The sequence below is a fragment of the Pseudomonas sp. AIG genome (genome assembly GCF_977020205.1).
Genome location: NZ_CDROCK010000056.1, coordinates 1 through 51,624 on the forward strand (window position 1 = coordinate 1; position 51,624 = coordinate 51,624).

Genomic DNA, 51,624 nt, shown 5'->3' on the forward strand with positions numbered 1-51,624 from the left:
CGTAAGGTCACCAGCACCTGAAGCTGGCGTGTCTACCAATTTCACCATCTGGGCAGTATCGGCAACGCTTGTGCGTCGTCGATGGCGCGCACTATACGGAGCGTCTTTTTAACTGTAAACCCCTCTCAGCAAAAAATATGATTTTTTTTACCAGCGGTATTCAAAACGGCTTTCAAGTGACGCTGCAGCCCTTGATAAGGAGCTTATAGAGTCGGAAATTTCCCGTTTCATGGCGCCTATGCCAAACTAACCCGCATATAGACAAGGTGAAAACTCTCTAATGGCCGATTGGCAGTCCCTCGATCCCGAGGCCGCTCGTGAAGCGGAAAAATATGAAAACCCTATTCCTAGCCGCGAACTGATCCTGGCGCACCTCGCCGATCGGGGTTCGCCGGCTGCCCGCGAGCAACTGGTCGAAGAGTTTGGTCTGACCACAGAAGACCAGGTCGAAGCCCTGCGCCGCCGTCTGCGCGCCATGGAGCGCGACGCTCAACTGATCTACACCCGCCGTGGCACTTACGCGCCGGTCGACAAACTCGACCTGATTCTCGGCCGCATCAGCGGTCACCGTGACGGTTTCGGCTTCCTCGTCCCTGACGATGGCAGCGACGACCTGTTCATGAGCCCCGCGCAAATGCGTCTGGTATTCGACGGTGACCGTGCGTTGGCGCGTGTTTCCGGTCTCGACCGTCGCGGTCGCCGCGAAGGCGTGATCGTCGAAGTGGTCTCCCGGGCTCACGAAACCATCGTCGGCCGCTACTTTGAAGAAGGCGGCATCGGCTTCGTTGTCGCAGACAACCCGAAGATTCAGCAGGAAGTGCTGGTTACGCCGGGCCGCAACGCCAACGCGCAGATCGGTCAGTTCGTAGAGGTGAAAATCACTCACTGGCCGACGCCGCGCTTCCAGCCGCAAGGCGATGTGGTTGAAGTGGTCGGCAACTACATGGCGCCGGGCATGGAAATCGATGTGGCCCTGCGCACTTACGATATTCCGCACGTCTGGCCTGAAGCGGTGCTGAAAGAAGCCGCCAAGCTCAAACCGGAAGTCGAAGAAAAAGACAAAGAGAAGCGCGTCGACCTGCGCCATCTGCCGTTCGTCACCATTGACGGCGAAGATGCCCGTGACTTCGACGATGCGGTTTATTGCGAAGCCAAACCGGGCAAGTTGCGCCTGTTCTCCGGCGGCTGGAAGTTGTACGTGGCGATTGCCGACGTTTCCAGCTACGTGAAGATCGGTTCGGCGCTGGACAACGAAGCGCAAGTGCGCGGCAACTCGGTGTATTTCCCCGAGCGCGTCGTGCCGATGCTGCCTGAGCAGCTATCCAACGGCCTGTGCTCGCTGAACCCGCACGTTGATCGTCTGGCCATGGTTTGCGAGATGACCATCTCCAAGTCCGGCGAAATGACTGACTACTGCTTCTATGAAGCGGTGATCCATTCCCACGCTCGTCTGACTTACAATAAAGTCAGCGCGATGCTGGAAACACCGAAAATCACCGAGGCGCGTCAGCTTCGCGGTGAGTACAACGACGTTCTGCCGCACCTCAAGCAGCTTTATGCGCTGTACAAGGTGCTGCTGGCCGCTCGTCACGTTCGCGGCGCGATCGATTTCGAAACGCAGGAAACCCGGATCATCTTCGGTACCGAGCGCAAGATTGCCGAAATCCGTCCGACCACCCGTAACGATGCGCACAAGCTGATCGAGGAATGCATGCTGGCGGCCAACGTGGCCACCGCCGAATTCCTCAAGAAACACGAAATACCTGCGTTGTACCGCGTCCACGACGGCCCGCCACCGGAGCGTCTGGAAAAACTGCGCGCCTTCCTTGGCGAACTCGGCCTGTCCCTGCACAAAGGCAAGGACGGCCCGTCGCCGAAGGACTACCAGGCACTGCTGGCGAGCATCAAGGACCGTCCGGATTTCCACCTGATCCAGACCGTCATGCTGCGCTCGCTCAGTCAAGCGGTGTACAGCGCTGACAATCAGGGTCACTTCGGCCTGAATTACGAAGCCTATACCCACTTCACTTCGCCGATCCGTCGTTATCCGGACCTGCTGACGCACCGCGCGATCCGCAGCGTGATCCATTCGAAACAGGACACCCCGCACGTTCGTCGTGCCGGGGCGATGACCATTCCGAAGGCGCGTATCTATCCGTACGACGAAGCGGCACTGGAGCAGCTCGGCGAGCAGTGCTCGATGAGCGAACGCCGTGCCGACGAAGCGACCCGCGACGTGGTGAACTGGCTCAAGTGCGAGTTCATGAAGGACCGCGTAGGCGAATCGTTCCCGGGCGTGATCACTGCGGTGACTGGTTTTGGTCTGTTCGTCGAACTGACCGACATCTACGTCGAAGGCCTGGTGCACGTCACCGCGCTGCCGGGCGATTACTACCATTTCGACCCTGTGCATCACCGCCTCGCGGGCGAGCGCACCGGTCGCAGCTTCCGTCTGGGCGATACCGTCGAAGTGCGCGTCATGCGCGTTGACCTCGACGAGCGCAAGATCGACTTCGAGATGGCCGAAAAAACCATCAGCGCGCCGATCGGTCGGAAAAAGCGTGGTGCTGAAACGGCTGCGCCAGCCGCCAAGGAAAAAGCCGAAGCGGCGCCAGCGAAAACCGCTGGTCGCCGTCCGGCCAAGGAAAAGGCTGCCGAAGCCTATCGCCCAAGCGACGCTGTGGCGAAAAACGCCGAGCTGCGCAAAAGCCGTGAAATGAAGAAAGCGCTGCTTTCCGACGCAAAAAACGGTGGTAAAGCGGCGTCCGGGGGAAAGACCGGACGGTCGGCGCCTGAAAAGGCCTCCGGCGGCAAGCCAGCCAAACCGAGCAAACACCGTAAAGGCCCGCCAAAAGCGGGTTCGGCTCCAGCCAAAAGTGGCGGGGCACGTAAACCGAAGGCGAAGTCATGAGTCAGTTGGAAAAAATCTACGGCGTTCACGCGGTAGAAGCGTTGCTGCGTCACCACCCGAAACGCGTCAAGCAGATCTGGCTGGCTGAAAGCCGCAACGATCCGCGCGTGCAGACCCTGGTTGAGCTGGCCAACGAAAATCGTGTCCAGGTCGGTCAGGCCGAACGCCGCGAAATGGACGCCTGGGTTGAAGGTGTGCATCAAGGTGTGGTCGCAGAAGTGAGCCCAAGCCAGGTCTGGGGCGAAGCGATGCTCGACGAGCTGCTCGATCGCACCGAAGGCGCGCCACTGTTGCTGGTGCTCGACGGCGTGACCGATCCGCACAACCTCGGTGCCTGCCTGCGTTCGGCCGATGCGGCTGGTGCGCTGGCGGTGATCGTGCCGAAAGACAAGTCGGCGACCTTGACCCCGGTCGTGCGTAAAGTCGCTTGCGGTGCGGCAGAAGTGATTCCGTTGGTTGCGGTGACTAACCTCGCCCGCACCCTGGAAAAACTTCAGCAGCGCGGTCTGTGGATTGTCGGCACGGCAGGCGAAGCTGAAGTCAGCATCTACGATCAGGATCTGACTGGCCCGACCATTCTGATCATGGGCGCCGAAGGCAAAGGCATGCGTCGCCTGACCCGCGAGCACTGCGACTATCTGGTGAAGCTGCCGATGGCCGGTAGCGTCAGCAGTCTCAACGTCTCGGTAGCGACCGGCGTGTGCCTGTTCGAAGCCCAGCGTCAGCGCGGTGCGAAAGCCAAGGCTGCTGCGAAGAAGTCCTGAGTCGTACACGATTCAAATGTGGGAGCGAGCCTGCTCGCGAAAACGGAGTGTCAGTCGACGTAAATGTTGCCTGACAGACTGCATTCGCGAGCAGGCTCGCTCCCACAGTGTTTTTGGTGTGGCATGAATGGGGGGTTGTTCAAATAATCACCAATTGCCTTGCACCTCTTCTATCCCTTCTCTACAATTGCGCCCCTTGCTGTGACGGCAGGCACGCATGTGCCCCGCGCCAGCAAGTCCATAAGTGTCATTCACTCCTTGTCTGACCGTTTTTGAGCGGCAGGCTACAACCCGTAAGGAGCATTCATGCGTCATTACGAAATCATCTTTTTGGTCCACCCGGATCAAAGCGAGCAAGTCGGCGGCATGGTTGAGCGTTACACCAAGCTGATCGAAGAAGACGGCGGCAAAATCCACCGTCTGGAAGATTGGGGCCGTCGTCAACTGGCCTACGCAATCAACAATGTTCACAAGGCTCACTACGTGATGCTGAACGTTGAGTGCACTGGCAAGGCCCTGGCCGAGCTGGAAGACAACTTCCGCTACAACGATGCAGTGATCCGTAACCTGGTCATCCGTCGCGACGAAGCCGTTACCGGCCAGTCCGAGATGCTCAAGGCTGAAGAAAACCGCAGTGAGCGCCGTGAGCGTCGCGACCGTCCTGAGCACGAAGGCGCCGAAGGCACCGATAGTGATGACAGCGACAACAGCGATAACGCTGACGAGTAATCCACGGACCTTATTAAGGAGCCTATCAAATGGCACGTTTCTTCCGTCGTCGTAAATTCTGCCGCTTCACCGCTGAAGACGTGAAAGAGATCGATTACAAAGATCTCAACACTCTGAAAGCCTACGTATCCGAGACCGGCAAAATCGTTCCAAGCCGCATCACCGGTACCAAAGCTCGTTATCAGCGTCAGCTGGCCACCGCTATCAAGCGCGCCCGCTTCCTGGCCCTGCTGGCCTACACCGACAGCCACGGCCGCTGAGACCGGGCAGTCGACAAGTAGCAAAGGATTGAATGCATGCGTGCCTTAGCTGAGTTCATCATGCGAGGCCGTATGCAGGCCACTCTCGTGGTGGCCGGATGTGCAACATTGCCGTTGTTGTATTGGTTGGGCGCTGCCGCCGGGAGCCTTGTGCTGCTGCGGCGCGGACTGACGGACGCCCTGGGTGTTCTGTCTCTGGGGCTGCTGCCGGCATTGATCTGGTGGCTGTATGCCGATGACCCACGGGCACTTCTGGTGCTGCTGGGGTCTTCGGGACTTGCGTTGGTTTTGCGCGCAAGTGAGTCCTGGGTTCGCACGCTGCTGGTCAGCGTAGTGATTGGAGTGGTGTTTTCAGTGGTGCTCGGGGCTGCGTTTGCGGCCCAGATCGAGATGCTCGCGCAGGCCTTGATAAAGGTCATGCCGGCGCTTCTCGGTGAGACTTACAAGCAATTGTCGGTCGATGAGCAAGCGCGTTTCGCGTCCCTGATCGCACCAGTCCTGACCGGACTGATTGCGGCGTTGTTGCAAATCGTCAGCGTGCTGAGCCTGATTGTCGGGCGGCATTGGCAGGCGTTGTTGTACAACCCGGGTGGTTTTGGTCGCGAGTTTCGCGCCATCCGGATCCCGCTGGGGCCGGCGATGTTACTGCTGGCGTTGATGCTTCTGGGCCCGAATCTCGGTGCACAGATGGCCATGTTGACGCCGTTGTGCAGTGTACCGCTGGTGTTCGCCGGACTTGCCCTGATTCACGGGCTGGTCGGGCAGAAGCGACTGGCCGGTTTCTGGCTGGTGGGGTTGTACGTCACGCTGCTGTTGTTCATGCAGCTGATCTATCCGTTGCTCGTGGTCCTGGCCATTGTCGACAGCCTGATTGATTTTCGCGGTCGTCACGTGTCGAAAGACACCGATAACGCGAACGGTGAAGGTTAAAAGTTAAGAGGATTTCCACATGCAACTGATCCTTCTGGAAAAAATCGCCAACCTGGGCAACCTGGGCGACAAAGTAAACGTTAAGGCCGGTTACGGCCGTAACTACCTGCTGCCTTTCGGCAAAGCTACCGCTGCGACCGCTGCCAACCTGGCTGCGTTCGAAGAGCGTCGTGCTGAGCTGGAAAAAGCTGCCGCAGACCGTAAAGCATCGGCTGAAAGCCGTGCTGCCCAACTGGCCGAGCTGGAAGTGACCATCACTGCCACCGCTGGCGACGAAGGCAAGCTGTTCGGTTCGATCGGTACTCACGACATCGCTGACGCACTGACCGCCTCCGGCGTTGAAGTTGCGAAAAGCGAAGTTCGTCTGCCGAACGGCACCATCCGCAACGTAGGTGAATTCGACGTGGCTGTGCACCTGCACGCCGAAGTTGAAGCCACCGTACGCGTTGTCGTGGTAGCAGCTTAAGTAACACCTGATCGGCTGGCGGCTTGTCCGTCAGACGGTTAACATCGGGCACGATCCTGTTTACAGGTCGTGCCCTTTGTCTTTCTGAACTCCCTGTTTTTCCAAACTACTCAAGTGGCCATGAACGATATCTCCGCTCCCGAGCAATACGATCTGCAAACCGCTGCCCTGAAGGTGCCGCCGCATTCCATCGAGGCCGAACAGGCTGTACTCGGTGGTCTGATGCTGGACAACAACGCCTGGGAACGCGTGCTCGATCAAGTCTCCGACGGCGATTTCTATCGACATGACCACCGTCTGATCTTCCGTGCGATCGCCAAACTGGCCGATCAGAACTCCCCGATCGACGTCGTGACCCTTGCCGAGCAATTGGACAAGGAAGGTCAGACCTCGCAAGTCGGTGGCCTCGGTTACCTCGGCGAGTTGGCGAAAAACACGCCGTCCGTCGCCAACATCAAGGCCTATGCGCAGATCGTCCGCCAGCGTGCGACGTTGCGCCAACTGATCGGCATCAGCACCGAGATTGCCGACAGCGCTTTCAACCCGGAAGGCCGCACCGCCGAGGAAATTCTCGACGAAGCCGAGCGGCAGATCTTCGCGATTGCCGAGGCCCGTCCGAAAACCGGCGGCCCGGTGGGCGTAAATGACTTGCTGACCAAGGCCATCGACCGCATCGACACCTTGTTCAACACCGACAATGCCATCACCGGCCTGTCCACCGGTTACACCGACCTCGACGAAAAAACCAGCGGCCTGCAACCGGCTGACTTGATCATCGTCGCCGGTCGTCCGTCGATGGGTAAAACCACCTTCGCGATGAACCTGGTGGAGAACGCCGTACTGCGCAGCGATAAAGCGGTACTGGTGTATTCCCTCGAAATGCCAGGCGAATCGCTGGTCATGCGTATGCTCTCCTCGCTGGGCCGCATCGACCAGACCAAGGTGCGTTCCGGCCAACTGGAAGACGATGACTGGCCGCGCCTGACCTCGGCGGTCAACCTGCTCAATGACCGCAAGCTGTTCATTGACGATACCGCCGGTATCAGCCCGTCGGAGATGCGTGCGCGTACCCGGCGTCTGGCGCGTGAACACGGTGACATCGGCCTGATCATGATCGACTACCTGCAACTGATGCAGATTCCGGGATCCGGCGGCGACAACCGAACCAACGAGATTTCTGAAATCTCGCGGTCCTTGAAAGCCCTGGCCAAGGAATTCAATTGCCCGGTGGTGGCGCTGTCCCAGCTCAACCGTTCCCTTGAGCAGCGGCCGAACAAACGTCCGATCAACTCCGACTTGCGGGAATCCGGAGCGATCGAGCAGGACGCCGACGTGATCATGTTCGTCTACCGCGACGAGGTGTATCACCCGGAAACCGAGCACAAGGGCATCGCCGAAATCATCATCGGCAAGCAGCGTAACGGCCCGATCGGTTTTATCCGCCTGGCGTTCATCGGCAAATACACCCGCTTCGAAAACCTCGCGCCGGGCAGCTACAACTTCGACGACGACGAGTAACGACTGGCCGAATCCAATCGACCAGTCGCTCTGCGCATTGCCGAAAGGTTTATTGCGCCGGAATCGAAACCTCAGCCGCAGGTGTCTCCCTGGATGCTCGCGGTTGCAGTTCCTGACGTGTCAGCGTCCGAATCAATGCCGCCTCGGCAATCGCCAGTTGTGCGGTCACATCATCAGTTTGAGCCGAGTATTGCGCCGCTGTCAGCAGACGCTGCGCTGACTGGCTGTCCAGCACCGCTTGCTGATCCTGAAACGGTTGGCGAGCGGCATCAAATTGCACCTGATATTTGTGGGTGATGAAGTCTTGCCAGAAATCCATCGACACCAACGCCTGAAACTCTTCGGGTGAACCTTTCAGCGCAATGACTTTTTGGTAGGCCGCATCAAGCATGGCCGGTGTCACCCCGGCCATGCCGATAAAGGTCAGTGACTCAGGCTGAAATGGTAATTGCAGCCGATCCCTGAGACCAAAGCGGTAAGCCATCGTCATTTCATGGGGATCGCGTATTCGCAGGCGATGGATATTCTGTTGCTCTACGGAGGTTGCCGGATCGTTGATGATCGTCCTGCTGGAAGCGATTTCTGCGGCCGCGATGTCGTCGACGTGCCGGAGTCGAAACAGGCCTTTGGATAAGTCCACCAATTGCGTGCCGTCCAGATCCTGCCGGGCCTGCACTCGGGCCTTGTGGGTCAAGACCAGAATTTGCAGGTCGGTAAAAGTGGCTGCCGCAAGGTCGGTACAGCCAGCTTCGCATGCGCGATCAAACAGCTCTCGGCGCAGGGCTCTGGATTGCGGATTGTTTTCGCTGATGACCTCGATCACTTCCCAGGCCTGACGGCGAAAGTCAGAGTGGCCAGCGCGGCTGGCGAGGATGCTGAAGAAGCCGTCCGAACCTTCCTGCTCGCGCAGCGTACGCCATAAAGCTGTTCTGACAGTGGCCTGATCTGCGGACGACTCAACGGTCCAGATGGGGGCTGGCTCGGCGTCCGTCGTCGCCATGGGCTGACGCGCTACGGCGACTGATGTAGTAATCAGATTGTGTCTTCGATTGAGCGCTGTCCCAGCTGATCTCAGTCGTTCGTGATAAGCGAATAACTGCAGGGGGGTGGCGTTGGACAATGGATTGTTGGTCACCAGGGTGCCGCTGTTTACTTGTACGGAGTGCGCAAGACGATCTGGCGCAGGTGCAGCGACAAAGTCAGGAATCGTGGTTATCCGATTGTTGCTCAAGTCGATATCACTGAGCATCGGTTGATCAAACAGGCCGGTTGGCCATTGGCTGAGGCCCGTGCCCGCCAGACTGACGGTACGCATATCGGTAATCTGGCTGAAGTCCGGTATCACGCCGAGTTGGGGGTTGTTGTTTAAATACAGGGCTCTCAGCGTCGTGCGTCCTGCCAGGATCGGGGCGGTTTCGGCGGTCAGTTCGAGTTGGTTGCGCTGTAGAAACAGGCGTGTCATGCCATGCATTTCGCCCACGGCCGGGGGCAAATCGCGGAGCCGGTTGTTCGACATGTCCAGCCAGCGTAAATGGCGAAACCGGGTCAGGAAACCCTCCGGCGAAGTCGTCAGGTTCATGTTTTTCAGTACCAGCGAACCGACATGACTGAAGTCCATGCTCAGATCCGGCAAGGTCGGCAGTGTCAGTCCGCTGAGGTCAAGCTCCAGGCCGATCGGCGTGCCGTCGACGGCATGCTTCTGCTCCGTTTCGCGGCGCCAGCAACTGATGATTCGATTGCGTGCCTCAATCCGGTCATTTCGCGCCTGCGCATTGATTTGTAGTTGGTTGACTCGAATGTAGCCTTGTCGAGTACCTGCCCCGGAATATACCCAGGCGTCGAGCTGACCTTTCAGCACGTCGAACTCTTGCTCCAGAGCGAGAAGCCGGGCTGCAACCGTCGCCTTGTCATGGTTCCAGATAAATTCCCTGCACTCTTTTATGCGCTTGGTCGGGTACAGACGTCGATAACGCTGCGCTCTGGAATTTTCGCTATCAAATGCAGCGGGATCGGCAGGCTCCATCAGCTCGGGGTGAGTTTCTTTCAGACGCTGCCAGTAGCTGTCGAATGTTCTCCAGTAGGCGGGAGGGAACGCGTTGTTCTCGAGGCGCGTAACGTTGTTGATTCGGGCAACGACCGAGAGCGTTTCCGGTTCCGGGTTGAGGTTTTTATGGGGGACCTCGCTCAAACGATTGTCGCTCAGGTCCAGGCTGGTCAGACCGGCTTTGTCCAGCAACCCGGCGGGCCACTGACTGATGCCGGTGTTTTTCAGGTTCAATACCTGCAACCCGGACATGCCACTGAAATCGGGCACTGTGCGGAGCTGGTTGTTGGACAGATTGATCTGTTTCAACTGGTGCAACCCGCCCAGTGCCAAAGCGCTTTGCTCATCCAGTTTGATCAGGTTTGAACTCAGGTCCAGATGACTGAGTTTGTCCATCTCGGCGATTCCCCGGGGCAATTTATCAATGCCGGATTGGACGATGGACAGGCTTTCAAGGTTGGGGCATCTGGACAGAAACGTGTCGGCCGTGTCTGACCAGACAATCGAGTCGAGCGTCAGTGATTTCAGGTGACTGAACTCCACGGTCAGAACCGGAAGGGGGCCATACAACGGAGGCAGTTTCAACACATCATCCGAATCCCGAAGCCAGCAGCCCCTGATGATTCTGGCAACGCGCTCGGCCTCCATTCTTTGCGGCCCGACGACACTGGAGGAGCCCGGTTGGCTATCGGCTATGTAGGTGGCCAGTTGCGTTTCGAGCAAATCGAAATCCGCTATGCGCCGGGCTATTTCGGCTTCTGCGCCGTCGCCCAGCCCAATCAGATACTCCCGGGCGCCCCGTGGGTCCATGTGAGGGTACATGCGCCGCACCATCGCAACTTCGGCAATGTCGCCATCGACCCGGAAGGCGCCGGTTCTTGAATCGGCGTGCAGCGCCGGATATTCGGCCACCACGCGCCGCCAATACACCTCAAGCGTGCGCCAATAACCGGCAGGAAACGGGTTGCCTTCAATCAATGTGGCGGCGTTGATGCGAGCGACAGCCAGCAACTCAGTGCTTTGCGGGTTGAGACAGGCCTGCGGAATCTCGCGCAGTTGATTGTTGCGCAGATCGACGATTTCCAGCGCCGTTTGATCGTGTAAGCCGACAGGCCAATGATCCAGTTGTGTATCGCGCAGATTCAGTCTCTTGAGTTCGCTCATGCCGCTGAAGTCCGGCGTTTTGCCGAGCGGGTTGCCCGACAGGTCAATGCTTTGCAGTTGCGTGAGGGCGCTCAGATGGGCAGCGGTCTGCTCGTTGAGTCGAATGCGGTTCGAGTTCAGGTCCAGCGTATGCAGGCCGGGCATCTGAGCAACGCTTGTCGGCAGCTTCTCCAGGGTTGAGCGGGTCACCGTCAGACGTTCAATGGCGGCGAAGTTACCGAGGAATGTGTCGGCGGTGTCGGTCCAGTTGACGGCACTCAGTTCCAGTGTGCGCACATGGCTGAAGTCGGTCGTCAACGGTGCAATGAGGGCGTCACCGAGTTCAAGCTTCAGCGTCGTGCCGGTCTGGCGTTTCCAGCAGCGTTTGATCTCTTCGACGGCGCGTTCCACTGCCGGATTTGCGCTTTCAGTCGGCGTATCGGAGGAGGTCTTTTTGACCCACGAAGCGAGATCGGCCTTGAGCGTTTTGTACTCGTTTTCGCGGCGGGTCAAATAGGCTCTGACGTCATTGCCCTGAGCGCGCAGAAGTGTCGAGATTTCCTCGTTGTTGTAGGAGGGAAACAGTTTTCGCGCACGAGACTCCGGAGTGCGCAGCTGATTGAACGCCGCGAGCAATCGCTCCAGCAGACCTGTCTGGGCAGGCACACCGGAATCACTGCGTAACATTCCGCCCACACCGCCCGTCGTGGTGCCCCTCCAGCCTTGCTGAGCATCGAAGACGATCGGTTCGGAGCGGCCCGGGCGTGTTGCGACATAAATATTGTCGCTATCGTGAGCTACCGGATCCTCTGGACAAACGATGCGCATGATCTCCGCCAGCGGAGTGGACGCCTCGATATCGTGCAGTACCTGAAAGCTGTGGTTGTCGATTATCGCGTACAGTTTGCCGTCGAAGCGCTTAAGGCCGTCGCTGTCGCGTGCAAGGGTGCCGAGATCCAGCCCGGTTCGAAAAGCCTCCAGGCGGGTGGTCGACAGTTCGAAAGTGACGGGCTCAACGTATTCCAATGCATGCCACCGGCCGCTTTCGGGGTCGCGCAGCATCAGCGGTCCGGACGGTTTCGATTCATTCGCGAGTCTGGCGCGCAACAGACCGGTGTCTGGATCCTTGCCGACCTGAACGATACCGCCGTCGGCCATTTCGGCGTATAGGCGCCCCTTGTGTACGCGCAAACCCGCCGCGTCGGCGTCTTGCAAACCAGGCGCCGCGGCGAGTCGGTAATGCTCCAGTGGCTGAGGGCGCGCAGGTGCGATGGCCGGCGCTGGCGTGGTCGGGTGAACCGTGACGATAGGGGCCGGCTCGATCACATCCAGCTCGGCCGTGTTCGTTGTCCTGCCCGGCCGCAGCGGATTGCCGAGCGAGGGCGCAGGCCCTGTGCCTGCATGCAATGGCGTGTCAGGTCGTGGGCTGTGCAGCTCTGGCGAGGTGTCGGAGCGAACAGGGGTGTGACCGGTTGTGGTGCCTTTGGAAGGCGGTTTTACGGGCATGTTTTTCTATCCTTGAAAAATCTGTCCGTCAATTTCCGCAAGCAGAAACTGAAGGCGTGTTCGGCGTCATTGCCTGATTGAGTGTGTAACCAACACGCCCGCTAACCGGGCGTGGAATTCATTGCAGCTATGCGGCAGCGTTGCCGGCCAACGTGAAGATCTTGCTCGCGGTCCGGCCATCGAACGTCTGGCGCCAGATGCGCACGTGCGGCAACCCGGCCTGTTCATCGCGTCGCTGGGCTTCAAGGCCGCGCCGGCTCTGCTCAAGGGTCTTGAGGTGGCTGCCGTCGATCGTGAAGTTCAGCGGCTGATGGTCTGCCTTGTCGTAGTGAAAGTGGGCCTCCCACAACGGCGTGTCATCGCGGCGATCGATGATCGAGTAAACGTCGAGAAAGGATTTGCTGTCACCTTTGCCCAACGGTTTGCGATCAACCGTTTTGAGCGCATTGAGTTCGCCGTGATCGATCAGATAGTTGAGCCGCAAAATGTCCAGAACGTCTTTGTTCTTGTACATCCGCACGAGGACTTCCTGTCCTTGCGCGGTCAGCGACTCGGCCGCCGTGCGCAGGCGCGTGGCCAGCGTGCTGATCTCGGAACCCCCGGTGGTCGATTCGTGGTGCTCCAGGCGCCTGGCCTGTTCGTTGAGCTGTTCGGTGGCCTTGCCCAGATCCTCGATGATGTCAGTCGGGTTGTGTCGCCTGGCTTCGCGGGCCTTGGCCTGGGCCACGTGCTCATCGATGCCAGAGAGCAAGCGGCTCGCCTCGTCGACGAGTTGCGGTCTGGATGCGCGAGCGATCGGTTGCCGTACCGGCAGCCATTCACCCTGTCTTTTTTCATAGCGCAGGGGCTGTCTGCCTGAACCCAGCGGATCGGCAACATTGATAGTGACGCTGCCGTCCCGAGCGGTTTCGGTGTCGCCCACCAGCAGTCGGTAAGTACCGTGCTGGCGCGTGCGGAATACTTTTCTGACTGGAGCGGCGCGGGCCTGCCCGCTGTCGACGGGTTGCGGGGGGATGAAGTCGAAGTCGATGTCCTGATCAAGCCTCGGCAGGACGGTGTCGGGATCGTACGAGTCGAAGATCTCCGTCAGCCGTTTTTCAATGCGGGTTTCGAAGGGACCAATCAGCGCGAGGATTTCCCGGATGTGCTCGGGGTTGGGGCTATTGGCGGCCAGCAGTCTTTCAAATCGGTGTTTGTCGTTTTTCAACTGTTCGAGGGTCAACACCAGCGCCATGGGGTGTTCGCGTTCGGGAACATTGGCCAGGTCCCCGGTGAGCAGATCGATGGACGAAAGCGAAGGCATGGTCGTGTGTGGCGAATGGTCAGGTGTGCCAGCAAACAGGTGGACGTACAGGGTCAGCTTATTGAACTTGATACGCTCGGCATTGGGCACCTGCGCGCTGAGCTCGGCGAGCTTGGGCGCCGTCCCGGGATTGGCCCTTCTGATTTGATCGATCACGACCTGACGCTCGTCGAGGAACTTGAGTTTTTTGTGCAGGTTGGCGATGCATCGTCTGCAGGTTTCGGCGCTCAGATTCAGTTCCGCCGGCCGGGTCCGCAGGTCCATGACCGCCATGAGCCTGTTCAGGTATTCCACTCTTTCGATACGGAAGGTTTGCAGTTCTTCTTTGAATCGTGCGCTGGTTTTCAGGCGCACCAGCCAGGTTCTGTTGTCGACCAGCGATTGCACAAACTCCGTTTGTTTTCTGATGTGCCTGAGCATGTGCACCTCTAGAGCTATGAGTTTTTCGGCTTGTGCCGGGCTGCCCGCTGGCTGTGCTCTGGCTTCACTCCACAGGACGTCATAGCGCTCCACGGATTCGGTCAGTGCAGCGTGAGCATTCTGAATAGGCACGTATTGCTGCAACAGCACGGGCAATTCAGCCGCCGCATTTGCTTGCCCACGACGCATGCCGCCCGGCAGCCCCGGTGACGCCGCCACCCATTCATTATTCTCGTTACGCGTGATGGCTCGGGTCAGGCCGCTGCGGCTGGCGCGATAGATATTTGCGCTGTCGGCAGCCACCGAATCCTGCGGATTGACGACGCGCCATACAGGTTGCCTGGGGCTCGAGGCATCGACATCGAGCATGACCTGATACGCGTGGTGGTGGATCAACGCATAACGTCTGCCGCCATGCCGGAACAACCCATCGCCGTCGGGTTGCACAGTGCTGAAGTCCAGGCCCGTGCGAAAAGCTTGCAGGCTGGTTTCGCTCAATGCTGCGCTGGCGGAACCACCGGCACGCGACGAGCGCCACAAGCCGCTATCCGCCTCGCGCTGCAACAGCGGCCCGGAAGGCGTTCGCTCACTGGGGAGTCTGGCGCGGTACTGACCGGTGTCCGCGTCCAGGCCGATCAGTACGGTGCCGCCATCGACCATGTCGACGTAGCGGCGGCCCTTGTGTGCCCTGAACCCTTGGGCATCCGCCGCCGGCAACAGCGCCGCAACGGCGATGCGGTAATGCTCGATCGACTGCTGAGCAGGTCGCACACTTTCCGTGTGGATCAATACCGTTTCGATTCTGATGGTTGGCGCCGGCCGGATTGCATCCAGATCGCTATCACCGTCAAGTTTTGCTGACGGCCCATGGCGGCTCGAGCCGGGAATGCCTGAGTCGAATCGAGGCCCGGTCTCAACGCGCGCAACGCTTACCTCTTGCGTTTGATGCGGGCGCGTATGCACCTGAACTGAAGTACTGCCCCTGATGGGCATTCTTGGAGCCATGTTTTTCATCCTTGAAAAGTGGTCCCGAGCCCTGGCTCGGGGACAGGCTGTTTTATGAGGCCAGCTGGAAAATTTTCTGCGCCGTGGACAGGTCGATGTCTTCCCGCCAGATGCGCACATGCGCGCGCCCGGCCTGTTCATCCCGGCGTTGCGATGAGGTTCCCAGACGATTTTGCTCACGGGTTTTCAAGTGCCCGCGACGCTGCATGAACGCCAGCGCCGGGGTGTCTTTTTCGCCGTAGTGAAAGTGCGCGTACCACAGGGTTTTGCCGGTCTGTGTGTCGTTCAGCGAGAAGACGTCGAGAAAGTCCTTTTTATTGCCCTTGCCCAATGGCACCCGGGATTGAGTCTGGCTGACGCTGAGATGGCCATGGCTGATCAGAAACGCGACGCGATCGACGCTCAGGTAGGCAGGGTCTTTGTACAGGCGAACACGGATGTCTTCGCCTTCATCGAGCAGACGGCGGCTGTCGTCATTCAGCCGTTGCAGCAAAGGCGCAATATCGCGGTGACCCGGATTCGGCGCGCGTTCGAGTTGTCGTGCCAGATCGGCGAGATGGTCGGCGCGTTCCGTGAGGAACTCGACAATGCTGTTGGCGTTGCCTTTGGCCCGTTCATCGCGCCGGGCGGTGTTGAGATGCAACGCCGATTGATCCAGCAATGTGCTCGCCTGGTCAGTCAGGGTGGCCAGGTTTTTCTCGTGTCTGGCCACTTGTCGACGCCACTCGCCCTCCCGATGTTCATAGGTATGCAGGACATCTGTCGGGTCATGCGGGTTGATCACATCGATCAGCTCTTCGCCCGCGTCAGTGCGACGTGGCCGGCCGACGCGGATCTTGTAGACGCCGTGCTGTTTGCTGCGGAACATTTTCCTCGGCGTCGCTGACGGCTGATGTTGCTGTTGTGCAGGAATGAAGTCGAAATCGATGGGCTGTTCGTGAGGGGGCAGCGCCGAGGTTTTTTCCTGCTCATGGTGATAACGCTGCAGGTGTTGCTCCAGTGTTATTTCGAAAGCCTGAATGGCCTCGATGATTTCGCCCCGCGCGCTGACATGCTCGGCGCCGGGCGGCAGGGGGAGATGCTGGTAGGACACGTTGATGGCCGCGGTCTGATCCAGCAGGTCACTGAGCACGGAAATGCGCGCCTGGGCAGGAATGCTGTCGAGTGCGCGAAACGCAAACGTGACTTGCCCGAATGAATACGCGAGGTATCTGGCGTTGGCATTATTGATATCGACTGTTGCCTGTTCGTCGATCAGCAGACGGCTTTTGGCGTAGACCCAAAAGGCCACGTGGTCATGCAGTTCGATCGGATCGAAAGCGGTGTCGTGCAACGCCTCTGGCGACACGTGCCACCGGGTCGTCAGCTCGTCGGCGATTGCCTGGCGTTTTCTCAGGATCGCCAGTTTGCTCGACAGGTGAGCGGCGACGGCAGGATGTTCCGACGGGGGGCCGCCAAAGATCGGGCCGTCGAGTAGTTTCAGCGAATCACTGGCGATCATGAGCTGGTTGTACGTCAGCATTTGTCCTTTTTTCAGCATGATCATTTTGTCGCGATAGTCGCTGCGACCCTTGGCCGCGACGACTTGCTCCTTGTGCTCGATATGCAGTTGGAGAGCGTTATCCAGAAGGGCCAGTTCCTGCTGATGGTGCTCTTCGAGGCGCGCCAGTAATGTGCGCTCGTGCTCCGTCCCCTTCATCCCCTGCCACAGGCCGTGCATTCGCTCGCCGGTGGCCATAGCCTGATCAAATTGCAGATCCAGCGTTTGCAGTTCGAACATCACGTCGGCGGCCTCAACGGCATCCGTTCGTCGGGGTTTTCGGCGTATGCCGGCCACGCCGCCGACCAGCGTGCCCATCCAGCCGTCGAGCAGATCAAAGACAATCGGTTCCGATCTGCCCGGGCGGGACGCGACATACACATTGCCGGCGTCGGCGGCTACGGGATCTTCAGGACGGACGATGCGCATTACGGTCATGGCCGGCGAAGACGCATCGAGATCGTGCAAGACCTGATAGCTCAGGTCGCCTATGACCACATACAGTTTGTTGTCGTAGCGATGCAGGTGATCCTGTGTGGGCCGCGCCGCGCGCAAATCCAGTTCGGTGGCAAACGCTTGCAGACGGGTCGCGGACAAGGCAAAGGTGACCGGTTCGAATTCCTCGAGGGGGTGCCAGAGCTTGCCCACGGGATCACGCACCAGCGTCGGTCCGGAAGGGCTTCGTTCGCTCGGTAACCGTGCGCGGTACAGACCGCTCTGAGGGTCCCGCGCGACGTGCACGACACCGTCCGAGACGTCGACGTAGCGACGGCCCTTGAATGTCCTGAATCCTTCGGCGTCGGGCGCCGGCAGGGGGATTGCTTCGATGATCCGGTAGTGCTCAAGCGGCAGCTTCACGGCCGGCGCGGGGGCCGCCATCGAAGGGATCTGGCTGATCATGACCGATGGCACTGCGGTGATTGCATCCAGATCGAGTGGCGCCGGGGTTCTGTCCGGCGTGCGATCGATGCGTGCGGGCGAGGCGCCGTTTCGCATGTCCGGGCGCGGTGTGGGCACGGCCGGCGGATCGCCGGGCCGTGGATGGACATCGACAGTGACGATGCGTCTGACAGGTAACTTTGGCGACATTTCTTCATCCTTGAAGGGTTGTCATATCAGTCGTGCAAGCTCTGGACTGATGATTAGCGGGTTTGACGAAATGATTTTTGGCCTCTGTCGGTGTTGTCAGGCATGCCTGGCGCAGGCTGTCGGAGAAACCGACCATTACCGTCGGAATTGGTCAAAATTTGTGCTATATTCCGCGCCCGCGATTTTTCACTTCAACACCGGTCGTCGACATGCAAGCAGCCAAGCCGTTATTTGACTATCCAAAATATTGGGCCGAATGTTTCGGGCCAGCGCCATTCCTGCCGATGAGCAGGGAGGAGATGGATCAGCTTGGCTGGGATTCCTGTGACATCATCATTGTTACCGGAGATGCCTACGTCGATCACCCGTCGTTCGGCATGGCGATCATTGGCCGGCTGCTGGAGTCTCAGGGCTTTCGCGTCGGGATCATTGCGCAGCCGAACTGGCAGTCCAAAGACGACTTCATGAAGCTCGGCGAGCCGAACCTGTTCTTCGGGGTTGCGGCGGGCAACATGGACTCGATGATCAACCGCTACACCGCGGACAAGAAAATCCGTTCCGATGACGCTTACACGCCAGGCGGTATGGCCGGCAAGCGTCCGGACCGCGCAAGCCTGGTTTACAGCCAGCGCTGCAAGGAAGCCTACAAGCACGTGCCGATCGTCCTTGGCGGCATCGAAGCTTCCCTGCGCCGCATCGCCCACTACGACTATTGGCAGGATCGCGTGCGTAACTCGATCCTGATCGACGCCAGCGCTGACATTTTGCTGTACGGCAACGCCGAGCGCGCGATTGTCGAAGTCGCTCAGCGTCTGTCCTACGGGCACAAGATCGAAGACATCACCGACGTGCGCGGCACCGCGTTCATCCGTCGCGATACGCCGAAAGACTGGTACGAAGTCGATTCGACGCGCATCGATCGTCCGGGCAAGGTCGACAAGATCATCAACCCGTACGTGAACACCCAGGACACCCAGGCCTGCGCCATCGAGCAGGAAAAAGGCCCGGTCGACGATCCGCAGGAAGCCAAGGTCGTACAGATCCTGGCCAGCCCGCGCATGACCCGCGACAAGACCGTGATTCGTTTGCCGTCGGTTGAAAAGGTGCGTGGCGACGCCGTTCTGTATGCCCACGCCAACCGCGTGCTGCACTTGGAAACCAACCCGGGCAACGCCCGTGCGCTGGTGCAGAAGCATGGCGAAGTCGACGTCTGGTTCAACCCGCCGCCGATTCCGATGACCACCGAAGAAATGGACTACGTGTTCGGCATGCCGTACGCGCGTGTTCCGCACCCGGCGTACGGCAAGGAGAAGATCCCGGCCTACGACATGATCCGTTTTTCGGTGAACATCATGCGTGGCTGCTTCGGCGGCTGCACCTTCTGCTCGATCACCGAGCACGAAGGCCGGATCATCCAGAACCGTTCCGAAGAGTCGATCATTCGCGAAATCGAAGAGATCCGCGACAAGGTGCCAGGCTTCACCGGCGTCATTTCCGACCTCGGCGGCCCGACCGCGAACATGTACCGCATCGCCTGCAAAACGCCGGAAATCGAATCCGCGTGCCGCAAGCCATCCTGCGTGTTCCCGGGCATCTGCCCGAACCTGAACACCGACCACTCGTCGCTGATTCAGCTGTACCGTAGCGCCCGTGCGTTGCCGGGTGTGAAGAAGATTCTGATTGCTTCCGGTCTGCGTTACGACCTCGCGGTCGAGTCGCCGGAGTACGTCAAAGAGCTGGTGACCCACCACGTCGGTGGTTACCTGAAGATCGCCCCGGAACACACCGAGGAAGGTCCGCTCAACCAGATGATGAAACCGGGCATCGGCAGCTATGACAAGTTCAAGCGCATGTTCGAGAAGTACACCAAGGAAGCGGGCAAAGAGCAGTACCTGATTCCGTACTTCATCGCCGCCCACCCGGGCACCACCGACGAAGACATGATGAACCTCGCGCTGTGGCTCAAGGGCAATGGCTTCCGCGCCGACCAGGTGCAAGCGTTCTACCCGTCGCCGATGGCCACCGCCACCGCGATGTACCACTCGGGCAAGAACCCGCTGCGCAAGGTTACCTACAAGAGCGACGGCGTGACCATCGTCAAGAGCGAGGAGCAGCGTCGTCTGCACAAGGCGTTCTTGCGTTATCACGACCCGAAAGGCTGGCCGATGCTGCGTGAAGCGCTGATTCGCATGGGACGCGCTGATTTGATCGGTTCGGGCAAGGATCAGTTGATCCCGACGCATCAGCCGGCCACCGACAGCTACCAGAGCGCCCGTCGCAAGAACTCGACGCCAGCCGGCAGCCATAAAGTGGCGAAGGAAGGCAAAGAGAAGACCACCAAGATTCTCACTCAGCACACCGGTTTGCCCCCGCGTGCCAGTGATGGCGGTAATCCTTGGGACAAGCGTGAGCAGGCCAAGGCCGCGGCGTTTGCCCGTAACCAGCAGGCGGCGAAAGAGCGTAAAGACGCCGCGAAAGGCAAAGGGCCGAAACCGACCCGCAAGCCGGTCGTACCGCGCTAAAGAAAAACGCCAACCTTCGGGTTGGCGTTTTGCATTTTCGGGGGATGGATTTTTGTCGTCTGCAAGATCCATCCCCCTCACCCCAGCCCTCTCCCCCAATGGGGGCGAGGGGGAAGGGAGCAGATCTCCATGCTTTTCAAACCTGAGTTCGACTCAAGACTTTCAAGTCGGCGTATCTTGAACATCCACCTCGATCAGTCCCCTCTCCCTCCGGGAGAGGGCTAGGGTGAGGGAGGCTCTTCGCAACATTTACGTGCAATCAGCCCAAACCATTTCCCCGCATCGCCCGATTTTGGTGCTGTACTGCCCTAAGCATTCCGGGAAAGCGCCCAAGCCTCTGCATGGCATAAGTCTTGCGCGCTTTCGAATACGCTTAGGCTCGCAGGAGGCACGCCGTGTCGATTCATGTCGCATTGCATCACGTCACGCATTACCGCTACGACCGCGCTGTCGAACTCGGCCCGCAGATCGTTCGCCTGCGCCCGGCCGCCCACAGCCGCACGCGGATTCTGTCGTATGCGCTGAAAGTCTCGCCCGAGCAGCATTTCATCAACTGGCAGCAGGATCCGCAGGGCAACTACCTTGCCAGATTGGTGTTCCCCGAGAAAACCAATGAGCTGCGCATCGAAGTCGATCTGCTCGCCGAGATGGCGGTGTTCAATCCGTTCGACTTCTTCCTCGAACCCTACGCCGAGAAAATCCCTTTCGCCTACGCCGCCGATGAGCGCAAGGAACTGGCGCCGTACCTCGAAACCCTGCCGCTGACGCCGACATTCAAAGCCTATCTGGACGCCATTGATCGCACGCCGTTGCCGGCGGTGGACTTCCTGGTCGCGCTCAACCAGCGCTTGAGCGAAGACATCGGTTACCTGATCCGCATGGAGCCGGGCGTGCAGACCCCGGAGCACACCCTCGAACACGCCTCTGGTTCCTGCCGGGATTCGGCGTGGCTGCTGGTGCAATTGCTGCGCAACCTCGGCTTGGCGGCGCGGTTTGTTTCCGGCTATCTGATTCAACTGACCGCCGACGTGAAAAGTCTCGACGGCCCGTCCGGCACCGAAGTGGATTTCACCGATCTGCACGCCTGGTGCGAGGTGTATCTGCCGGGCGCCGGCTGGATCGGTCTGGATGCGACGTCCGGGCTGTTCGCCGGTGAGGGGCATATCCCGTTGGCCTGCAGTCCCGATCCGTCCTCGGCGGCGCCGATCAGCGGCTTGGTCGAACCCTGCGAATGTGAGTTCAGCCACGAAATGTCGGTCGAACGGATCTGGGAGGCGCCGCGCGTCACCAAGCCCTACACCGATGACCAGTGGCTGGCGATTCAGGCGCTGGGGCGGCAGATCGATGCCGACCTGCTGGCGGACGACGTGCGCCTGACCATGGGTGGCGAGCCGACCTTTGTATCGATTGACGACCCGGATGGCGCCGAGTGGAATACTGCCGCACTGGGGGAGGCCAAGCGCCAACTCTCCGCCGAACTGTTCCAAAGAATGCGCAAACATTACGCCCCGCAGGGCCTGGTGCATTTTGGTCAGGGCAAATGGTATCCCGGCGAGCAATTGCCGCGCTGGTCGCTCAATTGCTACTGGCGCCGCGACGGCGTGCCGATCTGGCACAACAACGCGCTGATCGCTGACGAGCAGCAGGACTATGGCGCCAATGGCGAACTCGCCGGACGCTTTCTGGCCAGTGTTGCCGAACGCCTGAAGTTGCCCACACGTTTTGTCTTCCCGGCCTACGAGGACCATTTCTATTACCTCTGGCGCGAGGGCACATTGCCGAGCAACGTCAGTGCCGAAGATTCGCGTCTGGAGGAGCCGCTGGAGCGCGCCCGGCTGCGCAAAGTCTTCAGTCAGGGCCTGAACAAGGTGATCGGTCAGGTGCTGCCGCTGGCGCGTACCGCCAAGGGCGATCAATGGCAGAGCGGGCGCTGGTATCTGCGTGATGAGCATTGCCGCTTGGTCCCGGGGGATTCACCGCTGGGCTATCGTCTGCCACTGGGGTCGCAACCCTGGGTGAAGGCCGCCGAGTATCCGTTTATTCATCCACAGGATCCGAATCAGGATTTCCCCGAGCTGCCGCAAGCAGCGCAGCTCAATAGTCCGGGCGAGGCGGCGACGCCCGACGAGCGCGTGCCGAAGATCGATGAGTCTGCTGATTGGCTGACCCGCACCGCATTTTGCGCCGAGGCGCGCGAGGGGCGTTTGTACCTGTTCATGCCGCCGCTGGAGCGGGTCGAGGATTATCTGGAACTGGTGGCGGCCATCGAAGCCACCGCCGAAGAGTTGCGTTGCCCGGTGCTGCTGGAAGGCTACGAGCCGCCCAGTGATCAGCGCTTGAACAATTTCCGCATCACTCCCGATCCGGGTGTGATCGAGGTCAACGTGCAACCCTCGGCGACATGGGACGAACTGGTCGAGCGCACCGAGTTTCTGTATGAAGAGGCGCGCCAGACGCGTCTGACCACCGAGAAATTCATGATCGATGGTCGCCACACGGGTACCGGCGGCGGTAATCATTTCGTCCTCGGTGGCGCGACGCCGGCGGATTCACCGTTTCTGCGTCGCCCGGATCTGTTGCGCAGCCTGATCAGTTACTGGCACAACCATCCGTCACTGTCGTATCTGTTCTCCGGGTTGTTCATTGGCCCGACGTCCCAGGCGCCACGTGTCGACGAGGCGCGCAATGACGCGCTGTACGAACTGGAAATCGCTTTCGCGCAGATGCCGGAGCCGGGCGAGGAGTGCGCGCCATGGCTGGTCGATCGACTGCTGCGTAACTTGCTGATTGACGTCACCGGCAACACGCACCGTGCCGAATTCTGCATCGACAAACTCTACTCACCGGACGGCGCCACCGGACGTCTTGGTTTGCTGGAGTTGCGCGCCTTTGAAATGCCGCCCCATGCGCGCATGAGTCTGGCCCAGCAGTTGCTGTTGCGAGCACTGGTTGCGCGGTTTTGGCGGGAACCTTATGCGCCGCCGAAACTGGCGCGCTGGGGCACTGAGCTGCACGACCGTTTCCTGCTGCCGCACTTTATCGAACAGGACTTCGCCGACGTCATCGTCGAACTCAACAGCGCCGGTTATCCGCTGCGCGCGGAATGGTTCGCCGCGCATCTGGAATTTCGTTTTCCCAAGGTCGGCGATTATGCGGTCAACGGCATCGAACTGGAGCTGCGGCAGGCGCTGGAGCCTTGGCATGTGTTGGGCGAGGAGGGCACGGCGGGCGGCACGGTGCGTTACGTTGATTCATCGCTGGAGCGCCTGCAGGTCAAGCTCAAAGGCTTGCCGCCGCAGCGTTATCTGCTGACCTGTAATGGCATCGCCGTGCCGTTGCATCCGACCGGGCGGGTAGGCGAGTTCGTTGCCGGTGTGCGTTATCGCGCGTGGCAACCCGCCAACTGTCTGCAACCGACAATACCCGTGCACGCGCCGTTGGTGTTTGACTTGCTCGATACCTGGATGGGCCGGTCGCTGGGCGGTTGTCAGTACCACGTCGCCCATCCGGGGGGACGCAATTACGAGACATTGCCGGTCAATGCCAACGAAGCCGAGAGCCGGCGGATGGCGCGGTTTTTCCGCGTCGGACACACGCCGGGAAAACTTCCTGTACCGAATGTGGAAATCAGTGACGAGCTACCGATGACAATCGATTTGCGACGTTTCTAAGGCCTACGCGACACGCGGATTTTTCGTATATCCGCGCGTCATCTGCCTGCGTTAGTCTGACCGTTCCCTGCTGTCTGCCGAGCTTTCCATGCCTGACCTGCTAGACCGCTACCCGCTCACGGCGGGCACTTATCACGAACTGCTCGACGGCAGTGGCGCGGTGCGCCCGCACTGGCGACGGCTGTTCGATCAGTTGCAGCGCAGCACGCCGGCACAACTGGTGCAGCGTCAGGCCTTGCTGGCGCGGCAGATTCAGGAAAACGGCGTTACCTATAACGTCTATGCCGACCCGAAAGGCGCGGACCGGCCGTGGGAACTGGATCTGCTGCCCCATGTGATTGCCGCAGATGAATGGCAGCAGTTGTCGGCCGGGATCGCTCAGCGTGCGCGACTGCTCAATGCGGTGTTGGCTGATTTGTACGGGCCGCAGCGGCTGATCCGCGAAGGCTTGCTGCCGGCAGAACTGGTCTTTGGTCACAACAATTTTCTTTGGCCGTGTCAGCACATCGCACCGCCGGAGGACGCATTTCTGCATCTTTACGCTGTGGATCTGGCGCGCACCCCGGACGGGCGCTGGTGGGTTACGGCGGATCGCACACAAGCACCCTCGGGCGCCGGTTATGCCCTGGAAAACCGCACCATTGTGTCTCGTGCCTTTCCCGAGTTGTATCGCGATCTGAAGGTGCAACATCTGGCCGGGTTCTTCCGCACATTGCAGGAAACCCTTACGCGACAGGCGCCGTGTGACGATGGCGCACCGCTGGTGGTGCTGCTCACGCCGGGGCGTTTCAACGAAAGCTATTTTGAACATTTGTATCTGGCGCGCCAGCTCGGTTACCCGCTGGTCGAAGGCGGTGACCTGACGGTGCGCGACGCCACGGTCTATCTGAAAACTCTCAGTGGCCTGCGTCGGGTACACGCGATCATGCGCCGCCTCGACGATGATTTTTGTGATCCGCTGGAACTGCGCACGGACTCGGCACTTGGCGTGCCCGGGCTGCTCGAAGCGGTGCGTCAGGGCCGCGTACTGGTCGCTAACGCACTGGGCAGCGGTGTGCTGGAATCGCCGGGATTGCTCGGGTTTCTGCCGAAGATCAATCAATACCTGTTCGGCGAAGAATTGATACTGCCGTCCATCGCAACGTGGTGGTGCGGCGAGGCACCGGTTTTGGCGCAGGCGCTGGAAAAACTGCCGGAATTGTTGATCAAACCGGCGTTTCCTTCACAAACGTTCGCGCCCGTGTTCGGCCGTGATCTGGGTGAAAAGCAGCGTCAGGAGCTTGCCGAGCGCATGCAGGCACGGCCTTATGCCTATGTGGCGCAAGAATTGGCTCAGCTGTCCCAGGCGCCGATCTGGCAGGCAGAAAACGGCCAACTGCAACCCCGCGCAATCGGCATGCGCATGTACGCGGTAGCCAGTGGTGAGGGTTATCGCGTGCTTCCCGGTGGCCTGACCCGGGTGGCGGCCGATGCCGATGCCGAAGTGGTGTCGATGCAGCGCGGTGGCGCCAGCAAGGACACTTGGGTGCTCGGTGATCGCCCGCCCAGTGGCGAACAGTGGAAGACTCAACGCAACGTCGGTGTGCATGATCTCGTCCGGCGCGATCCGTATCTGCCCTCACGGGTGGTGGAAAACCTGTTCTGGTTCGGCCGTTACTGCGAGCGCTGTGATGACAGCGCGCGGCTGCTGCGGATCATGCTCGCGCGGTATGTCGATGGTGATGACCCGCAAGCGTTGCAGGCGGCGGTCGACCTCGGTGAGCGGCTGACGCTGCTGCCGGACGAAGGTGAACTGCCGGAGCGACTGTTGGCGGCACTGCTCGGTGAGGACTGGTCATTCAGTCTGCGCTCCAACCTGCAACGCTTGCAGTGGGCGGCTTCACAGGTGCGCGGCAAGCTCTCGCGGGAGAACTGGCAGGCGTTGGTCGAGTTGCAACGCGAAGCGATGGAGCTGGACACCGACGAACCTGACTTCGGCGAACTGCTGGATTTTCTCAACCGGCTGGTGATGTCGCTGGCGGCGCTGTCTGGATTTGCCCTCGACGACATGACCCGCGACGAAGGCTGGCGCTTTCTGATGATTGGCCGGCGTATCGAACGTCTGCAATTTCTCAGCAGCAGCCTCGCGGCTTTTCTGCGTGGTGCCGGGGCGTTCGATCAAGCGGGACTGGAATGGTTGCTGGAACTGGGCAACAGCAGCATCACCTATCGCTCACGTTATCTGGCCGTGGCGCAATTGATTCCAGTGCTCGACCTGTTGCTGCTCGACGAGCAGAACCCGCACGCGGTGTTGTTCCAGTTGAAACTGGTGACCCGCACGTTAAAGCGCTTGAATGACGATTTCGGTGTCCCACGGGAAGCGGGGTTGCCGCAGTTGGTCGAGCGTCTTGCACGTTTTGATCTGGGTTGCCTGGAGAATCCATTGTTCGGGGAGTCCAGCGTCCGCGCCGCGCTCACTGGCCTTGCCGATCTTCTGCAGGACATTGCCGACGCCAGTGGCCAGGTCTCGGATCGTCTGGCCCTGCGCCATTTCGCCCATGTCGATGACGTTAGCCAACGCACGGTGTCCGTCTGATGAGTGCTCGATACCAGATCTTCCACGACACCTGTTACCACTACGACAGCCCGGTGTCCCTGGCGCAGCAACTGGCCCACTTGTGGCCGCGTGAATGTGCCTGGCAGCGCTGTACCGAACAGCAATTGCTCATCAGTCCGGACCCGACAGCGCGGCGCGATGAACTGGATGTGTTCGGCAATCCGTTGACCCGACTGGCCTTTGAGCGGCCGCATGACGAATTGCAGGTCAATGCACAACTCACCGTTGAAGTGCTGGCGCGGCCGACGCTGGATTTCAATCAGTCGCCCGCCTGGGAGCAGACCCGCGATGCGCTGACCTACAGCAGTCAGCCAGTGTCCGCCGAGTTGCTCGAAGCCTGCCGTTACCGGTTCCAGTCACCCTACGTGCATTTGAAACGCAGCTTTGTCGAGTTCTCGCAGAGCTGTTTCCCGGCGGGTCGCCCGTTGCTGTTGGGCGTGCAGGACTTGGTGCAGAAGATCTTCAGCGAATTCACCTTCGACGCCGAGGCGACCCAAGTGGCGACGCCCTTGGTGGAAGTGCTGGAGCGGCGACGCGGGGTTTGTCAGGACTTCGCGCACTTGCTGTTGGCCTGCGTGCGTTCGCGAGGGCTGGCGGCGCGATATATCAGTGGTTACCTACTGACGCAGCCGCCACCGGGACAACCACGCTTGATCGGTGCTGATGCTTCGCATGCCTGGGTGTCGGTGTTTTGCCCGGTGCTGGGCTGGGTGGATTTTGATCCGACCAACAATGTGCGGCCGGCGCTGGAACACATCACGCTGGCGTGGGGGCGGGACTTCTCAGATGTTTCGCCGTTGCGCGGGGTGATCCTTGGCGGCGGCAATCACGACCCGGAAGTGCGCGTCACCGTGATGCCGCTGGATTAACGCAGATCAAACTGTAGGAGTGAGCCTGCTCGCGAAGGCGTCAGGTCAGTCAACTTATATGTGATTGATACACCGCTTTCGCGAGCGGGCTCGCTCCCACATGGGAATTGGGTGCACTTGGGAGGGGAAGGGCTGTGAGGGCCGGCGGTGAAACCGCCAGCCCCGTCACAAATCCGCAGGGTCTGATTCGATCATCAAACCCGGTGGGGCTCAGGCGTCGGGCGCCTGATCTTTCGGTGTTTCAGTTGCATCAACATCATCTTCCGTTGCCACTTCACCCTCAGGGTTCAGTGCTGCTTCTTCAGCGGTTTGTTTCTTGCGCTGAAGCTTTTCCTCTTTCTTCTGTTCCTTTGCCAGGTCTCGTTGACGTTTGGCGAAGGAGTAATTGGGTTTGGCCATGGGCGTTCCTCTTGGTCGAAGGTGAGGTTGAGCGGCGCGTATTCTGCCCTGTATCGGTGCCTTGCGGTTAGCCGGGTTTTTGCTCGACCCATTTGGGCGTGACGGTCGGCTTCCAGTTATCCAGAGCATCGAGCAGTGTTTGCGGCGATTCGCTCACTTGCAGCATGTCACGGTGTGGCGCGCGAACGAAGCCTTCGCCGACGATATGGTCAAGAAAAGCGGTAAGTTTGCTGTAGAAACCGTTCACTTCGAGCAGGCCCAACGGTTTGCCGTGGTAGCCGAGCTGGCCCCAGGTCCAGACTTCGAACAGCTCTTCCAGCGTGCCGAGACCGCCGGGCAGGGCGATGAACGCATCGCTCAGCTCAGCCATGCGCGCCTTGCGCGCGTGCATACCGTCGACCACTTCCAGGCGCGTCAGGCTCTTGTGGCCGATTTCCTTGTCCATCAGGCTTTGCGGGATGATGCCGATCACTTCGCCGCCAGCGGCCAGCGCAGCGTCGGCAACGATGCCCATCAAGCCCACAGCACCACCGCCGTAGACCAGGGTCAACTTGCGTTCAGCCAAGGCCCGGCCAAGGGCAATGGCGGCTTCGGTGTAAGCCGGATCAGTGCCAGCATTGGCACCGCAAAATACACATACAGATTTCAGAGACATGCCTTCCTCCTGGGTCAATCCGTCACAGGGTAATGGCTGGCACGCCGTGATCCAAGGCCTAAACTTCGCGTTCCGGCGATTCAAAGGTACCGCTGGCGCCACAGGCGTAAGCGGCGAGCAAACTGCACAACAGACCGTTAAAGAACATGACAGGCACTCCGTCTCAGTAGATGCGCCGATCATAGGGCCGGCCGGGAATTCTGGCCGTTAGATTGTGTCGATGAGTGTCATAGCCTGAAAGTTGTATACAATTTTTGACTCAAGTCATAGGAACTTGCGAAGATTTCAGGCAGTCTTTCCACCATTCGTGTCTTTGTTAACCCTGCCTTGGAGATTCACCATGTTTTCCAAAGTTGTTGCGGTATCCCTGCTGGCGCTGGCCAGCAGCCAATTGATGGCTGCCGAGTGCAAAACCACCGTTGACTCCACCGATCAGATGTCCTTCAACACCAAGGAAATCGTGATCGACAAGAGCTGCAAGACCTTCACCGTCGAACTGACCCACTCCGGCAGCCTGCCGAAGAACGTGATGGGCCATAACCTGGTGATCAGCAAAGAAGCTGACATGCAGCCAATCGCTACCGCAGGCCTGGCCGCCGGTATCGACAAGAACTACCTGCCAGAAGGTGACGCGCGCATCATCGCCCACACCAAAATCATCGGCGCCAAGGAGACTGATTCGCTGACCTTTGACGTGGCCAAGATTGCTGATGGTGGCTACGGCTTCTTCTGCTCGTTCCCTGGCCACATCTCGATGATGAAAGGCACGATTACTGTTAAGTAAGCCGTTCAACCGCGTCATCGTTCTTCGCGAGCAAGCTCGCTCCCACAGGTTTCAGTTGTTCACAAATGCTGTGTCCGACAGCGAACCATGTGGGAGCGAGCTTGCTCGCGAAGGGGCCATCAGCATCAACTGATGTCTGGGCCAAAGAAAAGCCCGCTGAGGATCACTCCTCAGCGGGCTTTTTCATGCCATCAGCACTTACGGCGCAAACGGCATCACGCGTTTGTGATGGGTCTTGTTGTAGGTCGCGACGATGATGTCGAACGCTTCCTGGCGCACTGGCTCACCGTGCAGGAACGCGTCGATCTCGGCATACGTCACACCATGGGACGCTTCGTCCGGTTTGCCCGGCGACAGGTCTTCCAGATCCGCCGTCGGGACTTTCTCGACCAGCGACTCCGGCGCACCAAAGCTGCGCGCAATCGCCCGCACCTGATTCTTCACCAGACCGCTGAGCGGGGCCAGATCGCAGGCGCCGTCACCGAACTTGGTGAAGAAACCCATCACCGCTTCCGCCGCATGATCGGTGCCGATCACCAGACCGTGCGCCGCGCCGGCGATGGTGTACTGAGCAACCATGCGCATCCGCGCTTTGGTGTTGCCGAGCACGAAATCCACCGACACCGCGTGCTTGCCTTCAAACGCCGCCACTTCACTGGCCAGCGACTTTACCGCCGGGCCGATATTGACGGTGTGGCGCTCGTCCGGGGCGATGAAGTCCACCGAGGCCTGGGCGTCGTGTTCATCGAACTGGGTTTCGTACGGCAGACGCACGGCGATGAATTTGTAGCTGTTGTCGCCGGTCTGGTCGCGCAGCTCACGCATCGCGCGTTGGGCCAGCAGGCCTGCGGTCAGCGAGTCGACGCCACCGCTGATGCCGAGCACCAGCGTCTTGAGCCCGGAATTGACCAGACAATCCTGAATAAAGGTAATGCGCCGGGCGACTTCGGCCTGCAGGGCCTTGTAGTCGGCGAACGGCGGTTGCACCTTGAGCTGTTCAGCAATCTCACGCTGTACGGCTTGCATGAATTCACTCCTTGCTAGATAGAGGATCGGCAGGAACCTGGAACACGTGTCGCAAATAGGCGACGAAATTCGGGTCTTTGCAGTGGGACTTGCCTGGCTCGTCGGAGATCTTCGCCACCGGTTGGCCGTTGCAGGCAGTCATTTTAAGCACGATGCTCATCGGTTCGACACCCGGAATGTCACAGGTGAGGTTGGTGCCGATGCCGAAGCTGACGTTGATCCGACCGTGCAGCGCGCGGAAGATCTCCAGCGACTTGGGCAGGGTCAGGCTGTCGGAAAACACCAACGTCTTGCTCATCGGGTCGATGCCAAGCCTGTGATAGTGCGCGATGCATTTTTCGCCCCACACCACAGGATCGCCGGAGTCATGGCGCAGGCCGTCGAACAGCTTGGCGAAGAACAGATCGAAATCGCCGAGGAAGGCATCGGTGGTAATGCAGTCGGTGAGGGCGATCCCTAGCAGGCCACGATATTCGCGAACCCAGCAATCGAGTGCGGCGATCTGGCTGTCGATCAGCCGTGGACCAAGTTGTTGATGGGCCATGATCCATTCGTGAGCCATGGTGCCCAGCGGTTTCATGTCCAGTTCACGGGACAGGTGCACGTTGCTGGTGCCGACGAAGCGCCCGGGGAAGTCGTGTTTGAGTACATTCACCACTTCAGCCTGCACGCCATACGAAAAGCGTCGACGGGTGCCGAAATCGGCGACTTGCAGTTGCGACAACTCATCGGCTGAGGCATTGGCGGTCAGCCAGTCGAACTTGCGATAGAGCTGTTCGCGCGCCTGTTCGAGCACGGTTTCGCGGTAGCGATAGCGGTTGCGCACTTCGCTGACGATGGCCAGCAATGGCACTTCGTAGAGGATTACATGCAGCCACGGCCCGCGCAGACGGATGAACAGCTCGCCGTTTTCGATGCCGGTGTGCACGTAGCGCAAGTTGAAGCGGAACAACCCGAGAAAGCGCAGAAAGTCCGGTTTGAGGAAGCTGATCCGCTCAAGGAAACTCAGCTGATCGGCGCTCAGGCTTAGCTCGGCCAGCCGCTCGATCTGAAAACGGATCTCGGCCAGATACGGGCGCAGATCCTCGCTGTTACGGCAACGGAACTCCCATTCGACTTCGACGTTGGGGTAGTTGTGCAGCACCGCCTGCATCATCGTCAGTTTGTAGAAGTCGGTGTCGAGCAGGTTCTGCACGATGCGATCGGCAAACACACTCTCGCTCATAACGGGGTCTCCAGGTGCGCCGCGCCTGTGCGCGGTCTCAAACAATGGCGCTAGTGGCGCATATCAGCGGTGGGGATTGCCAGCATTTTTTGACAACGCATCAGATCCAATGTGGGAGCGAGCTTGCTCGCGAAGGCGTCATTTCAGCCGACATTGATATTGAATGTGTCGGCCTCTTCGCGAGCAAGCTCGCTCCCACAGGGAGTGAAGGCAGCTTCACGCTGGGCTATCGATCTGCTCGAGCATCCATTTCACAAAATCCCGCACCTTCGGTACTTCCGCCGCATGCTCCGGATACGCCAGGTAATAGGCGTCGGTGCTGGGCATCGCATGCTGCCAGGGAATGACCAGTTTGCCGTCGGCCAATTCCTCTTCCACCAGAAACCGTGGCAATAACGCCACACCGCAGCCGACCTGCGCGGCACGAATGCACATATAAAAGGTTTCGAAACGTGGCCCGTGGTAGCTGTGTTCGGTCTGGTAACCCTGACTGTCGAACCAGTCGTGCCACGCTTGCGGGCGCGAGGCATTTTGCAGCAGGACCAGATCGGTGAGTTGCGTCGGATCAGTGAACGGCGTGTCCGGCAGGCTGCCCGGCGCGCAGACCGGTACCAGCTCTTCGCCGAACAACTTCAGGCATTCAGTGCCGGGCCGCGAACCCTGACCGAAATAGAACGCCAGGTCGCTGCGTCCTTGCAGCAGGTCATCGGCTTCCTGTTCGTTGCACAAGTCCAGATGGATTGACGGATGGCGCAATCGCCAGCCTTTCAAACGCGGCACCAGCCAGCGCGCGCCGAAGGTCGACGGCGTCGATACTCGCAGGACTTCGGTTTCGCCGCCGTAGGAACGCAGGTAATGGGTCGACATCTCAACCTGCGTGAGGATTTTTCGTACTTCAACCAGGTACAGATCCCCGGCCGGAGTCATCTGCAAACGCCGACGCACGCGGAGGAACAACAAGTGCTGTAACAATTCTTCCAACTGCGCGACCTGCTTGCTGACCGCGCTCTGGGTCAGGTTCAGCTCCTCGGCGGCGCGGGTAAAACTCAGGTGCCGGGTCACGGCCTCGAAACACTGCAGGGCGGTGATCGACGGCAAGTGGCGTTTGTTGAGCATGGCTGATCCTTTTCTTGTCTTTCTATGCCCAGCATGAATAAACGGAATGATATCTCGCGTAAAGGTCGTTTGTTGACTCGCCATTGTGACGCTACAACTAAAGGCCTGCCCGGTCGCGAAAAAGCGTCCGCACACATTCAGTTTTTTGCTTGAGGAGTGACCCATGGTTGCCGCATTGCTTGATCGTCTTGGTGTGAACCCGGCCCTTTTTCAGAACGGCAAAGTGCCGGTGCATTCACCGATCGACGGCAGCCGCATTGCTGCCGTGAACTGGGAAGGTCCGGCCGAAGTCGAGCAGCACATCAGTCGCGCAGATCATGCGTTCGAGCAATGGCGCAAGGTGCCAGCTCCGCGTCGCGGCGAACTGGTGCGTCAGTTCGGTGAAGTGTTGCGCGAATACAAGGCTGATCTCGGCGAGCTGGTTTCCTGGGAGGCCGGCAAGATCACTCAGGAAGGCTTGGGTGAAGTGCAAGAGATGATCGACATCTGCGATTTCGCCGTCGGCCTGTCCCGCCAATTGTACGGTTTGACCATCGCCTCGGAGCGTCCGGGCCACCACATGCGCGAAACCTGGCATCCGCTGGGCGTGGTCGGCGTGATCAGTGCGTTCAACTTCCCGGTGGCGGTGTGGGCGTGGAACACCACGCTGGCGCTGGTCTGCGGCAACCCGGTGGTGTGGAAACCGTCGGAGAAAACCCCGCTGACTGCGTTGGCCTGCCAGGCGCTGTTTGATCGTGTGGTGAAGAATTTTACCGATGCGCCGGCGAATCTTTGCCAAGTGATCATCGGTGGCCGCGACGCGGGCGAAGCGCTGGTCGATGACCCGCGTGTCGCCCTGATCAGCGCTACCGGCAGCACGCGCATGGGGCGCGAAGTGGCGCCGAAAGTCGCCGCGCGTTTCGCTCGCAGCATTCTGGAACTGGGCGGTAACAACGCGATGATCCTCGGCCCGAGCGCCGATCTCGACATGGCGGTGCGCGCGATTCTGTTCAGCGCCGTCGGCACGGCTGGTCAGCGCTGCACCACTCTGCGTCGTCTGATTGCCCATGAGTCAGTGAAGGAAGAAATCGTCACTCGCCTCAAGGCTGCCTACTCGAAAGTGCGCATCGGCAACCCGCTGGAAGGCAATCTTGTTGGTCCACTGATCGACAAGCACAGCTTCGAAAACATGCGGGACGCGCTGGAGCAGGCGTTGAGCGAGGGCGGTCGGGTGTTTGGCGGCAAGCGTCAGCTCGAAGATCAGTTTCCTAACGCCTATTACGTTTCGCCGGCCATCGTTGAAATGCCGGAGCAGAGCGATGTGGTCTGCAGCGAAACCTTCGCGCCGATTCTCTACGTGGTCGGTTACAGCGATTTCCAGGAAGCGCTGCGCCTGAACAACGCTGTACCTCAAGGCCTGTCGTCGTGCATTTTCACCACGGATGTGCGTGAAGCCGAGCAGTTCATGTCGGCGGTTGGCAGCGACTGCGGCATCGCCAACGTCAACATCGGCCCGAGCGGTGCCGAAATTGGCGGCGCGTTTGGTGGCGAGAAAGAAACCGGTGGCGGTCGTGAATCGGGCTCCGACGCATGGCGCGCCTATATGCGCCGCCAGACCAACACCGTGAACTACTCGCTGGAGTTGCCGCTGGCGCAGGGCATCACTTTCGACTGACAGGTGGAGATCGATCGTTCCCACGCTCTGCGTGGGAATGCTTCACCGGACGCTCCGCGTTCGCTTCTGGGACGCAGAGCGTCCCTGGCTGCATTCCCACGCAGAGCGTGGGAACGATCATTTTGCAGTGTTTGTTAGGTTTCTGTTGGAGTCTGGCAATGCCGTTACGCGAAGAATGTCTGTGGGAAACACTCACGCCGCACAGGCCGGATAACACCGCGCTCCGGGGCGAAGTCAAAGTTGATGTCTGCGTGATCGGCGCCGGGTTCACCGGTTTGTCGGCGGCGCTGCATCTGTTGGAAAAAGGCAAAAGCGTCTGTGTGCTGGAGGCTCATCGCGCCGGTCACGGCGGTTCGGGGCGCAACGTCGGGCTGGTCAATGCCGGCATGTGGATCCCGCCGGACGAGATCGAGACCGGTTTCGGCGAGGCGGTTGGCAGCCAGCTCAACCGCATGCTCGGGGCCGCACCGGCGCTGGTCTTCAGCCTTGTGGGTAAATACAACATCGATTGCCAGCTACGCCGCGAAGGCACCCTGCACATGGCGCACAACGCCAAGGGCGAGGCGGACCTGCGCAGTCGCGAACAGCAATGGAAACGCCGTGGCGCGCCGGTCGAACTGCTGACCGGCAAGGCCTGCGAGCAAGCCACCGGCACGCAAAAGATCGCTGCGGCTTTGCTCGATCGCCGCGCCGGTACGCTCAATCCGATGGCGTATGTCACCGGGCTGGCCAATGCGGTAAGCGGTCTCGGCGGGCAACTGTTCGATCATTCTCCGGTCACTCGGCTTGAGCGTCAGGGCTCAAACTGGTCAGTGCAGACTGAGCACGGTTCAGTATTGGCCGAACAAGTGGTCATCGCCTCCAACGCCTACACCGAAGGCGACTGGACCGAACTCAAGCGCAACTTCTTCCCCGGTTATTACTATCAGGTCGCTTCGGTGCCGCTAAGCGAAGACGCCGCCCAGGAAATCCTTCCGGGCGGGCAGGGCTCGTGGGATACGCGGCAGGTGTTGAGCAGCATCCGCCGCGACAAAGAAGGGCGGTTATTGCTCGGCAGCCTGGGCAACGGCAATCAGAAACCGACGTGGTTTCTCAAGGCCTGGGCTGATCGCGTGCAGCAGCATTACTTTCCCAATCTGAAACCCGTCGAGTGGGAATGCACCTGGACCGGGCGCATCGCATTCACGCCCGATCACCTCATGCGCCTGTTCGAACCGGCACCGGGTCTGGTGGCCGTCACCGGTTACAACGGCCGTGGCGTCACTACTGGCACCGTAGTCGGCAAAGCCTTCGCCGACTATTTGTGTCACGGCAATCCGCGAGCCCTGCCAATTCCCTTCGCACCGATGCAGCCCCTGGCTGGCGTGGGCTTGCGCAGTTGCCTGTACGAGGCCGGGTTCTCGCTGTATCACGCGGGCCAGTGCCTGCGCATCGTCATTTGAGTGTTGAAATATGTTGCCGGAAGCGGCGCTTTTCGATGCAGCGACTAGCCTGTAATGGTGCGGGTTGTAGCAGTCCCGCACCAGCAGTGTGCAGTTCGGTGACGCGGGCTGTTACAGGCTGGTTGCACGTCGTTTGGCGCCGCGGTTGCAATGATGGCGCGTGCGGGTTGCGCCTGAAAAAATAAATGGTTTCACCTTCCGCGGTTTAGACGGTTGCACGCCCAATGAAAATGGGAACGAAACAGTCGAAATAACAAGAAAGCAGCGACTTTTTGAAGAATAAAAAACCGATGGCACGGCCCTTGCTCAGAGCATTCAGTGAAGTGAAGTCGCAGTGCCAACTAAAAAAAACCTTGGAGCACCACCTCATGTCCCAGACGTTTTACAAGAAAGGCTTTCTGGCCCTCGCAGTGGCTACTGCGTTGGGTGTTTCTGCGTTTGCTCAAGCTGATGTGAAAATCGGTGTAGCGGGTCCAATGACGGGCGCCAACGCGGCATTTGGCGAGCAGTACATGAAGGGTGCACAGGCAGCGGCTGACGCGGTCAACGCGGCAGGTGGCGTTAACGGGGAGAAAATCGTTCTGGTCAAAGGCGATGACACCTGCGAACCGAAGCAGGCCGTGACGGTCGCCAAGGACCTGGTCAACCAGAAAGTCGCTGGCGTGGTCGGTCACTTCTGCTCTTCTTCCACCATTCCAGCCTCGGAAATCTACGACGAAGCCGGTGTGATCGCGATCACTCCGGGTTCCACCAACCCGCAAGTAACCGAGCGCGGCCTCAGCGCCATGTTCCGTATGTGCGGGCGTGACGACCAGCAAGGCATCGTCGCCGGCGACTACATTGTCGACGTGCTCAAGGGCAAAAAGGTTGCCGTGCTGCACGACAAGGACACCTACGGCCAAGGCCTGGCGGATGCCACCAAGGCTCAGCTTGAGAAGCGCGGCGTGAAGCCAGTGCTGTACGAAGGCCTGACCCGTGGCGAGAAAGACTTCAGCGCCGTGGTCACCAAGATCCGCGCGGCTGGCGCCGATGTCGTCTACTTCGGCGGTCTGCACCCGGAAGCCGGTCCACTGGTCAAACAACTGCGTACCGAAGGCCTGAAAGACGTCAAGTTCATGTCCGACGACGGCATCGTCACCGACGAACTGGTGACCACCGCTGGCGGCCCGCAATACGTTGACGGCGTGCTGATGACCTTCGGCGCCGACCCACGGCTGCTGCCGGAAAGTAAAACCGTCGTGGATGCCTTCCGCAAGGCCGGCACCGAACCAGAAGGCTACACCCTGTACGCCTACGCTTCTGTTCAGACCCTGGCAGCCGCTTTCAACGGCGCCAAGTCCAACAGTGGCGAGAAAGCTGCCGAGTGGCTGAAGGCCAATCCGGTGAAAACCGTCATGGGTGAGAAAGCCTGGGACAAGAAGGGCGACCTGAAAGTCTCCGACTACGTGGTGTACCAGTGGGACGCGACTGGCAAATATCACCAGCTGGAAAAACAGAAGTAAGGGCTGACGCGATCAGTTAACCCCCACCGATCCCCTGTGGGAGCGAGCTTGCTCGCGAATACGGGGTGTCAGTCGCCGTCACTGGTAGCTGATACACCGCTTTCGCGAGCAAGCTCGCTCCCACAAGGGGCCGGGGTGGTCGTTCTGATCGTGGCTGACATTGCTCCGACGTAAATCTGTATTTTTCCTAGAAGAACCGCACATCACCGGTGTGCAGGTTCTCACTGCGTGAGATTGCGTTATGGATGGTATTTTCCTGCAGCAACTGGTCAACGGCCTGACCCTCGGGTCGGTCTATGGCCTGATCGCCATCGGCTACACAATGGTCTACGGCATCATCGGCATGATCAACTTCGCCCACGGCGAGGTTTACATGATTTCCGCTTACCTGGCGGCAATCAGTCTGGCTCTGCTGGCTTACTTCGGTATCGAATCCTTCCCGCTGCTGATGCTCGGCACTCTGATCTTCACCATCGTCGTCACGGCGGTGTATGGCTGGGTCATTGAACGAGTCGCTTACAAACCCCTGCGCAACTCCACCCGACTGGCACCGCTGATCAGCGCCATCGGTATTTCCCTGATCCTGCAAAACTATGCCCAGATCAGCCAGGGTGCCCGCCAACAGGGTGTTCCGACGCTGCTGACCGGCGCCTGGCGCGTCGACATCGGCACTGGCTTCGTTCAGCTCACCTACACCAAGATTTTCATCCTGGTGGCCGCGTTCGTCGGCATGGGGCTGCTCACCTACGTAATCAAGTACACCAAGCTCGGCCGCATGTGCCGCGCCACTCAGCAAGACCGCAAGATGGCCTCGATCCTGGGGATCAACACCGACCGCGTTATCTCCTACGTGTTCATCATCGGTGCAGCCATGGCGGCATTGGCCGGCGTGCTGATCACCATGAACTACGGCACGTTCGACTTCTACGCCGGTTTCGTCATCGGCATCAAAGCCTTCACCGCAGCGGTACTCGGCGGGATTGGTTCGCTGCCGGGCGCGATGCTGGGCGGGATCATCCTCGGCATCTCCGAGTCGCTGTTCTCCGGTCTGGTCAACTCCGACTACAAAGACGTGTTCAGCTTCTCGCTGCTCGTACTTGTTCTGGTCTTCCGGCCGCAGGGCCTGTTGGGCCGTCCTCTTGTGTCGAAGGTGTAAGCGATGTCTTCAACCACCAAAAAAAGCATTGATGTCAAAAAAAGCCTGGTTGAGGCGATTCTGGCCGGCCTGATTGCCCTGATTGTTTTCGGGCCGATTGTCGGCGTCGTGCTCGAGGGTTACAGCTTCAACCTCGAACCGACCCGCGTGGCCTGGATCATCGGCGTTGTCATGATCGGCCGCTTTGCCCTCAGCCTGTTCCTGCAAACGCCCAAGGGTCTGAAAATTCTCGACGGATTCGAGAGCACCGGTTCCGGTGTGCATGTGCTGCCGGCCGATCACAAATCCTCACTGCGCTGGATCATCCCGCTGCTGATTGTGCTGGCCGTGATCGTGCCGTTTGTCTCCAACTCTTACCTGTTGGGCGTGGTCATCCTTGGGTTGATCTACGTGTTGCTGGGGCTCGGGCTGAACATCGTGGTCGGTCTGGCCGGTCTGCTCGACCTCGGTTATGTGGCGTTCTACGCCATCGGCGCCTACGGTCTGGCGCTCGGTTATCAGTACCTCGGCCTGGGCTTCTGGACCGTGCTGCCGTTGGCAGCGATTACGGCGGGCCTTGCCGGGTGCATCCTCGGTTTCCCGGTGCTGCGTCTGCATGGCGACTATCTGGCGATCGTGACCCTGGGCTTCGGTGAAATCATTCGCCTGATCCTCAACAACTGGTTGTCGCTGACGGGCGGCCCGAACGGTATGCCGGCACCGCTGCCGACGTTCTTCGGTCTGGAGTTCGGCAAACGGGCGAAGGATGGCGGGGTGCCGTTTCATGAGTTCTTCGGCATCGCCTATAACCCGGACGTGAAGTACTACTTCATCTACGCGGTGTTGTTCCTCGTGGTGCTGGCCGTGCTGTACATCAAGCATCGTCTGGTGAAGATGCCGGTGGGCCGCGCCTGGGAAGCCCTGCGCGAAGATGAAATCGCCTGCCGTTCGATGGGCCTCAACCACGTGTTGGTCAAGCTCTCGGCATTCACCATCGGTGCATCGACGGCCGGTCTCGCCGGGGTGTTCTTCGCCACCTACCAAGGCTTCGTCAACCCGACCTCGTTCACCTTTTTCGAATCGGCGCTGATCCTCGCCATCGTCGTACTCGGCGGCATGGGCTCGACCATCGGTGTGGTGATTGCAGCCTTCGTGCTGACCGTCGCCCCGGAATTGCTGCGCGGCTTCGCTGAATACCGCGTGCTGCTGTTCGGCATCCTGATGGTGTTGATGATGATCTGGCGACCACGCGGGCTGATCCGCATCAGCCGCACCGGGGTCACTCCACGCAAAGGTGCCATTCACTATGAGAGGACTGCGCCATGAGTGAAGTCGTACTCTCTGTTGAAAAACTGATGATGCATTTCGGTGGCATCAAGGCCTTGAGTGATGTCAGCCTGAAGGTCAAACGCAACTCGATCTTCGCCCTGATCGGCCCCAACGGCGCTGGCAAGACCACGGTGTTCAACTGCCTGACCGGGTTCTACAAGGCCTCGGGCGGCAAGATCGAACTCAATGTGCGCGGCCAGCAGACCAACGTCATCCAGTTGCTGGGCGAGTCGTTCAAGCCGACCGACTTCGTCTCACCGAAATCTTTCCTCAGCCGTCTGTATTACAAGATGTTCGGCGGTACGCATCTGGTGAACCGAGCGGGGCTGGCGCGGACATTCCAGAACATTCGCCTGTTCAAGGAAATGTCGGTGCTGGAAAATCTGCTGGTGGCCCAGCACATGTGGGTCAACCGCAACATGCTCGCCGGCATCCTCAACACCAAGGGCTACCGCAAGGCGGAGAGCGACGCGCTGGATGTCGCGTTCTACTGGCTGGAAGTGGTCGATCTGGTGGACTGCGCCAACCGTCTCGCCGGTGAGCTCTCGTACGGCCAACAGCGCCGTCTGGAGATCGCCCGGGCCATGTGCACGCGGCCGCAGATCATCTGCCTCGACGAACCGGCCGCCGGCCTCAACCCTCAGGAAACCGAAGCGCTGAGCGCGATGATCCGGCTGCTGCGCGACGAGCACGATCTGACCGTGGTGCTGATCGAACACGACATGGGCATGGTTATGAGCATTTCCGACCACATTGTGGTGCTGGACCACGGCATCGTCATCGCTGAGGGCGGGCCTGAAGCCATCCGTAATGACCCGAAAGTGATCGCCGCCTACTTGGGCGCCGATGAAGAGGAACTGGTATGACCCAACCGATCCTCGAACTCAAAGACCTCGACGTGTTCTACGGACCGATCCAGGCGCTCAAAGGTGTTTCGCTGCAGATCAATGAAGGGGAAACCGTCAGCCTGATCGGCTCCAATGGCGCGGGCAAGTCAACGCTGTTGATGTCGATCTTCGGCCAGCCACGGGCGGCGGGCGGGCAGATTCTTTATCAAGGCGTCGACATTACCCACAAGTCCTCGCACTACATCGCCTCCAACGGCATTGCGCAGTCACCGGAAGGGCGGCGGGTGTTCCCCGACATGACCGTCGAGGAAAACCTGCTGATGGGCACCATCCCGATTGGCGATAAGTATGCCAAGGAGGACATGCAGCGCATGTTTACGCTGTTTCCACGCCTGGAAGAGCGGCGCACGCAGCGGGCGATGACCATGTCCGGCGGTGAGCAGCAGATGCTCGCCATAGCTCGCGCGTTGATGAGTCGGCCGAAGCTGTTGCTGCTCGATGAGCCTAGCCTCGGGTTGGCGCCGATTGTGGTGAAGCAGATCTTCGCGACCCTGCGCGAATTGGCGAAAACCGGCATGACCATTTTCCTTGTCGAGCAGAACGCCAATCATGCGCTGAAGCTGTCGGACCGCGCGTATGTGATGGTCAACGGCGAGATTCGCCTGACCGGCACGGGTAAAGAGTTGCTGGTGAATGAGGAGGTGCGTAACGCCTATCTGGGCGGGCACTGATTCCGCGACGTTATGCACAGCCCCGGCGACGCGAGTCCTGGGGCTTTTTTATATCTCAAATTCACCGCAAACCCCTGTAGGAGTGAGCCTGCTCGCGATCGCGGTTTCCCATTCGCCATCACCGGTGACTGATATACCGCTATCGCGAGCAGGCTCACTCCTACAGTTGATCTGCGCCGGATTTCAGAATTGTGGAAAACAAATTCCCATAGCTGCCAAAGCGCGACATATAGACGCTGCAAATGGCTGTTTTTCCACAGTTTTGACTTGTCCCCGGTTACTGTGGAGCCGGCTGTGAATAACGTGGGTGTATCTGGCTGTACGCCTTGTAAACCGTGGCTTGCAAGTGTGTGGTTGTTTTTTGATCAAGCGTTTTTACGGGAGCGGAAGACGTCGTTGTCAACCTTTTTCTGGGTGATGCCTCAGCGGCCATTCCGGCTGAACAAGCCTGTGGATAAGTCTGTGATTAAACTCTGGAAAGACTGCGCTGAGCACCGTAATTACTGGCCTCGCGCAATCACTGTGATGACTGCACCGTCGTGCAAAATGCCATGTCCCGCACATCCGCCACTTCAGGGTCAAGCAAAAAACTTTCTATTTCGCCCGCAAAGCCTTGTGTGGCGCGGCTTTGCGCGATTGTACTTGCCCCCGGAAACTGTGGAAGGGACTGTGGATAACATGCGTGCACATGGCTACAGGCCACGGTGGCTATGGCGTCGGCAGGGATGGTTGTTTTTTGTACACTTTGTAGCAGTTGCCCGTGAGTGCCGGGCCGGGCATGCTGCCTGCTGATTTTCTATTCCAAGGGCTGCCTCGGCGGCCGAAGCAAGGAGAACACGATGTCCAACACCCTGTTTATCACCGGCGCGACGTCCGGATTTGGTGAAGCCTGTGCCCGCCGTTTTGCCGAGGCTGGCTGGAAACTGGTGCTGACCGGCCGTCGTGAAGAACGCCTCAATGCGTTGTGCGCCGAATTGTCGAAACAGACCGAAGTGCACGGTCTGGTCCTCGATGTGCGTGATCGCAAGGCGATGGAGGAGGCGATTGCCAACTTGCCGCCATCGTTCGCCAAGCTGCGTGGCCTGATCAACAACGCGGGTCTGGCGCTGGGCGTGGACCCGGCGCCGAAGTGCGATCTGGACGATTGGGACACCATGGTCGACACCAACGTCAAAGGCCTGATGTACGCAACCCGTCTGCTGCTGCCGCGCCTGATCGCCCATGGTCGTGGCGCTGGCATCGTCAACCTTGGCTCCATTGCCGGCAACTACCCGTATCCGGGCAGCCATGTGTATGGCGCGACCAAAGCGTTCGTTAAACAGTTCTCGCTGAATCTGCGTTGCGACTTGCAGGGCACCGGTGTGCGGGTCAGCAACATCGAGCCGGGGCTGTGCGAAAGCGAGTTCTCGCTGGTGCGTTTCGCAGGCGATCAGGAGCGTTACAACGCGACTTACGCTGGGGCTGAGCCGATCCAGCCGCAGGACATCGCCGAGACGATTTTCTGGGTGATGAATGCGCCGGCGCACATCAATATCAACAGCCTCGAGTTGATGCCGGTGAGCCAGACCTGGGCTGGTTTTGCCATTGAGCGGAACAAGGCTTAAGACCGCGCTGAAGCCATTCGCGAGCAGGCTCGCTCCCACATTTGATCGCGGTCTCATGTGGGAGCGAGCTTGCTCGCGAAGGGGCCGTCACAGGCAATAAATCCCGATAAGGTAAACTCCCCTCGCAACAACCCAACCGCACCCCGCGGTTTTCAAGGTTTTTCGAGGAGTCAAAGTGAGTAACCGAGGTGAGCAGGCACTGCTCAAACAATCGACCATTCTGATGTTGGCGGTGGCGATTGCCGGGATCGTCACCGGTTTTGTTTCAGGTTCGCAATCCATCCTGTTCGATGGTTTTTTCTCGCTGATCGCAACGTTCATCAAAGTCCTGATGCTGATCACCGCCAAGCTGATCGCCAAGCAAAGCAACCACCGTTTCCAGTTCGGTTTCTGGCATCTGGAGCCGATGGTGCTGCTGATCGAAGGCAGCTTCCTGATGTTGATCGCGATCTACGCGTTCCTCAACGGCGTGTTCGGCATCATCAACGGTGGCCGCGACATCGAGTTGGGACTGGTGATCATTTATGCGGCGGTGTTTACCGTGGTCGAGTTCGCCTACTTCTTCTACGTGCGCCAACGTAATCGCAAGCTCAAATCCAGCCTGATCCAGTTCGACAACATCAGTTGGCTGGTGGACGCGATGCTGTCCGTGGGCCTGCTGATCAGTTTCCTCGCGGCGCTGCTGCTCAAGTCTCAGGGCTATGGCCAGTGGGCGGTGTATGTCGACCCGTTGATCCTGATCGTGCTGGCGCTGACCATGTTGCCGCCGGCGTTCAAGATCCTTGGCCCGGCCTTACGCGATGTGCTGGGGATCGCCCCGGACACGCTGGATGATCAGGTGCGCCAGGTAATGGATGCAGCGAAAACCGAGCATGGTTTCGACGATTACGTGTCGTACGTGCAGAAGCACGGGCGGGCACGGTTTATCGAGATTCATGTGGTGTTGCCGGCGGATTATGCGTTGAGCAATGTCGGACAGCTGGATGCGTTGCGCGAAAAGATTTCGGCGAAGCTGGGCAAGCCGGATGCGGCGCGCTGGTTGACCATCAGCTTTACCGGCGACAAGAAGTGGATCGCCTAACGACCGCATAACGGCTAATCGCGAGCAGGCTCACTCCTACATTTGGAATGCGTTCCCCTGTAGGAGTGAGCCTGCTCGCGAAAGCGATCTATAAATCAGCGAAGATATTCAGCCAGACCGTGGTAGCAAGTCGCCAAGTGATACGGCGTAGTCGAAGGCATGTCCTTGCGACTCACCTCGCCCAATTCATCCCGACACTCATGCCAGCCACCCGCATGCAGAAACCGCTGCTGCAACGCCTGCAACTGGCGCAGTACCACCGCTTCACTGCCCTGACGCAAGGTCAGCGCGCGCAGATATTCCGCTTGAGCCCAGATCCGCTGAGTCGAGTCGCGCGGGCGTCCATTCGTTTCCAGATCGAGCATCGCCCGAACCGCGCCGGATGACTGCACCACACCGTATTGCTCGGTGAAGGCAAACGCCCGATCCAGCGCCGCATGCAGTTTCGAACCGCGCAGCAACGCTGACGATTCGAGCAGGAAATACCATTCGAACTGATGCCCCGGCTCATACCAGTTATCCACAGCGCCGAGCGGTTTTTCCATCAACACGCCATACTGCGGGTCGACGAACTGCTTGTGCATGGCTGTGCATAACTCCAGCAATGCCCTCTGCGTCTGGGCATCTTCGCGAACGGCGAGGGTGGCGAGGAACGCTTCGGCCAGATGCATCAACGGATTCTGCAGCGGACCGGTTTGCAGGGTGATCCAGTCGCGTTCCAGACAGGCTTCGTACAAGCCATCGCCGGTCGCAAAGCGTCGGCCAATGATTTCCAGCGCCGCGTTCAGCGTCGACTCGACCAGCGGATCGCCGGACTTTGCCCAGTAATGCGCGCAGGCGAACAGGATGAAGGCGTGGGTGTAGAGGTCCTTGCGCTGATCCAGCGGCTTGCCCTGCGCATCGATGCTGTAGAACCAGCCGCCATGCTCGGCATCATGAAAGTACCGTTGCAGCGAGCGGAACAGCGCCGCGGCGCGGACTTCAGCGTTATCCACAACCCCGATCAGACTGGAAAACAGATACAGCTGCCGCGCACAGGCCATCGCCCGATAGCGCTGCGGTGGCAGCGGCTGATGCGCGGCGTCCAGCGCCTCGTAGGGCAGCGCCATGTCGGCGTTCCAGCCCGGGCCTTGCCAGAGGGGCACGATCACATTGACGAAGTGCTGCTGCACAGCGGCGAACAGGGCGGTCAATTCGGGCAGGGAGGTGGAGCGGGAAGCGTGGGGCATGGGCGGACGTCGTCACGGGCTGGGGCGATTGCGCGACATGGTAGCAGAGAGACCGGCATCAGAGATGCGGCGTCTGATCGGCCGCCTTCGCGAGCAAGCTCGCTCCCACAGGTTTTGTGTATGCCACAAATCCAATGTGGGAGCGAGCTTGCTCGCGAAGGGGCCAGTTCAGACAATAAAAACTAGCCTGCGAGTAACCAAACGCCAGTCGCCGCCGAAGCCGCACCTGCAAGGCGTACCAACGGTGCAGCCGCCTGAGGCAGCAAACGCACCACGGCATAACCCGCCGCATGCAGCGCAGCCGTCGCGGCCACGAAACCCGCCGCATACGCCCAAGGACTGCTCATCTCCGGCAGCTCCAAGCCATGCGCCACACCATGGAACAACGCAAACACCGCCGTCGCCACCACCGCCATGACCAACGGCGGACGCACCGCCAGCGCTACCGCCAGCCCCAACGCCAGCACCGACGCGGCAATCCCGCTTTCCAGTGCCGGCAATTCCAGCCCTTCAAAACCGAGCAGGCCGCCGATCAGCATGGTGCCGACAAACGTGCACGGCAGCGCCCAACGCGCCGCGCCGTGCTGCTGCGCCGCCCACAAGCCAACAGCCACCATTGCCAGCAAATGGTCGAGGCCGCCGATCGGGTGGCTGATGCCGGCGATCAAGCCACTGTCGCCATGCCCCGGATGCGCGAAGGCCAGTGCCGGTGTCAGCAGCAGCGCCACAGCGCCAAGAATACGTTTGAGTGTCATGGATAAGCTTCCTTGTTGATCAGTAATTCAGGCTGCAGTCAGCAGGCCCTGGCGTTCGATGAAGGCGATGATTTGCTCAAGGCCCTGACCGGTTTTCTGGTTGCTGAAAACGAACGGCTTGCCGTTGCGCATGCGTTTGGTGTCGCTGTCCATCATCTCCAGCGAAGCGCCTACCAGCGGCGCAAGGTCGATCTTGTTGATCACCAGCAAGTCGGACTTGCAGATCCCCGGTCCGCCCTTGCGCGGCAGCTTGTCGCCGGCCGAAACGTCGATCACGTAAATGGTCAGGTCGGACAGCTCCGGGCTGAAAGTCGCCGAGAGGTTGTCACCGCCGGACTCCACCAGAATCAGGTCGAGTCCCGGAAAACGGCGGTTCAGTTGATCCACTGCTTCGAGGTTGATCGAGGCGTCTTCGCGGATCGCCGTGTGCGGGCAGCCACCGGTTTCCACGCCGATGATCCGCTCCGGCGCGAGGGCTTCGTTGCGCACGAGAAAATCGGCGTCTTCGCGGGTGTAAATATCGTTGGTGACCACGGCGAGGTTGTAGCGCTCGCGCAGGGCCAGGCACAGGGCCAGGGTCAACGCGGTTTTGCCGGAGCCGACCGGGCCGCCGATGCCGACGCGCAGGGGTTGTGTGTTCATTAATATTTCTCCTAGGAGCGAAAGAGGCGGCTGTACTGGCGCTCGTGGGCCATGCACGCCAAGGACAGGCCGAACGCGGCGCTGCCGATGTGTTCGGGGTTGATTCGGGTCGCGTCCTGCTGCGCCTGTTGCAGTAACGGCAGCAATTCGCTGGTCAGGCGCTGCGCGGCTTGCTGGCCCAGCGGCAGGGTTTTCATCAGCACGGCGAGCTGGTTTTCCAGCCAGCTCCACAGCCATGCGGCGAGGGCGTCCTGCGGGTTGATGCCCCACGAGCGAGCGGCCAACGCCCAGCACAGAGCCAAATGCGGTTCAGTGCATTGATCAAGAAAGTCGCGGGCGGGCGCGTCGAGTTCAGGCAAACCGCTGAGCAGTTGCTGCAACGAATAGCCCATCTGCCGGCTCTCCAGATGCAGTTCGCGAGTCTCGCGGCTGGCGCGATGGCTTTCGCAGAGGTTCAGCAACTCCAGCCATTGTTCATCGGCGGCTGCCTGGCAATGGGCGAGCAGCAGTGGCGCCTCGAAGCGGGCGAGATTGAGCAGCAACTGATCACTGATCCAACGCCGGGCGCTGTCCGGGTTGTTCACGCGGCCGTTATCCACCGCCATCTCCAGACCTTGCGAATAGCTGTAGCCGCCAATCGGCAGTTGCGGACTGGCCAGGCGCAGCAGCGCCCAGGCCGGATTCACAGGCGTACGCCGAACTGATGGAGTTTCGGTGCGTAGTTGAAGTCTTCGTCGCCGTGGCGTGAATGATGATGCCCGCCGCCGTAGGCACCGTGCTCAGGCTGGAATGGCGCTTCGATGGCTTCAACTTGCGCGCCCAGTTGCTCGAGCATCGCTTTGAGCACGTAATCGTCGAGCAGGCGCAGCCAGCCATCGCCAACCTGCAGGGCGACGTGGCGATTACCCAGGTGATAAGCAGCGCGGGTCAGTTCGAAGGCATTGGCGCAAGTGACGTGCAGCAGCTGTTCGGGGCGGGCGCAGACGCGGACGATACGGCCGTCTTCAGCTTGTAGGCATTCGCCGTCATACAGCGGCGACTGACCGCGCTCCAAAAACAACCCGACGTCTTCGCCTTCGGCACTGAAACAGCGCAAACGGCTTTTGCTCCGCGCTTCGAAGGTCAATTGCAACTCGGCGGCCCAGACGGGTTGAGGGTCGATTCTGCGGTGAATCACCAGCATCGGAAAGCTTCCAGCTATGGACAATACTCTGGGTAGAGCAAGGGCCTTGCCAATCGGACGAGATGTAGGAAATCCCTGTCGGAGCGTAGTGGATGTTTCAAGATGTTGCGGGAATATGGAAGGTTTTGGTGCGTGAAGGTTTTTTAATGCACCAAATGGAGGCCGTGACGGCGCACCTTTGTAGGAGTGAGCCTGCTCGCGATAGCGGAGTGTCAGTCAGCAAATATGTAGCTGATAAACCGCTATCGCGAGCAGGCTCACTCCTACAGTGGACCGGATGTATCAGTAAGGAAGAGGTTGTTACTCGGTACTGCCCAGGCCTTGCCAATGCTTGAGACCGATAAAAATAAAACGCAGTTGCTGGGTGATCTTCGCCTGTGGCGTCAGATGCTCCGGCAGGGCTTCGGCGGGCGGGTCGATGATGTCGGGGAGGGTGGCGAATACCGATTTGACGATCAGATCTGCCATCACGCTCAAGCCCTCGGCGTCCAGATGCTGAAGCTTGGGCATCATTGTCAGGTCGGCAGCCAGGTCGGAACTGATGTTCTCGCGCAACCGGCCGATTGCCTGACGCACCGGCAGCGAACCGCCGTACTGCTCACGGGCGAGAAACAGGAATTGCGAGCGATTGGCGCTGACCACATCGAGGAAGATTCGCACCGAGGCATCAATAATGCCGCCCATGACGAATTCGTTGTGCCGTACCAAACGGATGGTTTCGCGGAAGGTCTGGCCGACTTCGCTGACCAGCACCAGGCCCAGCTCATCCATATCGGCAAAATGCCGGTAGAAACCGGTGGGCACGATCCCGGCGGTTTTGGTGACTTCGCGCAGGCTCAGGCTGCCGAATCCTCGGCCGCTTTCCATCAGGTGGCGAGCAGCGTCCATCAAGGCGTTGCGGGTCTGTTGTTTCTGTTCGGCGCGGGGCAGCATCGCAGGGTGTGTTCTTTGGCAGGACAAGCGCCGCACTCTAGCAAATCGGCTTTGTCGGCGTCGAACGGGAGGGCATGCAGCGGAAGATTTTATCGGGCCGGAAAAGTCAAAAGCCCAATCCGGTGATTGGGCTTTTTTTCGAGGCCGCCATGGGCTTAGCTCAAGGCACTGTTGCGTTCGATCACACGGTCACCACCACCTTCGGCAAGGGTCTGGCCTTGTGGAGTGCGGTCGCCGCCATCAGATGCGAGGGTCTGGCCTTGTGGGGTGCGGTCGCCGCCGTCAGCTGCGAGGGTCTGGCCTTGTGGAGTACGGTCGCTACCATCGGAAGCGAGGGTCTGGCCTTGTGGCGTGCGATCACTACCATCGGAGGCAAGGGTTTGACCTTGTGGAGTCTTGTCGTAGCCGTCTTGCACCAGACCTTTCTCTTCCAGACGATCACGGCCGCCTTCAGCCAGAGTCTGACCTTGTGGAGTGCGGTCGCCACCGTCAGCCGCTACGGTCTGGCTGAATACGGAATGGCTGGATTTTACTTGCGGAGTAGCCTGATCGGCAGCGGGCAGGGCGAAAGCAGTGCTGGCTAGCATCGACAGGGTAAGGCTGAGCAGTAATTGGCGTTTCATGATGGGTTGCTCCTTGGGAGGGCGATAAAGTGGGTACGAGGGCAATGCTACTCTCGATAAGTCGATATAAAAGTTCATAAACGCAATGGTAATAATCAACAGAATTGATTGTTCTGCCGGGAGGCTCTAGATCGCGGCTTTGCGGGCGACGGTTTTGCACCGGGGTGGGTATTTCCGACTCACTCGCGCCTCGCAAAAGTGCGGGCGCGGTAACACTGTTCGACTGATTGGTCAGATTTCGCGCGGCTTTTTGCGTATTAATCGGCCTTTCGATTAAACCTGCGGCTGGTTTGCCAGTCGTAGATTTCATGAGGGCCGCTTTGGCCCGCCGTTTCAGCCGTGCGCCGCAGTCTTTGCGTGCGGTCGTGATCAGGAGCTTTGTGCATGACGCGCACTGGAAAAATCTTCAGCTGGACCTTCGCCATCCTCGTGCTGCTACTGGCTGTGCTGGTGTTGATCATCGTGTTCTTCGACTGGAACCGGATCAAACCGCCGCTCAACGCCAAAGTCTCGGAAGAACTGCACCGACCGTTTGCCATCAATGGCAACCTCGCGGTGATCTGGCAGCGCGAGCCGGACGAGGGTGGCTGGCGCGCCTGGGTGCCGTGGCCGCACGTGGTCGCCGAGGACTTGAGCCTGGGCAACCCGGACTGGTCGAAGAAACCGCAGATGGTCACGCTCAAACGCGTTGAACTGCGCATCTCGCCGCTGGCGCTGCTGGCGCAACGGGTGGTGATTCCGCGCATCGACCTGACCGAACCCAATGCCGAGTTGCAGCGTCTGGCCGATGGCCGCGCCAACTGGACGTTCAAATTCGATCCGAAAGACCCGAATGCCGAACCGTCGAACTGGGTGGTCGACATCGGCGCCATCGGTTTCGACAAGGGCCACGTAACCCTTGATGATCAGACCCTGAAAACCAATCTCGATGTGCTGATCGATCCGCTGGGCAAGCCGATTCCCTACAGCGACATCGTTGGTGCCAAAGCGGCGAAAACCGCGCAGGACAAGGGCGGTGCACCGCAGGATTATGCGTTTGCCTTGAAGGTCAAAGGCCAATACCACGGCCAGAGACTTACCGGCCAAGGCAAGATTGGCGGTCTGCTCGCCTTGCAGGACGCGCGCAAGCCATTCCCTTTGCAGGCCCAGGCGAAGATCGGCGACACCAGCATCGAACTGGCCGGCACGTTGACCGATCCGCTGAACCTCGGCGCCCTCGATCTGCGCCTGAAACTGGCCGGCGCCAGCCTTGGCAATCTCTATCCGCTGACCGGCGTGACCCTTCCGGACACCCCGCCGTACTCCACCGACGGTCACTTGATCGCCAAACTGCATGACGAGGCCGGGGCGAAATTCACCTACGAGCAGTTCAACGGCAAGATCGGCAGCAGTGATATCCATGGCGATCTGACCTACGTCGCCAGCCAGCCACGGCCAAAACTCAGCGGCGCATTGCTCTCCAATCAACTGTTGTTCGCTGACCTCGCACCCTTGATCGGCGCCGACTCCAATGACAAGCAGAAGGCTCGCGGTGGCGAGAGCAAGCAACCGGCCGACAGGGTCCTGCCGGTGGAAGAGTTCAAGACCGACCGTTGGCGTGCGATGGACGCTGACGTCGAGTTCACTGGCAAACGCATCGTCCACAGCGAGAAACTGCCGTTCAACGACCTCTATACCCACCTGAAACTCAACGACGGTGAGCTCAGCCTGGAGCCACTGCGCTTCGGCGTCGCTGGCGGCAATCTTGATGCACAGATCCGCCTCAACGGTCGCACCGAACCGCTGGAAGGTCGCGCCAAACTGACTGCGCGCCGCTTCAAGCTGAAAGAGTTGTTCCCGACGTTTGAACCCATGAAGACCAGTTTCGGTGAACTCAATGGCGACGCCGATATCAGCGGTCGCGGCAACTCGGTGGCCAAGCTGCTGGGCGGCGCCAACGGCAAGTTGAAAATGTTGATCAACGACGGCGCAATCAGTCGCGAGCTGATGGAGTTGGCCGGGCTCAACGTCGGTAACTATGTCGTCGGCAAGATCTTTGGCGACAAGGAAGTGAAGATCAACTGCGCGGCAGCGGACTTCGACATCAAGAGCGGTCTGGCGACCACGCAGCTGTTTGTCTTCGATACCGAGAACGCGATCATCTATATCGACGGCACGGCGAACATGGCCACCGAGCAACTGGATCTGACGGTGACGCCGGAATCCAAGGGCTGGCGTTTGATTTCCCTGCGTTCGCCGCTGTATGTGCGCGGCAAGTTCATCAAACCGGACGCGGGCGTGAAGGCTGTGCCGCTGATGTTGCGCGGGGCGGGGATGGTTGCGCTGGGTGTGATCGCCGCGCCGGCGGCGGGGCTGTTGGCGCTGGTGGCACCGAGTGGCGGTGAGCCGAATCAGGGTGGGCCCTTGCTGGGGCAGATGAAAGGGGGCAAGGGGCCCGTCACG

Annotated in this window: 37 protein-coding genes; 22 read left to right on the forward strand and 15 right to left on the reverse strand. The window is 59.8% G+C overall.

What is annotated here, in order from left to right:
- Positions 1-280: 280 nt before the first annotated feature.
- The 7 genes from rnr to dnaB all read left to right on the forward strand — a co-directional run bounded on the left by rnr (position 281) and on the right by dnaB (position 7,578).
- A complete protein-coding gene (gene rnr, locus ACWR1S_RS25630) occupies positions 281-2,911 on the forward strand; it encodes a ribonuclease R (protein WP_454565437.1) in 2,631 nt (876 codons plus the stop codon).
- Complete coding sequence (rlmB, locus tag ACWR1S_RS25635; protein ID WP_016983783.1) at positions 2,908-3,675, forward strand: 23S rRNA (guanosine(2251)-2'-O)-methyltransferase RlmB; 768 nt, start codon at positions 2,908-2,910, stop codon at positions 3,673-3,675. Before rnr ends, rlmB begins: the two co-directional genes overlap by 4 nt.
- 306 nt (positions 3,676-3,981) lie before the next feature.
- Positions 3,982-4,404 (forward strand): 30S ribosomal protein S6, encoded by a 423-nt coding sequence (rpsF, locus tag ACWR1S_RS25640; protein ID WP_016771938.1) that lies wholly within the window; start codon positions 3,982-3,984, stop codon positions 4,402-4,404.
- 29 nt (positions 4,405-4,433) lie between these two features.
- A complete protein-coding gene (gene rpsR, locus ACWR1S_RS25645; protein WP_002551829.1) occupies positions 4,434-4,664 on the forward strand; it encodes a 30S ribosomal protein S18 in 231 nt (76 codons plus the stop codon).
- A gap of 36 nt (positions 4,665-4,700) precedes the next feature.
- Positions 4,701-5,594 carry a hypothetical protein gene (locus tag ACWR1S_RS25650; protein WP_016983782.1) on the forward strand — a complete coding sequence of 298 codons (894 nt, stop codon included), beginning with the start codon at positions 4,701-4,703 and terminating at the stop codon, positions 5,592-5,594.
- A gap of 19 nt (positions 5,595-5,613) precedes the next feature.
- Complete coding sequence (gene rplI, locus ACWR1S_RS25655; protein WP_003186385.1) at positions 5,614-6,060, forward strand: 50S ribosomal protein L9; 447 nt, start codon at positions 5,614-5,616, stop codon at positions 6,058-6,060.
- Between the two features lie 120 nt (positions 6,061-6,180).
- A complete protein-coding gene (dnaB, locus tag ACWR1S_RS25660) occupies positions 6,181-7,578 on the forward strand; it encodes a replicative DNA helicase (protein ID WP_053116810.1) in 1,398 nt (465 codons plus the stop codon).
- Between the two features lie 49 nt (positions 7,579-7,627).
- Here the strand turns inward: dnaB and ACWR1S_RS25665 are convergent, their stop codons facing one another.
- The 3 genes from ACWR1S_RS25665 to ACWR1S_RS25675 form a co-directional block, all read right to left on the reverse strand.
- Positions 7,628-12,271 (reverse strand): NEL-type E3 ubiquitin ligase domain-containing protein, encoded by a 4,644-nt coding sequence (locus ACWR1S_RS25665; protein WP_454565438.1) that lies wholly within the window; start codon positions 12,269-12,271, stop codon positions 7,628-7,630.
- Between the two features lie 127 nt (positions 12,272-12,398).
- Positions 12,399-15,140, reverse strand: coding sequence for a hypothetical protein (locus tag ACWR1S_RS25670; protein ID WP_454565456.1), 2,742 nt, complete (start codon positions 15,138-15,140; stop codon positions 12,399-12,401).
- Positions 15,052-17,628 carry a hypothetical protein gene (locus ACWR1S_RS25675; protein WP_454565439.1) on the reverse strand — a complete coding sequence of 859 codons (2,577 nt, stop codon included), beginning with the start codon at positions 17,626-17,628 and terminating at the stop codon, positions 15,052-15,054. Before ACWR1S_RS25675 ends, ACWR1S_RS25670 begins: the two co-directional genes overlap by 89 nt.
- Positions 17,629-17,837: 209 nt before the next feature.
- Between ACWR1S_RS25675 and ACWR1S_RS25680 the strand changes: the two genes are divergently transcribed.
- The 4 genes from ACWR1S_RS25680 to ACWR1S_RS25695 all read left to right on the forward strand — a co-directional run bounded on the left by ACWR1S_RS25680 (position 17,838) and on the right by ACWR1S_RS25695 (position 27,286).
- Positions 17,838-20,150 carry a YgiQ family radical SAM protein gene (locus ACWR1S_RS25680; RefSeq protein ID WP_454565440.1) on the forward strand — a complete coding sequence of 771 codons (2,313 nt, stop codon included), beginning with the start codon at positions 17,838-17,840 and terminating at the stop codon, positions 20,148-20,150.
- A gap of 395 nt (positions 20,151-20,545) precedes the next feature.
- Entirely contained in the window at positions 20,546-23,821 is a 3,276-nt protein-coding gene (locus ACWR1S_RS25685) for a transglutaminase family protein (RefSeq protein WP_454565441.1), read from the forward strand.
- A gap of 88 nt (positions 23,822-23,909) precedes the next feature.
- Positions 23,910-26,396 (forward strand): circularly permuted type 2 ATP-grasp protein, encoded by a 2,487-nt coding sequence (locus ACWR1S_RS25690; protein ID WP_454565442.1) that lies wholly within the window; start codon positions 23,910-23,912, stop codon positions 26,394-26,396.
- On the forward strand, positions 26,396-27,286 hold the full coding sequence (locus ACWR1S_RS25695; protein ID WP_454565443.1) for a transglutaminase family protein: 891 nt from the start codon (positions 26,396-26,398) through the stop codon (positions 27,284-27,286). Before ACWR1S_RS25690 ends, ACWR1S_RS25695 begins: the two co-directional genes overlap by 1 nt.
- Positions 27,287-27,496: 210 nt before the next feature.
- Here ACWR1S_RS25695 and ACWR1S_RS25700 read toward each other — a convergent pair whose 3' ends face one another.
- Together ACWR1S_RS25700 and ACWR1S_RS25705 are read right to left on the reverse strand one after the other, a co-directional pair.
- Positions 27,497-27,685, reverse strand: a complete 189-nt coding sequence (locus tag ACWR1S_RS25700; RefSeq protein ID WP_095121840.1) for a hypothetical protein — start codon at positions 27,683-27,685, stop codon at positions 27,497-27,499.
- A 67-nt stretch (positions 27,686-27,752) separates the two neighbouring features.
- Positions 27,753-28,340, reverse strand: coding sequence for a TIGR00730 family Rossman fold protein (locus tag ACWR1S_RS25705; protein WP_116031875.1), 588 nt, complete (start codon positions 28,338-28,340; stop codon positions 27,753-27,755).
- Positions 28,341-28,680: 340 nt separating this feature from the next.
- On the opposite strand from ACWR1S_RS25705, the gene azu reads away from it, so the two are divergent.
- Positions 28,681-29,124, forward strand: a complete 444-nt coding sequence (azu, locus tag ACWR1S_RS25710; RefSeq protein WP_008078296.1) for an azurin — start codon at positions 28,681-28,683, stop codon at positions 29,122-29,124.
- A gap of 198 nt (positions 29,125-29,322) precedes the next feature.
- Here the strand turns inward: azu and nadE are convergent, their stop codons facing one another.
- From nadE to ACWR1S_RS25725, 3 genes are all read right to left on the reverse strand, one after another.
- Positions 29,323-30,150, reverse strand: a complete 828-nt coding sequence (gene nadE / locus ACWR1S_RS25715) for an ammonia-dependent NAD(+) synthetase (RefSeq protein ID WP_212620505.1) — start codon at positions 30,148-30,150, stop codon at positions 29,323-29,325.
- Between the two features lie 4 nt (positions 30,151-30,154).
- Entirely contained in the window at positions 30,155-31,375 is a 1,221-nt protein-coding gene (pncB, locus tag ACWR1S_RS25720; protein WP_077570668.1) for a nicotinate phosphoribosyltransferase, read from the reverse strand.
- 216 nt (positions 31,376-31,591) lie between these two features.
- Positions 31,592-32,491: a LysR family transcriptional regulator gene (locus ACWR1S_RS25725; RefSeq protein WP_454565444.1), complete on the reverse strand. Its 900-nt coding sequence runs from the start codon at positions 32,489-32,491 to the stop codon at positions 31,592-31,594.
- 163 nt (positions 32,492-32,654) lie between these two features.
- On the opposite strand from ACWR1S_RS25725, the gene amaB reads away from it, so the two are divergent.
- From amaB to ACWR1S_RS25770, 9 genes are all read left to right on the forward strand, one after another.
- A complete protein-coding gene (gene amaB / locus ACWR1S_RS25730) occupies positions 32,655-34,145 on the forward strand; it encodes an L-piperidine-6-carboxylate dehydrogenase (RefSeq protein WP_454565445.1) in 1,491 nt (496 codons plus the stop codon).
- 158 nt (positions 34,146-34,303) lie between these two features.
- On the forward strand, positions 34,304-35,587 hold the full coding sequence (gene amaA / locus ACWR1S_RS25735) for an L-pipecolate oxidase (protein ID WP_454565446.1): 1,284 nt from the start codon (positions 34,304-34,306) through the stop codon (positions 35,585-35,587).
- A gap of 368 nt (positions 35,588-35,955) precedes the next feature.
- Positions 35,956-37,089, forward strand: coding sequence for an ABC transporter substrate-binding protein (locus tag ACWR1S_RS25740; protein ID WP_454565447.1), 1,134 nt, complete (start codon positions 35,956-35,958; stop codon positions 37,087-37,089).
- 241 nt (positions 37,090-37,330) lie between these two features.
- Positions 37,331-38,245, forward strand: coding sequence for an ABC transporter permease subunit (locus ACWR1S_RS25745; RefSeq protein WP_008078282.1), 915 nt, complete (start codon positions 37,331-37,333; stop codon positions 38,243-38,245).
- Between the two features lie 3 nt (positions 38,246-38,248).
- Positions 38,249-39,550, forward strand: coding sequence for a high-affinity branched-chain amino acid ABC transporter permease LivM (gene livM, locus ACWR1S_RS25750; RefSeq protein ID WP_454565448.1), 1,302 nt, complete (start codon positions 38,249-38,251; stop codon positions 39,548-39,550).
- A complete protein-coding gene (locus tag ACWR1S_RS25755; protein WP_034151617.1) occupies positions 39,547-40,419 on the forward strand; it encodes an ABC transporter ATP-binding protein in 873 nt (290 codons plus the stop codon). Before livM ends, ACWR1S_RS25755 begins: the two co-directional genes overlap by 4 nt.
- A complete protein-coding gene (locus tag ACWR1S_RS25760; RefSeq protein ID WP_077570681.1) occupies positions 40,416-41,132 on the forward strand; it encodes an ABC transporter ATP-binding protein in 717 nt (238 codons plus the stop codon). The genes ACWR1S_RS25755 and ACWR1S_RS25760 overlap by 4 nt, the downstream gene beginning before the upstream one ends.
- A gap of 839 nt (positions 41,133-41,971) precedes the next feature.
- A complete protein-coding gene (locus tag ACWR1S_RS25765) occupies positions 41,972-42,736 on the forward strand; it encodes an SDR family oxidoreductase (RefSeq protein ID WP_007915905.1) in 765 nt (254 codons plus the stop codon).
- 175 nt (positions 42,737-42,911) lie between these two features.
- Positions 42,912-43,817 (forward strand): cation diffusion facilitator family transporter, encoded by a 906-nt coding sequence (locus tag ACWR1S_RS25770; RefSeq protein ID WP_454565449.1) that lies wholly within the window; start codon positions 42,912-42,914, stop codon positions 43,815-43,817.
- Positions 43,818-43,912: 95 nt separating this feature from the next.
- Here ACWR1S_RS25770 and ACWR1S_RS25775 read toward each other — a convergent pair whose 3' ends face one another.
- The 7 genes from ACWR1S_RS25775 to ACWR1S_RS25805 all read right to left on the reverse strand — a co-directional run bounded on the left by ACWR1S_RS25775 (position 43,913) and on the right by ACWR1S_RS25805 (position 49,182).
- Positions 43,913-45,046, reverse strand: coding sequence for an AGE family epimerase/isomerase (locus ACWR1S_RS25775; protein ID WP_454565450.1), 1,134 nt, complete (start codon positions 45,044-45,046; stop codon positions 43,913-43,915).
- A gap of 182 nt (positions 45,047-45,228) precedes the next feature.
- Positions 45,229-45,801 carry a HupE/UreJ family protein gene (locus ACWR1S_RS25780; protein ID WP_454565451.1) on the reverse strand — a complete coding sequence of 191 codons (573 nt, stop codon included), beginning with the start codon at positions 45,799-45,801 and terminating at the stop codon, positions 45,229-45,231.
- 27 nt (positions 45,802-45,828) lie between these two features.
- A complete protein-coding gene (ureG, locus tag ACWR1S_RS25785; protein ID WP_007915910.1) occupies positions 45,829-46,443 on the reverse strand; it encodes an urease accessory protein UreG in 615 nt (204 codons plus the stop codon).
- An 11-nt stretch (positions 46,444-46,454) separates the two neighbouring features.
- Complete coding sequence (locus ACWR1S_RS25790; RefSeq protein ID WP_454565452.1) at positions 46,455-47,129, reverse strand: urease accessory protein UreF; 675 nt, start codon at positions 47,127-47,129, stop codon at positions 46,455-46,457.
- On the reverse strand, positions 47,126-47,626 hold the full coding sequence (gene ureE, locus ACWR1S_RS25795; RefSeq protein WP_454565453.1) for an urease accessory protein UreE: 501 nt from the start codon (positions 47,624-47,626) through the stop codon (positions 47,126-47,128). The genes ACWR1S_RS25790 and ureE overlap by 4 nt, the downstream gene beginning before the upstream one ends.
- Before the next feature lie 300 nt (positions 47,627-47,926).
- Positions 47,927-48,559, reverse strand: coding sequence for a TetR family transcriptional regulator (locus ACWR1S_RS25800; RefSeq protein ID WP_077570695.1), 633 nt, complete (start codon positions 48,557-48,559; stop codon positions 47,927-47,929).
- A 155-nt stretch (positions 48,560-48,714) separates the two neighbouring features.
- Positions 48,715-49,182, reverse strand: a complete 468-nt coding sequence (locus tag ACWR1S_RS25805) for a hypothetical protein (RefSeq protein ID WP_454565454.1) — start codon at positions 49,180-49,182, stop codon at positions 48,715-48,717.
- Positions 49,183-49,566: 384 nt separating this feature from the next.
- On the opposite strand from ACWR1S_RS25805, the gene ACWR1S_RS25810 reads away from it, so the two are divergent.
- Positions 49,567-51,624 (forward strand): AsmA family protein (locus tag ACWR1S_RS25810; protein ID WP_454565455.1); only part of this gene is annotated, 2,058 nt, incomplete at its 3' end.

Bases quoted from the DNA above. Each gene is read 5' to 3' on its own strand.
- rnr (WP_454565437.1), top strand. From the start codon at position 281: ATGGCCGATTGGCAGTCCCTCGATCCCGAGGCCGCTCGTGAAGCGGAA.
- rlmB (WP_016983783.1), top strand. From the start codon at position 2,908: ATGAGTCAGTTGGAAAAAATCTACGGCGTTCACGCGGTAGAAGCGTTG.
- rpsF (WP_016771938.1), top strand. From the start codon at position 3,982: ATGCGTCATTACGAAATCATCTTTTTGGTCCACCCGGATCAAAGCGAG.
- rpsR (WP_002551829.1), top strand. From the start codon at position 4,434: ATGGCACGTTTCTTCCGTCGTCGTAAATTCTGCCGCTTCACCGCTGAA.
- ACWR1S_RS25650 (WP_016983782.1), top strand. From the start codon at position 4,701: ATGCGTGCCTTAGCTGAGTTCATCATGCGAGGCCGTATGCAGGCCACT.
- rplI (WP_003186385.1), top strand. From the start codon at position 5,614: ATGCAACTGATCCTTCTGGAAAAAATCGCCAACCTGGGCAACCTGGGC.
- dnaB (WP_053116810.1), top strand. From the start codon at position 6,181: ATGAACGATATCTCCGCTCCCGAGCAATACGATCTGCAAACCGCTGCC.
- ACWR1S_RS25665 (WP_454565438.1), bottom strand. From the start codon at position 12,271: ATGCCCGTAAAACCGCCTTCCAAAGGCACCACAACCGGTCACACCCCT.
- ACWR1S_RS25670 (WP_454565456.1), bottom strand. From the start codon at position 15,140: ATGAACAGGCCGGGCGCGCGCATGTGCGCATCTGGCGGGAAGACATCG.
- ACWR1S_RS25675 (WP_454565439.1), bottom strand. From the start codon at position 17,628: ATGTCGCCAAAGTTACCTGTCAGACGCATCGTCACTGTCGATGTCCAT.
- ACWR1S_RS25680 (WP_454565440.1), top strand. From the start codon at position 17,838: ATGCAAGCAGCCAAGCCGTTATTTGACTATCCAAAATATTGGGCCGAA.
- ACWR1S_RS25690 (WP_454565442.1), top strand. From the start codon at position 23,910: ATGCCTGACCTGCTAGACCGCTACCCGCTCACGGCGGGCACTTATCAC.
- ACWR1S_RS25695 (WP_454565443.1), top strand. From the start codon at position 26,396: ATGAGTGCTCGATACCAGATCTTCCACGACACCTGTTACCACTACGAC.
- ACWR1S_RS25700 (WP_095121840.1), bottom strand. From the start codon at position 27,685: ATGGCCAAACCCAATTACTCCTTCGCCAAACGTCAACGAGACCTGGCA.
- ACWR1S_RS25705 (WP_116031875.1), bottom strand. From the start codon at position 28,340: ATGTCTCTGAAATCTGTATGTGTATTTTGCGGTGCCAATGCTGGCACT.
- azu (WP_008078296.1), top strand. From the start codon at position 28,681: ATGTTTTCCAAAGTTGTTGCGGTATCCCTGCTGGCGCTGGCCAGCAGC.
- nadE (WP_212620505.1), bottom strand. From the start codon at position 30,150: ATGCAAGCCGTACAGCGTGAGATTGCTGAACAGCTCAAGGTGCAACCG.
- pncB (WP_077570668.1), bottom strand. From the start codon at position 31,375: ATGAGCGAGAGTGTGTTTGCCGATCGCATCGTGCAGAACCTGCTCGAC.
- ACWR1S_RS25725 (WP_454565444.1), bottom strand. From the start codon at position 32,491: ATGCTCAACAAACGCCACTTGCCGTCGATCACCGCCCTGCAGTGTTTC.
- amaB (WP_454565445.1), top strand. From the start codon at position 32,655: ATGGTTGCCGCATTGCTTGATCGTCTTGGTGTGAACCCGGCCCTTTTT.
- amaA (WP_454565446.1), top strand. From the start codon at position 34,304: ATGCCGTTACGCGAAGAATGTCTGTGGGAAACACTCACGCCGCACAGG.
- ACWR1S_RS25740 (WP_454565447.1), top strand. From the start codon at position 35,956: ATGTCCCAGACGTTTTACAAGAAAGGCTTTCTGGCCCTCGCAGTGGCT.
- ACWR1S_RS25745 (WP_008078282.1), top strand. From the start codon at position 37,331: ATGGATGGTATTTTCCTGCAGCAACTGGTCAACGGCCTGACCCTCGGG.
- livM (WP_454565448.1), top strand. From the start codon at position 38,249: ATGTCTTCAACCACCAAAAAAAGCATTGATGTCAAAAAAAGCCTGGTT.
- ACWR1S_RS25755 (WP_034151617.1), top strand. From the start codon at position 39,547: ATGAGTGAAGTCGTACTCTCTGTTGAAAAACTGATGATGCATTTCGGT.
- ACWR1S_RS25760 (WP_077570681.1), top strand. From the start codon at position 40,416: ATGACCCAACCGATCCTCGAACTCAAAGACCTCGACGTGTTCTACGGA.
- ACWR1S_RS25765 (WP_007915905.1), top strand. From the start codon at position 41,972: ATGTCCAACACCCTGTTTATCACCGGCGCGACGTCCGGATTTGGTGAA.
- ACWR1S_RS25775 (WP_454565450.1), bottom strand. From the start codon at position 45,046: ATGCCCCACGCTTCCCGCTCCACCTCCCTGCCCGAATTGACCGCCCTG.
- ACWR1S_RS25780 (WP_454565451.1), bottom strand. From the start codon at position 45,801: ATGACACTCAAACGTATTCTTGGCGCTGTGGCGCTGCTGCTGACACCG.
- ureG (WP_007915910.1), bottom strand. From the start codon at position 46,443: ATGAACACACAACCCCTGCGCGTCGGCATCGGCGGCCCGGTCGGCTCC.
- ureE (WP_454565453.1), bottom strand. From the start codon at position 47,626: ATGCTGGTGATTCACCGCAGAATCGACCCTCAACCCGTCTGGGCCGCC.
- ACWR1S_RS25800 (WP_077570695.1), bottom strand. From the start codon at position 48,559: ATGCTGCCCCGCGCCGAACAGAAACAACAGACCCGCAACGCCTTGATG.
- ACWR1S_RS25805 (WP_454565454.1), bottom strand. From the start codon at position 49,182: ATGAAACGCCAATTACTGCTCAGCCTTACCCTGTCGATGCTAGCCAGC.